At 47.3% G+C, this 57671-nt stretch carries 62 protein-coding genes, 4 tRNA genes and 1 other RNA gene (2 of these 67 only partly in view); 24 read left to right on the top strand and 43 right to left on the bottom strand.

Annotation, left to right across the window (positions count from 1 at the left end; all coding sequences use genetic code 11):
• The 19 genes from T2812B_RS02395 to T2812B_RS02305 form a co-directional block, all read right to left on the bottom strand.
• On the bottom strand, window positions 1-1303 hold the 5' portion of the coding sequence (locus tag T2812B_RS02395; RefSeq protein ID WP_008192110.1) for a PP2C family protein-serine/threonine phosphatase. Its footprint begins 35 nt before the window's first position; only the first 1303 of its 1338 coding nucleotides appear in the window; its start codon is at window positions 1301-1303; its stop codon lies beyond the left edge, outside the window.
• Window positions 1296-1664 carry a response regulator gene (locus T2812B_RS02390; protein WP_004081498.1) on the bottom strand — a complete coding sequence of 123 codons (369 nt, stop codon included), beginning with the start codon at window positions 1662-1664 and terminating at the stop codon, window positions 1296-1298. Before T2812B_RS02390 ends, T2812B_RS02395 begins: the two co-directional genes overlap by 8 nt.
• Window positions 1657-2250: a TIGR03936 family radical SAM-associated protein gene (locus T2812B_RS02385; RefSeq protein ID WP_004081497.1), complete on the bottom strand. Its 594-nt coding sequence runs from the start codon at window positions 2248-2250 to the stop codon at window positions 1657-1659. Before T2812B_RS02385 ends, T2812B_RS02390 begins: the two co-directional genes overlap by 8 nt.
• The gene (locus tag T2812B_RS02380; RefSeq protein ID WP_081501862.1) at window positions 2247-3236 is read right to left on the bottom strand and encodes a YbhN family protein; all 990 of its coding nucleotides are present in this window, start codon (window positions 3234-3236) and stop codon (window positions 2247-2249) included. Before T2812B_RS02380 ends, T2812B_RS02385 begins: the two co-directional genes overlap by 4 nt.
• 40 nt (window positions 3237-3276) lie before the next feature.
• On the bottom strand, window positions 3277-3906 hold the full coding sequence (locus tag T2812B_RS02375) for a hypothetical protein (RefSeq protein ID WP_008192112.1): 630 nt from the start codon (window positions 3904-3906) through the stop codon (window positions 3277-3279).
• The gene (gene pdxT, locus T2812B_RS02370; RefSeq protein WP_004081494.1) at window positions 3903-4469 is read right to left on the bottom strand and encodes a pyridoxal 5'-phosphate synthase glutaminase subunit PdxT; all 567 of its coding nucleotides are present in this window, start codon (window positions 4467-4469) and stop codon (window positions 3903-3905) included. Before pdxT ends, T2812B_RS02375 begins: the two co-directional genes overlap by 4 nt.
• Window positions 4470-4472: 3 nt before the next feature.
• On the bottom strand, window positions 4473-5354 hold the full coding sequence (gene pdxS / locus T2812B_RS02365) for a pyridoxal 5'-phosphate synthase lyase subunit PdxS (protein WP_004081493.1): 882 nt from the start codon (window positions 5352-5354) through the stop codon (window positions 4473-4475).
• Between the two features lie 13 nt (window positions 5355-5367).
• On the bottom strand, window positions 5368-6663 hold the full coding sequence (locus tag T2812B_RS02360; RefSeq protein ID WP_004081492.1) for a hypothetical protein: 1296 nt from the start codon (window positions 6661-6663) through the stop codon (window positions 5368-5370).
• A 10-nt stretch (window positions 6664-6673) separates the two neighbouring features.
• Window positions 6674-7198, bottom strand: coding sequence for a cysteine hydrolase family protein (locus T2812B_RS02355; RefSeq protein ID WP_008192125.1), 525 nt, complete (start codon window positions 7196-7198; stop codon window positions 6674-6676).
• Between the two features lie 37 nt (window positions 7199-7235).
• Window positions 7236-7324, bottom strand: a tRNA-Ser gene (locus tag T2812B_RS02350).
• Window positions 7325-7391: 67 nt separating this feature from the next.
• Window positions 7392-8609: a hypothetical protein gene (locus tag T2812B_RS02345; RefSeq protein ID WP_008192126.1), complete on the bottom strand. Its 1218-nt coding sequence runs from the start codon at window positions 8607-8609 to the stop codon at window positions 7392-7394.
• Between the two features lie 34 nt (window positions 8610-8643).
• The gene (locus T2812B_RS02340) at window positions 8644-9846 is read right to left on the bottom strand and encodes an S-layer homology domain-containing protein (protein WP_008192129.1); all 1203 of its coding nucleotides are present in this window, start codon (window positions 9844-9846) and stop codon (window positions 8644-8646) included.
• An 82-nt stretch (window positions 9847-9928) separates the two neighbouring features.
• Window positions 9929-11134: a tyrosine--tRNA ligase gene (gene tyrS, locus T2812B_RS02335; protein ID WP_008192136.1), complete on the bottom strand. Its 1206-nt coding sequence runs from the start codon at window positions 11132-11134 to the stop codon at window positions 9929-9931.
• A gap of 4 nt (window positions 11135-11138) precedes the next feature.
• On the bottom strand, window positions 11139-11369 hold the full coding sequence (gene secG / locus T2812B_RS02330; protein WP_004081487.1) for a preprotein translocase subunit SecG: 231 nt from the start codon (window positions 11367-11369) through the stop codon (window positions 11139-11141).
• A 19-nt stretch (window positions 11370-11388) separates the two neighbouring features.
• A complete protein-coding gene (gene uvrA, locus T2812B_RS02325) occupies window positions 11389-14139 on the bottom strand; it encodes an excinuclease ABC subunit UvrA (protein WP_008192140.1) in 2751 nt (916 codons plus the stop codon).
• Window positions 14136-15284, bottom strand: a complete 1149-nt coding sequence (locus T2812B_RS02320; protein ID WP_008192142.1) for a TIGR00529 family membrane protein — start codon at window positions 15282-15284, stop codon at window positions 14136-14138. The genes uvrA and T2812B_RS02320 overlap by 4 nt, the downstream gene beginning before the upstream one ends.
• Before the next feature lie 63 nt (window positions 15285-15347).
• A tRNA-Gly gene (locus T2812B_RS02315) sits at window positions 15348-15422 on the bottom strand.
• An 11-nt stretch (window positions 15423-15433) separates the two neighbouring features.
• Window positions 15434-15520, bottom strand: a tRNA-Leu gene (locus T2812B_RS02310).
• Between the two features lie 5 nt (window positions 15521-15525).
• A tRNA-Lys gene (locus tag T2812B_RS02305) sits at window positions 15526-15601 on the bottom strand.
• A gap of 99 nt (window positions 15602-15700) precedes the next feature.
• On the opposite strand from T2812B_RS02305, the gene T2812B_RS02300 reads away from it, so the two are divergent.
• The gene (locus tag T2812B_RS02300; protein ID WP_008192144.1) at window positions 15701-19948 is read left to right on the top strand and encodes an acyl-CoA dehydratase activase; all 4248 of its coding nucleotides are present in this window, start codon (window positions 15701-15703) and stop codon (window positions 19946-19948) included.
• Here the strand turns inward: T2812B_RS02300 and T2812B_RS02295 are convergent.
• The 4 genes from T2812B_RS02295 to T2812B_RS02280 are packed head-to-tail and all read right to left on the bottom strand — an operon-like array spanning window position 19932 to window position 22591.
• Window positions 19932-20639, bottom strand: a complete 708-nt coding sequence (locus T2812B_RS02295) for an ABC transporter ATP-binding protein (protein ID WP_008192146.1) — start codon at window positions 20637-20639, stop codon at window positions 19932-19934. The two genes, T2812B_RS02300 and T2812B_RS02295, sit on opposite strands and share 17 nt — an antisense overlap.
• Window positions 20636-21586 (bottom strand): ABC transporter substrate-binding protein, encoded by a 951-nt coding sequence (locus T2812B_RS02290; RefSeq protein ID WP_008192147.1) that lies wholly within the window; start codon window positions 21584-21586, stop codon window positions 20636-20638. Before T2812B_RS02290 ends, T2812B_RS02295 begins: the two co-directional genes overlap by 4 nt.
• Window positions 21583-22335 (bottom strand): ABC transporter permease, encoded by a 753-nt coding sequence (locus tag T2812B_RS02285; protein ID WP_008192148.1) that lies wholly within the window; start codon window positions 22333-22335, stop codon window positions 21583-21585. Before T2812B_RS02285 ends, T2812B_RS02290 begins: the two co-directional genes overlap by 4 nt.
• A complete protein-coding gene (locus T2812B_RS02280; RefSeq protein WP_004081480.1) occupies window positions 22307-22591 on the bottom strand; it encodes an MTH1187 family thiamine-binding protein in 285 nt (94 codons plus the stop codon). Before T2812B_RS02280 ends, T2812B_RS02285 begins: the two co-directional genes overlap by 29 nt.
• Window positions 22592-22663: 72 nt before the next feature.
• On the opposite strand from T2812B_RS02280, the gene T2812B_RS02275 reads away from it, so the two are divergent.
• Together T2812B_RS02275 and prmC are read left to right on the top strand one after the other, a co-directional pair.
• The gene (locus T2812B_RS02275; protein ID WP_004081479.1) at window positions 22664-22972 is read left to right on the top strand and encodes a metal-sulfur cluster assembly factor; all 309 of its coding nucleotides are present in this window, start codon (window positions 22664-22666) and stop codon (window positions 22970-22972) included.
• Entirely contained in the window at window positions 22921-23769 is an 849-nt protein-coding gene (gene prmC, locus T2812B_RS02270) for a peptide chain release factor N(5)-glutamine methyltransferase (protein ID WP_008192149.1), read from the top strand. Before T2812B_RS02275 ends, prmC begins: the two co-directional genes overlap by 52 nt.
• Here the strand turns inward: prmC and T2812B_RS02265 are convergent.
• From T2812B_RS02265 to T2812B_RS02255, 3 genes are read right to left on the bottom strand one after another with little or no spacing between them, the layout of a single operon-like run.
• Entirely contained in the window at window positions 23750-24274 is a 525-nt protein-coding gene (locus T2812B_RS02265) for a hypothetical protein (protein ID WP_008192150.1), read from the bottom strand. The genes prmC and T2812B_RS02265 overlap by 20 nt on opposite strands.
• Entirely contained in the window at window positions 24271-25005 is a 735-nt protein-coding gene (locus T2812B_RS02260) for an NAD-dependent protein deacylase (protein ID WP_008192151.1), read from the bottom strand. Before T2812B_RS02260 ends, T2812B_RS02265 begins: the two co-directional genes overlap by 4 nt.
• Window positions 24977-25600: a DUF4897 domain-containing protein gene (locus tag T2812B_RS02255; RefSeq protein WP_008192152.1), complete on the bottom strand. Its 624-nt coding sequence runs from the start codon at window positions 25598-25600 to the stop codon at window positions 24977-24979. The genes T2812B_RS02260 and T2812B_RS02255 overlap by 29 nt, the downstream gene beginning before the upstream one ends.
• 48 nt (window positions 25601-25648) lie before the next feature.
• Here T2812B_RS02255 and trpS point away from each other — a divergent pair, with 48 nt between their 5' ends.
• The 3 genes from trpS to scpB are packed head-to-tail and all read left to right on the top strand — an operon-like array spanning window position 25649 to window position 27815.
• Window positions 25649-26635, top strand: a complete 987-nt coding sequence (gene trpS / locus T2812B_RS02250) for a tryptophan--tRNA ligase (protein WP_008192153.1) — start codon at window positions 25649-25651, stop codon at window positions 26633-26635.
• A gap of 9 nt (window positions 26636-26644) precedes the next feature.
• Complete coding sequence (locus tag T2812B_RS02245) at window positions 26645-27334, top strand: ScpA family protein (protein ID WP_008192155.1); 690 nt, start codon at window positions 26645-26647, stop codon at window positions 27332-27334.
• The gene (scpB, locus tag T2812B_RS02240; RefSeq protein ID WP_008192156.1) at window positions 27312-27815 is read left to right on the top strand and encodes an SMC-Scp complex subunit ScpB; all 504 of its coding nucleotides are present in this window, start codon (window positions 27312-27314) and stop codon (window positions 27813-27815) included. Before T2812B_RS02245 ends, scpB begins: the two co-directional genes overlap by 23 nt.
• On the opposite strand, the gene T2812B_RS02235 is transcribed toward scpB, so the two are convergent.
• Genes T2812B_RS02235 through T2812B_RS02195 form a run of 9 tightly spaced genes read right to left on the bottom strand, consistent with a single transcriptional unit; the run spans window position 27780 to window position 36109 of the window.
• On the bottom strand, window positions 27780-29036 hold the full coding sequence (locus T2812B_RS02235) for a PhoH family protein (protein WP_008192157.1): 1257 nt from the start codon (window positions 29034-29036) through the stop codon (window positions 27780-27782). The genes scpB and T2812B_RS02235 overlap by 36 nt on opposite strands.
• 4 nt (window positions 29037-29040) lie before the next feature.
• Entirely contained in the window at window positions 29041-29601 is a 561-nt protein-coding gene (locus T2812B_RS02230) for a PolC-type DNA polymerase III (RefSeq protein WP_008192158.1), read from the bottom strand.
• 12 nt (window positions 29602-29613) lie between these two features.
• Window positions 29614-30468 (bottom strand): VIT1/CCC1 transporter family protein, encoded by an 855-nt coding sequence (locus T2812B_RS02225; protein ID WP_008192159.1) that lies wholly within the window; start codon window positions 30466-30468, stop codon window positions 29614-29616.
• Window positions 30452-31444, bottom strand: a complete 993-nt coding sequence (locus tag T2812B_RS02220; RefSeq protein WP_008192160.1) for an ABC transporter ATP-binding protein — start codon at window positions 31442-31444, stop codon at window positions 30452-30454. Before T2812B_RS02220 ends, T2812B_RS02225 begins: the two co-directional genes overlap by 17 nt.
• 12 nt (window positions 31445-31456) lie before the next feature.
• Entirely contained in the window at window positions 31457-31945 is a 489-nt protein-coding gene (locus T2812B_RS02215) for a hypothetical protein (protein ID WP_008192162.1), read from the bottom strand.
• Window positions 31942-33096, bottom strand: coding sequence for an ABC transporter ATP-binding protein (locus T2812B_RS02210; protein ID WP_008192163.1), 1155 nt, complete (start codon window positions 33094-33096; stop codon window positions 31942-31944). Before T2812B_RS02210 ends, T2812B_RS02215 begins: the two co-directional genes overlap by 4 nt.
• A gap of 3 nt (window positions 33097-33099) precedes the next feature.
• On the bottom strand, window positions 33100-34104 hold the full coding sequence (locus tag T2812B_RS02205) for an ABC transporter ATP-binding protein (RefSeq protein ID WP_008192165.1): 1005 nt from the start codon (window positions 34102-34104) through the stop codon (window positions 33100-33102).
• Window positions 34105-34116: 12 nt separating this feature from the next.
• Window positions 34117-35058, bottom strand: coding sequence for an ABC transporter permease (locus T2812B_RS02200; protein ID WP_004081440.1), 942 nt, complete (start codon window positions 35056-35058; stop codon window positions 34117-34119).
• A 13-nt stretch (window positions 35059-35071) separates the two neighbouring features.
• Window positions 35072-36109, bottom strand: a complete 1038-nt coding sequence (locus tag T2812B_RS02195; protein ID WP_008192168.1) for an ABC transporter permease — start codon at window positions 36107-36109, stop codon at window positions 35072-35074.
• A 136-nt stretch (window positions 36110-36245) separates the two neighbouring features.
• On the opposite strand from T2812B_RS02195, the gene ssrA reads away from it, so the two are divergent.
• The 3 genes from ssrA (at window position 36246) to groL (ending at window position 38706) form a co-directional block, all read left to right on the top strand.
• Window positions 36246-36602, top strand: a transfer-messenger RNA (tmRNA) gene (ssrA, locus tag T2812B_RS09515).
• 197 nt (window positions 36603-36799) lie between these two features.
• The gene (groES, locus tag T2812B_RS02190; protein WP_008192171.1) at window positions 36800-37075 is read left to right on the top strand and encodes a co-chaperone GroES; all 276 of its coding nucleotides are present in this window, start codon (window positions 36800-36802) and stop codon (window positions 37073-37075) included.
• Window positions 37076-37089: 14 nt separating this feature from the next.
• Window positions 37090-38706, top strand: coding sequence for a chaperonin GroEL (gene groL / locus T2812B_RS02185; protein WP_008192177.1), 1617 nt, complete (start codon window positions 37090-37092; stop codon window positions 38704-38706).
• Between the two features lie 187 nt (window positions 38707-38893).
• On the opposite strand, the gene T2812B_RS02175 is transcribed toward groL, so the two are convergent.
• The 4 genes from T2812B_RS02175 to tmung are packed head-to-tail and all read right to left on the bottom strand — an operon-like array spanning window position 38894 to window position 42686.
• Window positions 38894-40693 (bottom strand): AAA family ATPase, encoded by a 1800-nt coding sequence (locus T2812B_RS02175; RefSeq protein WP_008192190.1) that lies wholly within the window; start codon window positions 40691-40693, stop codon window positions 38894-38896.
• Window positions 40665-41594, bottom strand: a complete 930-nt coding sequence (locus T2812B_RS02170; protein ID WP_008192192.1) for an SDR family oxidoreductase — start codon at window positions 41592-41594, stop codon at window positions 40665-40667. Before T2812B_RS02170 ends, T2812B_RS02175 begins: the two co-directional genes overlap by 29 nt.
• A gap of 2 nt (window positions 41595-41596) precedes the next feature.
• Window positions 41597-42103, bottom strand: a complete 507-nt coding sequence (locus T2812B_RS02165) for a metal-dependent transcriptional regulator (protein WP_008192194.1) — start codon at window positions 42101-42103, stop codon at window positions 41597-41599.
• Between the two features lies 1 nt (window position 42104).
• Window positions 42105-42686: a type-4 uracil-DNA glycosylase gene (gene tmung / locus T2812B_RS02160; protein WP_008192196.1), complete on the bottom strand. Its 582-nt coding sequence runs from the start codon at window positions 42684-42686 to the stop codon at window positions 42105-42107.
• Between the two features lie 110 nt (window positions 42687-42796).
• On the opposite strand from tmung, the gene fliJ reads away from it, so the two are divergent.
• Entirely contained in the window at window positions 42797-43231 is a 435-nt protein-coding gene (gene fliJ, locus T2812B_RS02155; RefSeq protein ID WP_008192198.1) for a flagellar export protein FliJ, read from the top strand.
• Here the strand turns inward: fliJ and T2812B_RS02150 are convergent.
• Both T2812B_RS02150 and T2812B_RS02145 read right to left on the bottom strand, forming a co-directional pair.
• Window positions 43228-44733, bottom strand: a complete 1506-nt coding sequence (locus T2812B_RS02150) for a YifB family Mg chelatase-like AAA ATPase (RefSeq protein ID WP_008192203.1) — start codon at window positions 44731-44733, stop codon at window positions 43228-43230. The genes fliJ and T2812B_RS02150 overlap by 4 nt on opposite strands.
• Entirely contained in the window at window positions 44730-46463 is a 1734-nt protein-coding gene (locus tag T2812B_RS02145) for a proline--tRNA ligase (RefSeq protein WP_008192205.1), read from the bottom strand. The genes T2812B_RS02150 and T2812B_RS02145 overlap by 4 nt, the downstream gene beginning before the upstream one ends.
• A 71-nt stretch (window positions 46464-46534) precedes the next feature.
• On the opposite strand from T2812B_RS02145, the gene T2812B_RS02140 reads away from it, so the two are divergent.
• Genes T2812B_RS02140 through T2812B_RS02120 form a run of 6 tightly spaced genes read left to right on the top strand, consistent with a single transcriptional unit; the run spans window position 46535 to window position 49878 of the window.
• Entirely contained in the window at window positions 46535-47446 is a 912-nt protein-coding gene (locus tag T2812B_RS02140; protein WP_008192207.1) for a TIGR01212 family radical SAM protein, read from the top strand.
• 10 nt (window positions 47447-47456) lie between these two features.
• Window positions 47457-47663, top strand: coding sequence for a clostripain-related cysteine peptidase (locus tag T2812B_RS02135; RefSeq protein WP_008192208.1), 207 nt, complete (start codon window positions 47457-47459; stop codon window positions 47661-47663).
• A gap of 36 nt (window positions 47664-47699) precedes the next feature.
• On the top strand, window positions 47700-48908 hold the full coding sequence (locus tag T2812B_RS02130; protein WP_008192209.1) for an RNA-guided endonuclease TnpB family protein: 1209 nt from the start codon (window positions 47700-47702) through the stop codon (window positions 48906-48908).
• A 54-nt stretch (window positions 48909-48962) separates the two neighbouring features.
• A complete protein-coding gene (locus tag T2812B_RS09665; RefSeq protein WP_008192210.1) occupies window positions 48963-49076 on the top strand; it encodes a clostripain-related cysteine peptidase in 114 nt (37 codons plus the stop codon).
• A gap of 5 nt (window positions 49077-49081) precedes the next feature.
• A complete protein-coding gene (locus tag T2812B_RS02125; protein WP_231556606.1) occupies window positions 49082-49687 on the top strand; it encodes a hypothetical protein in 606 nt (201 codons plus the stop codon).
• Window positions 49684-49878, top strand: coding sequence for a DUF6485 family protein (locus T2812B_RS02120; protein ID WP_004081411.1), 195 nt, complete (start codon window positions 49684-49686; stop codon window positions 49876-49878). Before T2812B_RS02125 ends, T2812B_RS02120 begins: the two co-directional genes overlap by 4 nt.
• 9 nt (window positions 49879-49887) lie before the next feature.
• Here T2812B_RS02120 and T2812B_RS02115 read toward each other — a convergent pair whose 3' ends face one another.
• Together T2812B_RS02115 and mnmA are read right to left on the bottom strand one after the other, a co-directional pair.
• The gene (locus T2812B_RS02115) at window positions 49888-50817 is read right to left on the bottom strand and encodes a GAF domain-containing protein (RefSeq protein ID WP_008192214.1); all 930 of its coding nucleotides are present in this window, start codon (window positions 50815-50817) and stop codon (window positions 49888-49890) included.
• Window positions 50814-51890: a tRNA 2-thiouridine(34) synthase MnmA gene (gene mnmA / locus T2812B_RS02110; protein ID WP_008192216.1), complete on the bottom strand. Its 1077-nt coding sequence runs from the start codon at window positions 51888-51890 to the stop codon at window positions 50814-50816. Before mnmA ends, T2812B_RS02115 begins: the two co-directional genes overlap by 4 nt.
• Before the next feature lie 81 nt (window positions 51891-51971).
• Here mnmA and hslV point away from each other — a divergent pair, with 81 nt between their 5' ends.
• The 8 genes from hslV to hflX form a co-directional block, all read left to right on the top strand.
• Window positions 51972-52502 carry an ATP-dependent protease subunit HslV gene (gene hslV / locus T2812B_RS02105; RefSeq protein WP_004081403.1) on the top strand — a complete coding sequence of 177 codons (531 nt, stop codon included), beginning with the start codon at window positions 51972-51974 and terminating at the stop codon, window positions 52500-52502.
• Window positions 52503-52513: 11 nt separating this feature from the next.
• Entirely contained in the window at window positions 52514-53905 is a 1392-nt protein-coding gene (gene hslU, locus T2812B_RS02100; RefSeq protein WP_008192219.1) for an ATP-dependent protease ATPase subunit HslU, read from the top strand.
• Between the two features lie 10 nt (window positions 53906-53915).
• Window positions 53916-54545 carry a hypothetical protein gene (locus T2812B_RS02095; RefSeq protein ID WP_008192221.1) on the top strand — a complete coding sequence of 210 codons (630 nt, stop codon included), beginning with the start codon at window positions 53916-53918 and terminating at the stop codon, window positions 54543-54545.
• Window positions 54546-54609: 64 nt separating this feature from the next.
• Window positions 54610-54828: a hypothetical protein gene (locus tag T2812B_RS02090; protein WP_008192222.1), complete on the top strand. Its 219-nt coding sequence runs from the start codon at window positions 54610-54612 to the stop codon at window positions 54826-54828.
• Complete coding sequence (locus T2812B_RS02085; RefSeq protein WP_008192223.1) at window positions 54755-55519, top strand: class I SAM-dependent methyltransferase; 765 nt, start codon at window positions 54755-54757, stop codon at window positions 55517-55519. The genes T2812B_RS02090 and T2812B_RS02085 overlap by 74 nt, the downstream gene beginning before the upstream one ends.
• Window positions 55516-56433, top strand: coding sequence for a tRNA (adenosine(37)-N6)-dimethylallyltransferase MiaA (gene miaA, locus T2812B_RS02080; protein WP_008192224.1), 918 nt, complete (start codon window positions 55516-55518; stop codon window positions 56431-56433). The genes T2812B_RS02085 and miaA overlap by 4 nt, the downstream gene beginning before the upstream one ends.
• A gap of 36 nt (window positions 56434-56469) precedes the next feature.
• Window positions 56470-56742 (top strand): RNA chaperone Hfq, encoded by a 273-nt coding sequence (gene hfq / locus T2812B_RS02075; protein ID WP_008192227.1) that lies wholly within the window; start codon window positions 56470-56472, stop codon window positions 56740-56742.
• Window positions 56743-56755: 13 nt separating this feature from the next.
• A protein-coding gene (hflX, locus tag T2812B_RS02070; RefSeq protein WP_008192228.1) for a GTPase HflX crosses the window boundary here: on the top strand, window positions 56756-57671 show its 5' portion. It continues 305 nt past the right edge of the window; 916 of the gene's 1221 nt are visible here — the first part of the coding sequence; it begins with the start codon at window positions 56756-56758; the stop codon falls past the right edge of the window.

Raw genomic sequence — 57671 nt, 5'->3', positions numbered from 1 at the left:
CCACAATTGTCATATCATCGTGCTGCTGGGCATCTCCCATAAACGATTTAACTCTTTTTCTCAGTGCCTCCAGCAATTCAGCGGGTGTTTCACCTTTAAATTCCCTTAGAATCTTTTCGAGCCTTTCGTATCCGAATTCCTCACCCGCTTCGTTTCTTGCTTCTGTCAATCCATCAGAGTAGGATATCACGAATGTATCGGGTTTCAGGTGAATGGTGTGTTTTTTGTATTCCCACTCCGTTATACCAATTGGGATCGCGGAAGCTTCGATCTTGACTAGCTCTCCCTTATGCAAGAAATAAACTGGATTGTGGCCTGCGTTTATAAGATTCAAAGTTCCATCTGGAGATATCTCTATAAAAGCCATCGTTACAAAGCGATCGTTTGTCATGTCTTCACAGAGAATGGTGTTCAGCCTGTTCACAAGCTTTTCCAGATCGGGACACGTGGTGACCAGTACTTTCAGATAACTCCTCACAGCGCTCATGAGCAGAGCCGCCGGTACACTCTTTCCTGCCACATCACCCACGACTGTGAGAAATCTTTTCTCCTGTGACACGAAGAAATCGTAATAGTCTCCACCAACTTGAACAGCGGGTTGAGAGCAGGCATCTGCTTCTACGAAACCAATCTCTGGAATTTTCCGGGGAAGAAGATTTGTCTGTATCTGTCTTGCTATGTTCAATTGTTCTTCCAGTCTTTCTCGCTCTATCTCCTTTTTGAGAAAATCCAATCTGTCGAGAGCACTCGCTATGTATCTTGCCGTCATCTCAGCTATTTTCCTGTCGCCGGCGGTGAAAACCCCTCCGTCTTCTTTTCCAACGAAACACACATATCCGTAGTATTTGTTCCCTTTTATCGGTACAAACAGAAGATTTGAAAATTTCTCAGATTTCCCGGGTTCTATCAGAACAGTCTTTTCTGGATTTCCTATTTCTGGTTCTATTTCTTCTCTGTTCAGATCCCCGACTGTCAGTTCACTTTCAAGATGAACGAGATAGCTTTCGAATTTTATCACGTTCCTGAGGAGTCGAATAACCTTTTCCAGTTTGTCCTGCAAGCTCAAAGGAAATTCAAATGTTCCGAAAATCTCCGAGATTTCAAGCAGAGTTGATATTTCTTCGTACGAGCGCGAGAGTTCTTCGATCTGAGCTTCCATGAACATGGCCTGCTCTTCTAAGCTTTTTCGATATTCGTTTATCTCGTACTCCAGGATCTTCAGAAGATCATCTATTCCCTTCGAACAGTCGTGTTCAAGATTCAAGATTTCAGCGATTCTTTCGCAAATTTCCCTTTCATTCATTTAATAGATGCTTCACCTCCTCGATGAACTGGGAGGGACTGAACGGCTTTCTCATGACCTTTCTGGCACCCAGGGAAAGTGCCAGAGATTCGTCTTCTTCACCACCCTTTGCCGTGAGGACTATCACCGGAATTCTTTTCCATTCTTCTTTTTCCTGAAGCTTCTTCAACACGGTGAATCCATCCATCACGGGCATCATTATGTCGAGAACTATCAGGTCTGGTGTAAACTCCGAAAGCTTTTCCAGGGCTATCTGCCCGTTTTCCGCTTCTATCACTTCGTAACCTTCTTTTTTCAGATTGAAAGAAACGATTTTTCTCAGAACCGCCGAGTCATCAACGAGAAGAACTTTTTTAGACACGCGTACCCCTCCTTTCGAGGAGAGAAGAAAGAGGACCGTGTTCGGTCATGGCTTCTTCACATATGGGTAAGAAAAAAGTTCCTTCTTCTGCAAGGAGTAACGGGTTTATCAGTTTCTCCCTCTTTTGAGTATACCTGAAGATGTGATACTTTTTTCCACTCGATATTTCAAAATCAAGAAGACTCTCTTTGAACGAAACTTTTTTGTTCTTTTTCAAAATAGTCTTCTCCAGATCCACAGGTTTTTCTGAGATCACTAAGAAACGATACGAGTTGACCAGTTCGTTGATGTTTCCATCGAAGATCCATGCACTTTCTAAAGCGAAATCCTTTGGGAGAATGCTTTTCAGGGTTTCTATGTGTTTTTCTGAGATGTTTTTCACAAAGAGTTCCACGTAGAAAGCGAGGTTCACCACACCCACCGGCATGGCGTCGAGGAAACTCATCTTCGGTTTTGGATGGAAACCTTCCGTGAAAACGATCGAAAAATCTGCTCTCCTTATGGATCTTTCCACGAGTTTTATGGACTCAAGTGTTGAGAGAAATCTCCTCATTCCTTTTTTCTTGAATCTGAGAACGATCTTCATTTTGTCACTTCCTTCGGATAGCGGTAAATCAAGAGGAATGCTATACCAATGAATATCGGAAGGTAATAGGTGGAAATCCTCCAGATGAGAATGGAGGCGAGTGTTTTTTCGGAAGAATTCAAAATCTTGGAAAAAACGATCTGATAAACCGCTTCCACTCCTCCACTCGCTCCAGGAGTGGGTATGTAAAACACGACCAAACTCAAGAAATAGAAGAGGCCTGTGACATCAAGGAAACCTATTTTTCCGGATGTGAGCCAGATGGCAAGGTAGAGAACAAAAGATTGAACAAGCAGGGAAATGAAAGTGAGAGGAAAATCAAAAAACATAAAGCCGCTTTTCCAGAGTACTTGAACACTTTCCTTCAATTTTTCTGTCCATTCGAGAAATCTGGTATCCCAGTCTTCTGCTTTGGTGATCTTTTTGATGAGTCGATCTATCCATCTTATTCTTTTGAAAGCGTTAAAAAGACGTGCGATGAGGGGAGGATTTATCAGCGCAGACATCAAAACAGCAATGAACGATACGCTGATGAGGTACGCGAGAAGTATCAACTTTGAAGTCAAAAGTGCGTTCGAGAAGAGAAAGTTTCTGTATCTCACAAGGCCCAGAATCGAAAGAACAGTAACGGAGATCAGGTATTCTACAAATCTGGAAAGAATCACGTTCACATTGTGTTCAGATTTGAAACCCATTTTTGAGAGGTGATACGTCTGGAAAAACTGTCCTCCAAAATAGAAAGGGGTGAGCATGCTGAAGACAAAACTCATGTAATTGTTGAAGAAGGCATCGTACAGTGGAAACTTCTCTTTCCACACAAATGAGTAGAGCCATTTCATCCTGAGAGAGTCTATGACGATAGAAAAAACAAATGTTCCGCAGAGAAGGAACATGTAAAGGAGAGATTTCAAATGAAAATATCTGGAAAATTCAGCGGGATCCACTTCCCTGAAAATAAAAACAACGGCGAGAAATCCAAAAGCCAGTGCCAGAATTATGTTGATCCACTCTTTTTTACTCAGATTTTTACAACCTCCTCAGAGAGGATTCAAGAGATGCAAGCAGATCTTCAACGGTTTCCATCCAGTCTTCGACCTGGGCGACTCCGTACTCGAGCATCGGCTGTTTTGTCCAGTCCAATCTCAGGAACTTTCTCTTCAACCTTTTGAGGAGTCTTTCCGCGCCTTCTTTCGATGTTCCGGGAAGAACGATCATTATTTCGTTTCTCTTCAGGAAATCGAATCTATCAGAAGACCTCAAAAGTTCTCGAAGGAGTTCATAGACACGTCTTGCCGTACCGTCATCTTCGAAGAAGAGATAGATAACAGAAAGTGGAAATCCGTATCGCTTTGATTTTTCGAATTCGTCTTCGAGATAGCTGAGGATACCAAATGGGAATATCAGGTACACCTTCATCATTTCGAATTTTCTTCTCAGCAAAAAGTCCGGAAGGCGTGGATCGATCACGTCCAGCACACCTTCCGGAACCTTCTCAGGTACGTTCTTTGAAACCAGAATCACCCACCGACCCTGTTTTTTCAAATCGTCGGTGATGATCACATCCGCCGATTCATTTATGAAAAAACCTGCCTCTTGAACGATACTGGCTATTCGTTCACGGAGTTTTTCATCTTCCAGATCAATCTTCACTTTCATTTCACCATCTCCAGGAAGTATCTGTGCAGTCTCAAATCGTCGGTGAGTTCTGGGTGAAACGTGCACGCGAGTATATTTCCTTCTTTCACTAGAACAGGATCATAGTCGTAAGTTGCCAGAATTTCCACATTCTTTCCTGTTTCAACGATCCTCGGAGCCCTTATGAAAATGGCTCTGAACGGATCTTTTCCTACAGCGGGTATCTCTACAAACGTCTCAAAACTTTCGACCTGTCTTCCGTAGGCATTTCTTTCAACGGTTATGTCCAAAACTCCTAGTTTTTCCTGAGAGTAGTTTTTGATGCGCTTTGCGAGAAGGATCACACCGGCACACGTTGCAAAGACGGGAAGGCCGTTGTTTATTCTTTCCACCAACTTTTCATCCATATCCATCTCTTTGAGAATTCTTATCATGGTGGTCGATTCTCCACCGGGCAGAATGAGGCCATCCACCATGTCCAGCTGCTCTGGAAGTTTCACTATCAGGGTCTCAACTCCGAGTTTATGGAGAGCTTCCACGTGTTCTCTGACGTCTCCCTGAACACCCAGAACGCCTATCTTCATTCTTTACCACCCTCTCTCCTGCATTCTCACTTCGAGTTCTTCGACATCGAGCCCTCTCATCGGCTCTCCTATGTCTTCGGAGATCTTGAGGAGTATCCTTGGATTGTCCCAGTAGGTAACGGCCAGCACCATGGCTTTCGCCATCTTTCTCGGATCCTTGGACTTGAAGATACCGGATCCCACGAACACTCCATCTGCTCCGAGCATCATCATGAGAGCCGCATCCGCAGGAGTTGCCACACCACCCGCTGCGAAGTTCACAACGGGAAGTCTTCCAAGTCTCTTGACCTCTCTGAGAAGCTCGACGGGAGCTCCTATTTCTTTTCCGTAAGCGACGAGTTCTTCGTCTTCCATCTTCGTCACCTGTTTTATCTGTTCCATCACCCTTCTCATGTGCTTCACTGCTTCTACAACGTTTCCCGTTCCGGCTTCTCCCTTCGTTCTGATCATGGCTGCACCTTCCGCTATTCTTCTGAGAGCTTCCCCGAGATCCCTTGCACCGCAGACAAAGGGCACTTTGAATTCGTGTTTGTTGATGTGGAACCTGTCGTCAGCTGGTGTGAGGACTTCGGATTCGTCGATGAAGTCAACTCCGAGTTCCTCCAGTATCTTTGCTTCGGCTATGTGACCGATTCTCACCTTCGCCATCACAGGGATGGATACTGCTTCCATGATTTCCCTGATCTTTGCGATGCTTGCCATTCTGGCGACTCCACCCTCTTTTCTGATATCGGCTGGAACTCTTTCAAGGGCCATTACCGCAACGGCTCCCGCTTCTTCTGCGATCTTGGCCTGTTCAGCAGAGGTGACGTCCATGATGACGCCGCCTTTGAACATCTCCGCAAAACCCTTCTTTATGATCCAGGTACCCTTTTTGATTTCCATCGCGTTCACCTCCTCACTCTTCCTCCCAGTAGCGTTTCCCCACTTTTTTCAATCTGGGATTTTCTATCTTGTATCTTCCCACCTTTGCACAGTGTCTTCCATTGACTTCAACGATGTCTGCTGTGATGTCTACCTTCTCCCTCAGCAGGCGAGAACCGACACCATAAGCGTCTGCCGGCACTCCCAATCTTTCGAATAGATCTATCTTCTTCTCGTCGAATCCTCCGGAGACGACTATCTTCAGATCCCTGAGTCCCACCTTGTCGAACTCCTGACGAGCTCTCCAGACGAGTTCCGGACACACTCCAAAGGAGGATTCGTCTTTTGGGACCACAGATTTATCTCTCAGGTTCCCGGAGGTGTCGAACCTCACACCCCATATCTTGTTCTTTCCAGGACCTATGATCGGTGAAGGATCTGTCACTCCGAGTTTGAACGGCTTTTTCATCACGTACTCGTAGAACTTTTCGATGACCCTGAAGGTTGTTCCTATCACATCGTTGTCCCAGTCCACAAGAACGATCCTGTTCACATCTTCTTCCATGTGTCTGTCAAAAGCGATGGCAGCGTCCTCGGTCTTCCCGTCGTAGCAGGCTATCAGAGCATGGGGCATCGTTCCCATGGATTTGACACCCCAGTAATCCGCGTTCGCGTCTGTAGAAACTCCAAAGGCCCCCGCTTTGAGAGCTGCGTAGCCGTCCGTTGCCTGGACCCAGTAGTGATCGAAACGGGCACTGAAAAAGAGCACGGGTTTTCCTCTCGCTGCCTTCACCACTTTCTTGACGGCCGTTGCCGTGCTGGTGGCTCTTGCGATCACACCAAGAAGAACCGTTTCGAGATACCCGAAATAGGTGGGATCTCCCTCTATTGTCATTATCGGCTCTCCTTCTTTCGCTTCCTCGCCGTCGTAAAGGGCGTGTACTTCTATTTCATCCCATTTGTCTACCCAAAGATCGTTCAGTTTCAATCTGAGGTCCCACTTTTTCTGTGTGAGCTCCAGAATCTTCTGAACGTCCATTTCAACCGAGGCAGCCTGCATTTCTTTGTCTAATTTCAAGATCTCTTCGAAGAGCTCTCTCGCTTTTTCCTCGTCTTTGTAGTATCCCGTGCAAAACTTCAGAATGGCGAGGGCCTCATCAATTCCGCAGATTACGGCGTCTTTTCTTGGAAAGAACTGATAGTACACCCGTGGGTGGCGGCTGTCTCTTTTCAGGACCTTCACGTAGTTTATGAAGTATATGTCCGAGTAGTAACCGTTTCTGATGCGGTCGATGGGAACCTTGAAGACCTCGGGGCTGAGTCTTTTCACATTGATCACCTCAAATGAATTCTGCTCCTAAAATTTCTTTCATTTCCCTCAGCGCAAAGCGGTGAAGCTCTTCATCGTAAGAAGCGACGCCTTCAGTGATTATTTTAACAGGGATATCCCTGTTTCTCAACTCTTCAACGGTGAAGAGCACACAGATGTGTGTTACAACTCCACAAACGTAAATTTCGTCTATTTCGTTGTCTCTGATTATCTTTTCAAGATTCGTGTTGTAGAAGGCACTGTATCGGTTTTTCTTCACAGAGAAATGATTTGGATAATCTTTCAAAGCTTTCTCGAGTTTTTCAGTGAGTCTTGCACCATCAGTGTTTGCAACGCAGTGTTTTGGCCAGATGTTGAATTCTCTGTCTTCAGGATCGTGCCAATCCTGTGTGGTGATGATGGGAAGGTTTTCCTTTTTGAACTCTTCAACCCACTTCAAAATGGGATTGATCACCTTTTCTGCTCCTTCGAAGTAAAGAGCACCGCCTTCGTCAACGAAATCCCTCTGGAGGTCCACTACAAGAAGGGCTCTCACGTTTTCACCCCCTAAAAAGAAAAGCCCCGTACGGGGCTGGCGGAGGCGGTGGGACTCGAACCCACACGGGCCTTCCGGCCCACCGGTTTTCAAGACCGGCTCCTTAGCCAGTTCGGACACGCCTCCAGTTTTAAATTATACAACAAAACAAAACCCCCGGCAAGTGCCGGGGGTTGATTTGTGGTAGTGTGGATTAGAATGCAACGGAAGCTTTCAGGTACAGGTACCAGGTGAAGTAGTCATGAATTGCATTGTTGAACAGAGTTCCGAAGAAGAATCCTGTTGTGAGAGGTCCGTAGACGTAGCTGGTGTCGACGTTGTAACCCAGTTCGTTGGTGGCAACTTTGTATTGTGCAGCTGCTTTAACTGTGAGGTTCTCGACAGCTGTGACTGTAAGATCTGCATCGATCGTAACGTCGGTAGCAGCTGCTACAGCGTCACCCCAAGAAGCACTCACATTCGCACTTGCAATATCAGAAGCATAAGCAAGTGCAAGAGTTACAGGCAGACTGAAGGAGTTGGCGGCAAGATCATAGGTCGGTGTCAGTTCTGCACTGAATGTAAGTTCATCAGTGACACCGGCTTCTGCTTTCAGTCCAGCTTTTATGTACTTCTTGTTCCAATCTACGCCATCAGAGGTTTTGTAATACTTCGGAGCTCCTTCAGAGTAGACAAAGTGTGGAGACACAGTCAAAGTTACAGGTTCCATTTCAAAGGATTTGCTGTACTGTGCTTCTACCAGGTACATGCTGGTTGCTTCGTAGGCGTAGGCAAGATCGACCACGAGATTTTCAAGGATGTCTTTTCCGGTGAGGTTCAGGTGAGCAGCATAGCCATAGGCGCTTGTAGCATTGTTCGTATCGGTATCATAGAACGCACCAAAGAGTGTCGCGTCGAGGAGATCAAGGTTCGTCACACCGAGTTTCAGAGCAACAGCGTCGTCGAAGTAATTGTTCGTGTCGTTGGTGGCGTTGTCAAGGTCAACTTCAGAAACGATGTCTGCGAAGTAGGCGGTCAGAGAAATTCCTTCAAGACCAAGTTTCGGTGTGAATTCTACGTAATCTCCACCAACACCATAGAAAATGTAATTGTCAACGTTAGCTGCTCCAACATAGTAAGTGAGATCGAACAGATCTGTTGTGACAGCTATCTTGCTGAGAGAAGCGGTTGTTCCAAGGACGTTGATGGAAAATTCTGCTGTAATGGTAGCAGGTGCTGTTACACTGCCAGAGCTCGGAGAAATGGACACAGACAAATCACTAATACCACCTTCGAGGTCGATGCCTTCTTCATCGAGGTACGCGTTGAAGTAACCAGTTCCGGAGACATTGACTTTAACGACGTCTTCGTAGGCAAACGCTGCTGTGACTAAAAGACCCAGTACCAGGAAAAGAGCGAGCAACTTCTTCATAACATCTTACCTCCCCTCAGAATAAATTTTGGTTTTATTTACCACTGATTGCGATCAGAATGAGACCGAGAATTCCAAAGAACGCACCTGTGAGGATGCTGAGATTCCTGTTGTAAGCCTTCACGCTTTCGATTTTGTCCTCGAGTTCCGCCTTCACCTGATCGATCTTTTCGTTAGTCTCGTTGTACTTCATGTTGAGGTCTTCTTCGAGAGACGACGTTTTTCCGTAGAGGTTGACGATATCCTGTTCATGAAGATCAACCGTCTTCTGTATCTCCGCGTCCTTTTCCTTGAGAGCGGAAATTTCATCGTTCAATTTGCTTTCTGTGTCGAGGAGTTTTGTGTAGACCATGTTCAACGTTTTCTCCTGTGACTCTATTTTAGCAGAAAGTTCGGCCTTCGTGTCAAGTATTTTTTTGTTGAGATCTTCGTTGAGTGCAGCGACTTTGTTGTAGAGGTTTATGATGTCTTTTTCGTGAAGTTCGACCATTGCGGAGATTTCTTCATCTTTCCTGGAGAGTTTCTCTTCTGTCGCGACTATCTTTTTGTTGAGTTCCTCGTTAACGGAACTGATCTTGTTGTAAATGTTTATGATGTCTTTCTCGTGTAGATTGACTATTCCTTCGAGATCGGCGATCTTGTTTCCAAGGTCCTTTTCAAGGGCTGCGAGTTTTTCGTTCACTTCAGAGATCTTTGCGTCCACATTCTCCTTGTATCTTTCGTAGTCTCTGGAGAGATTTCCAAGTTTGAGCCCGATGTTGTTCACAACTTCTCTGTTGAGCGAGATCTCTTTGTCGAACTCCATCTCGATCTCTTCTTTCACAGAATCGATCTTCTCAAGCAGTTCTCTTTCGGTTTCTGTGAGATTGGCCTGAGTGGTACCTATCTGAGATGCAAGAGTGTCCAGTATGCCGGTGAGACCGTTAACCTTCTCCTCGAGGGCCATGTACTTGTCGGAGAGATTTCCAACAACCTGTGCCAGATCACCTGAAGCACCTGCAAGCATCTTCTGTTCGATGAAATCGAGGAGCCTGCTCACCGCAGTCGCTGCTTCGTATCTGGTGATGTACCTGTCCCCTTTGAACTCGCCGTCCGGATAACCTATGAAGATACCCCTCTGCCACAGCTTCCAGACGTACTCGTAAGCCCAGTGATCTTTTGGAACATCAGGGAAGAACGCGAACATCGCTGAGAAGAAAACGGACAGCATTGCAACGGTAAGAAGAACTCTCTTCATGGGACAAACCTCCCTTCTCATTGATCACAGTTAAATCCTGTGGTGATTATACCATCCCGTCCAAAGGAAATTCAAGAGTTTTCTAAAGTTTTTTTGTCTCTCCACCTGATATTCTGTAGAACTTCCTCTTTCCAACTCTCAAAACTCGCTCTCCATCAGGTTCTACAGTGAATTTTATGTCCTCTATCCTCTCTCCGTCGATGTACACTCCACCTTGAGAAACGAGTCTTTTAGCCTCACTTTTGCTGGATGCAGCTCCTATCTCCACGAGGAGATCCACGATGTTCTTCTCCTGAGAAATCTCAACGACCGGCATCTCGTCAGGAATTTCTTTCTTTTGAAAGACCTTCACGAATTGTTCCTGGGCCTTCTTTGCGTTTTCCTCTCCGTGGAAGAAACGAGTTATTTCGTACGCGAGAACCATCTTTACGTCTCGTGGATTGATCGTTTTTTCCTTCATCTTTTTCTCGTACTCTTCGATCTGTTCTTCTGGGATGTCCGTGAGAAGGCGCATGTATTTTATGATGAGTTCGTCAGGTATGGACATGAGTTTGCCGTACATCTCCTCGGGCGGATCGTTGAAAGCGATGTAGTTTCCGTAGCTTTTGCTCATCTTCAATTTTCCATCCGTTCCTTCGATGATCGGCATCGTCATGACGATCTGAGGCTCCTGACCGTATTCTTCCTGTATCTTCCTTCCCACAAGGAGGTTGAAAAGCTGATCCGTTCCGCCGAGTTCCACATCTGCCTGGATGGCAACGGAATCGTAGGCCTGTGCGAGCGGATACAGAAACTCTGATATGGCAATGGGAATGCCTTCTTTGAATCTCTTTGCGAAATCGTCTCTCTCGAGCATCCTCGCAACCGTGTACTTTGAAGCCAGAACGATCACATCTGCGAAGGTCATCCTGTCGAGCCATTCACCGTTGAAGCGAAGTTCCGTTCTTTCTGGATCCAGTATCTTGAAGGCCTGTTCCTGATAGGTCTTTGCGTTCTCCAGAACCTCTTCTTTGGTCAGCATAGGACGCGTTTCGTTCCTTCCAGAGGGATCACCAATGCGTGCGGTGAAGTCTCCTATGATCAGAACGACCGTGTGACCGAGATCCTGAAATTCTCTCAACTTCCTCAAAACGACCGCATGACCCAGATGCAAATCGGGCCTTGAGGGATCCACACCGAGTTTCACGCGGAGTTTTCCCTTTCTTTTTATTCTGTCGAGGAGTTCTTCTTCGCTTATGAGGTCAACAACGTTTCTTTTGAGAATTTTCACCTGTTCTTCCGGCGTCATCCCATCACCTCGTTAGAACGAAAGCTGTTACTACGCAGGAAACGAAAAAGAGTACAGACAGGACAAGAGTGATCTTCCCACCGGTGTCGAGGCCTTTTCTTCTTCCAAAAACGGTGTGAAGTCCTCCACTTCCGAAAGCACCACCAAGCTCTGAGAATTTCGACATCTGCACCTGGACCATGTAGATGAGAGCCACGCTTATGATGGTGTGAACGATTAGGAAAAACGTCTTCATCACTACACCTCCCTGGGCATTATAACACGTTCTTCAAGAATCTTCCGGTGTAAGAGTGAGGATTCTTTGCTATTTCCTCTGGTGTTCCCGTTGCAACTATGTAGCCACCTTCTTTTCCACCTTCAGGACCGAGATCTATGATGTGGTCTGCGTTTTTTATGACATCGAGATTGTGTTCTATCACGATTACGGTGTTTCCTCTATCTACCAGCCTGTGGAGCACTTCCACGAGTTTCCTCACGTCTTCAAAGTGAAGTCCAACAGTTGGCTCGTCGAGTATGTAGAGGGTTCTCCCTGTGTCCCTTTTTCTCAATTCAGACGCAAGCTTTATTCTCTGCGCCTCACCCCCGGAGAGGGTGGTGGCCGGTTGCCCGAGTTTCACGTATCCCAAGCCCACATCGTGCAAGACCTGAAGCGTTCTCTTTATAGAGGGTATGTTCTTGAAGAACTCCAGCGCTTCATCCACCGTCATATCGAGTATATCAGAAATGTTCTTTCCTTTGTAGGTTATCTCGAGTGTTTCTCTGTTGTATCTCTTTCCCTTACAAACATCGCACTCCACGTACACATCGGGAAGGAAGAGCATCTCTATCTTCACGTAACCCTGACCCTGACAGGCTTCGCACCTTCCTCCCTTCAGATTGAAGCTGAACCTGCTCTTGTTGTAACCACGTGCCTTAGCAGCGGGGGTCATGGCAAAGAGGCTTCTTATTTCGTCGAACACCTTGGTGTAGGTGGCTGGGTTGCTCCTCGGTGTTCTTCCAATGGGAGATTGATCTATCGCGATCACCTTGTCGATGTTCTCGTGGCCTTCGATTGAATCGAATTCTCCAGTGGGAAGTTTGGTTTTGTGAAGGAGATTCATCAGCACTGGGTAGAGCGTTTCCATGACGAGGGAAGATTTTCCGGATCCCGACACTCCCGTGACACAGACGAAGACACCGAGGGGAATCTCAACGTCTATGTTTTTCAGATTGTTGTGACGAACGCCTTTGATCTTCAAAGACGCGTAAGGAAGCCGCCTCGTTTTGTTTACTGTGATCTTTCTTTTCCCCGAGAGGTATTCACCCGTCAGAGAGCTGTCTGGATTTTTCAAAAGTTCATCCACAGTGCCCTGGAAGACGACCCGACCGCCGTTCGTTCCTCCACCTGGTCCGATGTCTATAATGTGGTCAGCGTTCCTGATCACTTCTTCGTCATGTTCCACCACTATCACCGTGTTTCCAAGATCCCTGAGCTTTTTGAGGGTCTTTATCAGTCGCTCTGTGTCCCTCGGGTGGAGTCCAATAGTCGGTTCATCCAGCACGTAGATGACTCCTGTGAGACCCGAACCTATCTGCGTTGCGAGCCTTATTCTCTGAGATTCTCCTCCAGAGAGTGTGGTGGCGGATCTGGAGAGAGTGAGATATTCTAGTCCAACGTCCACGAGGAATTCGAGCCTTTTTTCTATTTCCTTCAGGAGTTCTCCCACGATTTCCCGCTCTCTTTCGGTGAGATTCAGATTTTTCAAAAATTCGAGTTCTTCTGAGATAGAAAGCTCGGTGAACTCGTGTATGTTCAAACCGTTTATCTTCACAGAGAGGGCTTCCCTGTTCAATCTTCTCCCACCGCAGACGGAGCAGGTTCTCTGTACAATGAAGTTCTTTTCCAGCCACTCCTTCATCTCGGGAGATTCCGTTTCTCTATGCCACCTCTGGACTTTTGGAACCACTCCTTCGAAACGGTCATCTCCGTACAAGATGAACTCTTTCACATCTTCGGGCAGATCTTTGAAGGGAAGGCGAGGGGAAGCGCCTCGCTTTTCTATCTCCCTTGCGACCCATCTCGAGAGCCTTCTGTCCCATCTGTACGGAATGATCGCACCCTCGAGAACGCTCTTCTCTTCGTCTATCACGAGGGATGGATCCACCTCAAATGTGAAGCCGAGGCCGTGACAGTTCGGACACGCACCGTACGGACTGTTGAAAGAAAACAGCTTTGGTGTGATCTCTGGAAACCCGATACCACACACCGGGCACATGAGGTTTTCGCTGAAGATTTTGCTCTCTCCGGTGTCGACGTTTCTGATCTCGACGAATCCTTTTCCTTCCCTCATTGCAAGCTCGAGGCTGTCCAGTATCCTGTGTTCGTTTCTGGTTTCAAGGATCAACCTATCGACCACCAGTTTCACAGTGTGTCGTTTGTTCTTGTCGAGTTCTGGCACTTCCTCGAGTCTGTAAATCTCGCCGTCTATTTCTATTCTCGCGAATCCTTTGGAAATGAACTCTTCGATCTCTTTTTTGAATGTTCCTTTCTTCTCCGTCGCAACTGGTGCGAGTATGTAGATTCGACTCCCTTCTTTGAAAGAATTGAACAAATCCTGAAGGATCTCATCGATGCTCTTTTTCTCGAGAGGCCTTCCGCACTCAGGGCAGTGGGCTTTTCCTATCCTCGCGTAGAGCACCCTCAGGTAATCGTAAATTTCCGTCACCGTTCCAACGGTTGATCTGGGATTGTGAGAGACGGTTTTCTGATCTATGGCTATGGCGGGGGAAAGCCCTTCTATTTCGTCAACATCAGGTTTTTTCAGGTTGCCGAGGAACTGTCTCGCATACGTAGAAAGTGACTCCAGATATCTTCTCTGTCCTTCGGCGTATATCGTGTCCATGGCGAGTGAAGACTTTCCCGATCCCGAAACTCCCGTTATGACAACAAGCCTATTCTTTGGAATCCTCACGGTTATGTTTTTCAGATTGTGAACTCTTGCTCCTTTCACCACGATTTCGTTCACAGGATCACCCCCAAAACGAGGGCGCCGAGGATCAGAGTCAGCACCAGTGGGAGGAACACCTTCTTTAGAATGTCGAACACCTCTACCTCGAAGAATTTCGCAGACAGCACTACACACAGATGAACCGGAGACAGTATGACACCACCCACAGCGAACATGTAGGTGTACACGGCGTACTTGCTGCTGAACACCTCCATCAAAACGGGAAGAGAAATACCAACGGCTGCCTGCGTGATACCTGTGGAGATTCCCGACACGAGAGGTAAAAAGATGAGGAGAATCCAGGGAGACAGATTCCATCTGACGAATTCTGACGCGATGCCTTCACCCACACCGGAGTGTTCAACTGCGACCTTGTAGATGTAAACAAGAAAGAGGACGAGAAAAACATCCCACTTATTGAAAACCTGCTTCAGAGTCTTTAGAAGGTATCTTCTCCTGAATACGGCGTAACCCGATGTGCTCAAAAGAAGTGCGAACCATCCTGGAACTTTGAAAAGAAGTATGAGAACACCCGTTCCCAGAACAGGTATCAGTGGAAGAAGATTGAAAAACGATCTGGGTTTAGAGAGACGAGGAAGTTGCTTCCCATTGAAAAAAAACCATCCCAGAAGAAAGGCTGTGGCAAACACAGGAAAGAGAGTCAGAGATACCTTTCCCGGATGGATTCCGGAGAGTTCAGAGACGAGCACCACAGCTGGATATATGGGCCAGAAGAATTCTATCGTGTGTCTGAACCAGTAGTTTTTGACGGCGAGTTTCAGCGGATTCTCTTCGGGAAGTGAGTTCTTCACTATGGGAGCTGTGAAGAGAGCTCCACCGGGCATCGGCATGAGACCTATGAGAGCGGGGACGAACGAATCCACGTTCTTTGAAAAGATAGTTCGCATTTCCTCGGAAAAGCGGCTGTAATCACCCGATTTTTCCATCATCCCTGAAAGAAGGTATATCAGAAAAACCGTCACTATGAGTGACCAGAAGGAATCTGAAGAGACTGTCCAGAAAAAGATTTCCAGAATGTTCCCCACCTTGAGAGAGAGAATCATCACGATGACACCGGAGAGCAGAGAAATGGAAAGTTTTTTAAAAACTCTCTGCACAACAACGACTGTGAAGAGGGATAACAACACCGACAGAGTGTTCAAGGCTCTTCTACCTCCACGACATAAAGAAAAAGAAGAAGGGGAGATTTCCCCTTCTCTTTTGTCTGGAGCGGGCGACGGGATTCGAACCCGCGACCCCCAGCTTGGCAAGCTGGTGCTCTACCACTGAGCTACACCCGCCTGCTCTATCCTGGTGCGAGAGGTGGGACTTGAACCCACACGGGCTTCAGCCCACTGGATTCTAAGTCCAGCGCGTCTGCCAATTCCGCCACTCTCGCACCACTGGTGACCCGGGTGGGATTCGAACCCACGACCCCCTGATTAAAAGTCAGGTGCTCTGCCTGCTGAGCTACCGGGTCGCCGGTACAAATGATATCACAGACTGGAGAGGATTTCAAGAGGTGAGTTGAGACTGCGAACGGTAGGTGTTAAAATATTCAACAAAGAGGTGATGTGAAATGACCGGCGTGTGCATCGGTTCCTCGAGTGTTTCATTCTACAGTGAAAGGGAGAAAGGAAATCTTCCTCACAATGGAGATCCCCTCGCCCTGCTTTCCATGATGATCCCCGCCTTTCTCGATGAAGGGCCCGTGGTCATCACGGGTCGAAAGACAAGAGAAATAATAGATCTGCCTCAGATATCCGAAGCGGAGGCAACGGAAATCGCTTACAGGCATCTCATGAAAAAATACGGAAAGGTCGAAGCCGTTGTCAGTGCCGGCGGGGAGAACACCATTCTCTACAGAGTGAACGATAAGGGAATCATAACCGGCATATACACGGGTAGCAAGTGCGCCTCGGGAACGGGGGAATTCTTCCTTCAGCAGCTTCAGAGGATGGGAATATCTCTTGAGGAGGCGAACAGTGTCGAGACGGAAGAGTACTATGAACTCTCCTCGAGGTGTACCGTTTTCTGCAAAAGCGATTGCACCCACGCGCTGAACAAAGGAGTTCCAAAAGAACTCGTTCTGAACGGCCTTGGAAAGGTGATGGCCGACAAGATAGTGGAACTGGCTCACAAGGCAGGAGTGAAGAAGATCCTCCTTGTCGGTGGAACGACGAGAAACAGGCTCATGTTGAAGCACCTGGAAAGAGTTCTGGAAGTGATCGTTCCGGAAGAAGCGCTGTTCTTCGAAGCCTATGGGGCTTACCTGTGGGGAAAGCTGAACAGAGTGGAATCAAAAAAGACTTTCACGGTCAAAAAAGAGGAAATGACCAGTTTTCCCACTCACGAGCCTCTCAAAAAGTACCTGCACATGGTCGAGTTCAAGGAAATGCCGTTCCAGCAGGCAAGAGATGGAGATGTGTGTGTGCTGGGAATAGACGTTGGATCCACCACAACGAAAGCGGTGCTGATGAGATACGATGATGAAGCCATCCTGGCGGGAGTGTACCTTCGAACTCTGGGAGATCCCATAAGAGCGGCACGACAGTGTTACTCTTCTATATTGGAGCAGCTCAACGGGACGAAAGTGAAGATAATCGGACTCGGTGTGACGGGCTCAGGGAGGAAGATCGTTGGGCTGTATTCTCAGACCGACGCCGTGTACAACGAGATAATGGCACATGCAAAGGCGGCTGCTCATTTCGATCCGGAGGTGGACACGATTTTCGAGATAGGAGGTCAAGATGCCAAGTACACTTATCTGGTGAACGGGGTTCCGGCGGATTACGCGATGAACGAAGCCTGTTCAGCCGGGACGGGATCTTTCCTCGAAGAGGCAGCGGGAGAGTCCCTTGGAGTCCACTACACCGAGATCGGAGATCTCGCTCTGAAAGGTGAAAATCCACCGAACTTCAGTGATCAGTGTGCGGCCTTCATAGGAAGCGACGTCAAGACGGCGGTGAACGAAGGGATCTCCAAAGAAGACATATGCGCCGGGCTTGTGTACTCCGTGTGTATGAACTACCTGAACAGAGTGAAGGGAAGCAGACCCGTAGGAAAGAAGATCTTCATGCAGGGCGGGGTTTGCTACAACAAAGCGGTGCCTGTTGCCATGGCTGCTCTCGTAGGGAAGAGCATAGTTGTTCCCCCGCACCCGGGTTTGATGGGCGCTTACGGAGTGGCTCTGCTCACCAAGGAGAATCTTGAACTCGGTTTTCTGGAAAAGAAAGAGTTCAAACTGAAGGAGTTGATTTCCAGAGAAGTCAGATACAGAGGAACGTTCATCTGTCCCGGTGGGAAAGAAAAATGCGATAGAAAGTGTGAGATCAGGATCATAGAGATCGATGGAAAGCGGTTCCCGTTCGGTGGTGCCTGCAACAGGTACGAAAACGTGCTGAGACACGCCAACATAGACAGCACAAAGTACAACTTCGTCAAAAACAGGGAGAAATACATATTCCACTTCGAGAGAGAAGTGAAGGGAACAAAGACCATCGGTTTGAGCAGATCTTTGGCGATGAACAACCTTTTCCCGCTCTTCTACACCTTCCTCACAGAACTCGGTTTCGACGTTGTGGTTCCCGAAAAGTCCGACAGACGCGGTTGGGAGATGATGAACTCCGAATTCTGCTTCCCGGTGGAACTCTCCCACGGCTACATGTACGATCTGATCTCGAAGAATCCGGATCTGATATTCGTTCCAAGGTTGAGAGGAATCAAAGTGGAAAATTCAGAGAACTACAACGTCTTCTGTCCCTTTGTTCAGAGTGAAGTTGACTGGCTCACATCAGCGTTTCCTGAACTGGAAGAAAAGCTCGTGACGGGCTATTTCGATTTCTCGCGCGGCGATGAAAAGGAAGAATTTCTCAGAGTGGCTGAAAGGCTTGGAAGATCACGCGAGGAAGGAGAAAGGGCCTTTGAAAAGGCCTGGAAGGCTTTCAACGAAAGGTTTAATCTCATAAAGAAACAGTGGGATGAATTCCTGAAGGTTCTTGATGAATCGGAATTCGGTGTGGTTCTCTTTGGAAGATCTTACAACGCCTTCTCTTCCGATGCGAACATGGGAATCCCCGAAAAATTCGCCACCCGCGGAATTCCCATCATCAACTTCGATTCCATACCCTTCGAGGATGAAAAGGGCTACAGAAACATGTACTGGTCATGGGGGGAGATGATTCTCAAAGCGGCACGTTTTGTTGAAAAGCATCCAAAACTCTTTGGGGTTTACATCACCAACTTCAGCTGTGGGCCTGATTCTTTCATCATCTCTTACTTCAGAGACATAATGGCGAAGAAACCATCGCTCGTTCTGGAGCTCGACAGTCACACAGCGGACGCGGGCATAGAAACGAGAATCGAAGCCTTCATAGACATCGTGAAGAGTTATCTCAGGTTGCAGAGAAAGAACGAAGAGAAAAAGAGAGCGAAAAGACCCCAAACGGTTCTGGAGAAAAACACCCTCTACGTGATCACTCCGGACGGAGAGAGACTGCGGCTCAACGATGAAAGGGTGAAGGTTGTTTTCCCGTCAATGGGTCAGTTCGGGTCTCAGTGTCTTTCTGCGGCTTTCAGATACTACGGTGTCAGGTCCGACGTGTGTCCTCCACCGGACGTCGAGGAGTTCAAACTCGGAAGGGGAAACTCTCTTTCGAAGGAGTGTCTTCCTCTTCAACTCACTCTTGGAAGCCTCATAAAGTACATCAGAGAGAAAGCAACCGATGACGAGATCATACTTTATTTCATGCCAGAGACGATGGGACCGTGCCGCTTCGGGCAGTACAGTGTCTTCATGAACCTGTGGCTCGACAGGAACAACGTGAGGAACGTGACGCTCTTCGGTTTGAACTCTGAAAACGCCTACGCGGGGCTTGGAATTGCTTTCAGGATCAGAGCATGGCTGGCTATTGTCGTTTCTGATGTGTTCTTCGATGTGGAACGCGCTGTGATGACGCTGGCGAGGAACAAAGAAGAAGCAAAGAAAGTCCTGGAAGGATGCAGAGAAAAGATATTGAACAGTCTTGCGAATGATTCCCTCAGGGACTTCTTCAAAACACTCGATGAAGTCTCAGAGATACTTTCGGGTGTTGAGAGAATAATGGATTACGAAAAGGCGCCGAAGGTGCTGCTCACAGGAGAAATCTATGTGAGAAGAGACGAGTTTTCCAGAAAACACCTCGAAAACCTGATGGAGAAGAACGGGATCATCATGCACATATCGCCGGTCCACGAGTGGATCTATTATACGGATTATCTGTACCTCAACAGGTTGATCTCTCCGAATTCCACCCGCGTGGACAGGCTGAAGAAACGAATCGAGATCCTCGTGAAAAGGTACGTAGAGAGAAGGGTGAAAAAAATCTTGGAAAAGAGCGGCTTTTACAGGACTCAGATGGTGGATGTGGAAGCCATTGTTGACGCGGCGAAAGACTACCTCAATCCGAAGCTCACCGGAGAAGCGATCCTCACTATAGGAACCATCCTTCATGAGATCGTAAACCACTACGATGGTGTCATCTCCATAGGACCCTTCGGTTGCATGCCGAGCAGGATAGCGGAAGCGGTTGTGAAAAAAGGCTTGAAAGAACAAAAAGAGAAGACCACAGGGGTTTTGAGAAAAGTACTGGACGAGTTCGGAGACCTTCCCGTGATACACATAGAATCCGATGGGAATCCGTTCACACCAACGGTTCAAAGCAAGCTGGAGGCGTTCATGTTCCAGGTCAGAAGATTGAGAAACTACCTGAACGGTCTGCTGGGCACGGAAAACACTCTGGAGGAAACTGAAGAGACTCTCCCTGAAAATATCAGGGTTGATTCATGAGAGTCTCCAGCACCTCTTTTTCTATTTCTGAAAAACGAGGATCGGAGAGAGTTTTTATGGTTCTTGGCTTTGAAAACGGCACGCGTATTTCCTTCAAAATCTTTGCGGGGCGATCGGAGAGGATCAATATTCTGTCTGAAAGGAAGACCGCCTCCTCCACGTCGTGAGTGATGAGTACGACTGTGCTTTTCATCCTGTGTACGATCTCAGAAAGCCATATCTGGAGTTTCTTTCGAGTGTAGGCGTCAACCGAAGAAAAGGGTTCATCGAGTACGAGAAGCTCCTCTCCCGATAAAACGGCCCTCAGAAGGGACAGTCTCTGTCTCATACCGCCACTCAGCTGGTACGGCCTTTTCTCTTCAAAGCCAGAAAGACCGAATCGTTCGAACAGTTCTTTTATGTTCGATGGCGGCTGTTCTTTTCTGAGAACGAGTGGGAGCACGGCGTTTTCATAGACGGTCATCCAGTCGAACAGCACATCCTTTTGAGGACAGTATCCAAGACGAGAAGTGAAAATCTCTATCTTTCCCTCGTAGGGAATCAGTCCCAGGATAGCCTTCACAACGGTTGTCTTTCCACATCCGGATGGTCCCACAAGAGAGAGGATCTCTCCCCTTTGAACCTCCAGGGAGAGATCCTCCACCGCTTTGAGTTCTCCGTATCGAACCGTGAGTTGGGATACCTTTATCACGGTAGGAACTCGTTTGTGAACGCCTTCGTCACGTCTATCATCTCTTTCAGGAATCCCATGGAGTGAAGCCATTCCGCGTATCTCCTCCAGACTTCTTCTTTCTGGTAGCCCCATTTTTCCGCGTCCGCTTTGTACTGGCCTGCGAGGTACTTTTGAGATTCTACAACGATCTTTTCATCCAGTTCCGGAGCGTATTTGAGAAGTATTTTGGCTGCCTCCACAGGGTGCTGTATTGCGTACTCGTACCCCTTAGCCGTGGCTCTCAAAAATCTTCTCACGAGATCTGGATTTTGCTTTATGAGAGATTCGCTCGTTATCAGAACCGGTGTGTAGTAGTCAAAGACTTCGTCTATATCCTTCAGCGAGAGGAACTCTATCTCTATCCCTTTCACCTTGCTGGCAACGCCGTCCCATCCGTAGAAGATCCAGGCAAAGTCGAACACATCGTTCAGCGTTCCTGCGAAGAAATCCATCTGTCCCACGTTCACAAAAATCACCTTTGAAGGATCTGCACCGTATTTTCTCATGATGTATTCTATGGTCGCCTTCTCTATGGGAGAACCCCAGCTTCCGTATCTCTTACCCTCCCAGTCTTTCACACTTTTGATTCCTTCGTCCTTTAGCCATGCGAAACCTGAAGTGTTGTGCTGAATGATGGCAGCTATGGAGACGATGGGCATTCCTTCTCCTCTGGAGAGGGTGACCGCTTCCTGATAGCTCACGCCGAATTCCGCTTTTCCACTCGCTACAAGCTGTTCCGCCGTCAACCGAGACGGTTGAACGATCTTCACATCCAATCCTTCTTCTCTGTAGAATCCAAGGTCCTTGGCTACGTAGAGCCCCGTGTGGTTCGTGTTGGGATACCAGTCCAGTACCACCGTTACCTCTTCAGCGAAAAGTGCGAGGACAGAGATCAGAAACATCGCAATGAAGATCAGTCTCTTCATTGTACCAGCCTCCTTTCCTCGAACCAGGGTGTGAGTTTCCTGGAGAGAATATCAGCTATCTTGAAGACGACAACGCTGAGCACAACCACAACTATCACAGAGAGAAAGAGCCTGTCGGCTCTGAAGGTGTTCATCGCCCTTATCATGTATATGCCCAGGCCCTTTTCTGCTCCAAGCCACTCTCCTATTACAGCGGAAACCACAGCGTATGTGGCGGATATCTTGAGCCCAGAGAGAACGTAAGGTAACGTGTGCGGTATCACAAGGTACCTGTAGATCTGGATCTTTGTAGCCTTCATCACTTTGAAAAGATCCAGAGCGTCCTGATCGATCGTTCTGAATCCTTCGAGAGTGTTGAGCGCAACCGGAAAGAGTGTGACGAACGCTACTATGCCTATTTTCGTGCCCACGCCCAAACCGAACCAGATGATGACGAGCGGTGCCACAGCCACGATGGGTATCGCCTGTGAGATGATGAGGATCGGGTACATTACCTCTTTCACCGTCTGGAACAGATCCATCAGAACCGCTAGCCCTACTCCCAACACGAGGCCTATAACCAGGCCAGAAAAAGCCTCAAGGATCGTGTAGAGACTGTGATCCATCAAGATTTTCCACTGCGAAAGTCCTTCGAGGACTATGGAAGAAGGTTTGGGAAGAAGATACTGTGGAACTTTCGAGAACTCCCACACGAAAATCAGAGCTATAAAAAACAGCCATTTAGCGGTACTTCGATACCTTCTCTTCAATCGTGATACCTCCAGCTTTGTAATCGATGTCCAGCTGAAGAACGAATCGTTTCGCGAACTGTTCAAGGTATCTGGCAAGCTCTTTCACACGATCCATGATTTCTTCGAATTCACCTTCCACGGTGGTGTTGGAGGGACCCACTTCGTATTTCATGCCCCATGAAGAGATCTTTTCGATTGCTCTGTCGATCACCTCGTGGAGTCTTCCATCTTCCACGGCGGGAACCACCTTTATGGAAACCGTCACCTTCGGCATTTTTTCACCTCCTCAATTCGGCTCTTCTAATTTGAATTATAACATAGTATAATAGAACCGGGAGGGATGCCGATGTCGAAAAAGGTGACTAAAGAAGATGTTCTGAACGCCCTGAAAAACGTGATCGATTTTGAACTCGGTCTGGATGTGGTGAGTCTGGGTTTGGTGTACGACATCCAGATAGACGATCAGAACAACGTGAAGGTCCTCATGACGATGACCACACCCATGTGTCCTCTCGCCGGAATGATTCTTTCCGACGCCGAAGAGGCGATAAAGAAGATCGAAGGAGTCAACAACGTGGAGGTGGAGCTCACATTCGACCCACCATGGACACCAGAAAGAATGTCTCCGGAGCTGAGAGAAAAATTTGGAGTCTGATAAGAGACTGCTCTGGAAAACTCGAGGGAGTGACCGAAACTTCTGTTCTTGAGGTGTTACTCATCGTTTCCCGGGTGCTTGGGATCCGCAAGGAAGATCTCTTTTTGAAAGACCTGGGAGTTTCTCCAACTGAGGAAAAAAGGATTCTGGAACTCGTGGAGAAAAGAGCAAGTGGATATCCCCTGCACTATATCCTCGGTGAGAAAGAGTTCATGGGCCTTTCTTTCCTCGTGGAAGAAGGCGTTTTTGTTCCAAGGCCGGAGACGGAGGAACTGGTCGAATTCGCCCTCGAGCTGATAAGAAAGTACGGAATAAAGACAGTCGCAGACATAGGAACAGGAAGCGGAGCCATTGGAGTGAGCGTTGCGAAATTCTCCGATGCGATCGTTTTCGCGACGGACGTTTCTTCCAAAGCCGTTGAAATCGCCAGAAAAAACGCGGAAAGACACGGTGTTTCCGACAGATTCTTTGTGAGAAAAGGTGAGTTTCTTGAACCGTTCAAAGAAAAATTCGCATCGATCGAGATGATCCTTTCGAATCCTCCATACGTGAAATCGAGTGCTCATCTGCCAAAAGATGTTCTTTTCGAGCCTCCAGAGGCACTTTTTGGAGGAGAGGACGGTCTCGACTTTTACAGAGAATTTTTCGGCAGGTACGATACGAGCGGAAAGATTGTGCTGATGGAGATAGGAGAAGACCAGGTGGAGGAGTTGAAAAAGATCGTTTCCGACACTGTTTTCCTGAAGGATTCCGCCGGAAAGTACCGTTTTCTCCTTCTCAACCGGCGTTCCTCTTGAACAGCTGGAGTATCAGTCTGACTTCTCCAACCGTGATACCAAGATTTTTGGCGATATCCACTTCTGAAAATCCCCTGTCGTACATCGAGACGATTCTTTTTTCTATAGCGGTTTCCAGTTCCTCTTCTTTTTCTTCCGCTTTCGTTTCTTCCTGCTCTTGAATAACAGGGATAATTGGTTTTTCCATCTTTTCAGATTTTTCCCCGCCATTTTCAGAGGAGAAGATCCTTTCTCTTTCTATCTCAGACATCTTAACCATCAGCCTCGACATCACGGTGTTGGCCTCGGATATGAGTTTTCTTAACTCTTGTGTCTTCTTTTCGAGGAGTTCGAGTCTGTTGGCCGACAGGTAGCGGAACTTTCCCATGAGTTCCATGATCCTCTCTTCTATATCCTCCTGATTTGGCTCTTTCGTGTTACCGTTCCTCCCAAGGAGAAGATATGTCCACGAAAAGACCACTGTTCCCACCGTGGAAAGTACCACCAGGTAGTCTACGAGATTCATGAGATACCTCCCTCTTCCATCACTCTTCTGGCGAACTCGACGACGTCCATGTTGTACTTCAAAGTTGCGATATCGTCGAAAGGAGTTTCTCCCAAATTCACGATAACGAGCTTTCCGCCACTCCTGACAGTTATGAGGGGAAGCTCGGCAGCGGGATACACAACGAGCGAAGATCCCAGGACGATCATCAAACTGGCTCTGGATGAAAGCCCGATCGCTTCCCTGAGGGCATCTTGCGGCAGATTTTCCCCGAAGAACACGATGTTCGGCCTGATCAAGCTGTTGCAGTCGTCACAGAGTGGAACATCCGATGATTCGAGTTTCTTTATAACATCTTCGACGGTGTATTTTTTCTCACATCTCACACAGTAATACTCCTCAACGTTTCCATGGAGTTCTATCACTTTTTTACTGCCCGCTCTCTGGTGAAGTCTGTCTATATTCTGTGTGATCACAGCCTCTATCAGGCCCTTTTCTTCCAGTTTTGCGAGCAGCACGTGTGCAAGGTTCGGTTTTGCTTGTAACATGGGGAAAATGCCTTCTTTAGCGAATCTGTAGAATTCCTCAGGGTGAGAATAGAAGAAATCTATGTCGAAGACATTCTGGGGATACTTTTTGTATATCCCATTCGGCCCTCTGAAATCAGGTATGCCGCTTGGGGTACTGATACCGGCTCCCGTGAGAGCGACAGTCAATCTGGATTCATTGAGAAGATCCAGGAATTCCTTCATTTTCATTCACCCTTTTAAAGATAACTTTTGGAAACACCATGGATGAATCTGGACGCCAAATCAGGGTGTTGTTCTCACGTTCAACCGGAGTTGGTGTGACCGATATCACAGTTGCGTCTTCAGGTAATTTCACGACGATCTCCGTTTCACCCGCTACGTTCATTGTGAGACTTCCCATGCTGGTGTCCAAGACATCGCCCTTCACCTGTGCAGCTCCCCTCAGGAGCGTTGTTTCTGTGATTTCGAGCATACCTCCTGTGTCTTCAACTTTCACGTTGTAATCCAAGGGAACTATTTCTCTTCCAACTTCTTCACTGATCTGGGAGAAATACTCGTTCAACCCTTCCTTCGATGCGGAAGCATAGTTGGCTTTATACTCTTCTTTTTTCTTTTCGTCTTTGAAATAAAGTTTTGCGTTGGTGATGAACGTGGCGTTTCCGGAATAGTCGTATTCCATGGTGCTCCTGTAGTATACTATTTCAAAGGGAGTTCTTCCTCCCAGAAAGAAAAAGAGAAATTCGACGAGCATGAAAACAACCATGATGATCAGCAAGATGTAGATGGTTCTTGAGCTCAACCTTCTCACTCTCCTCATTCTTGATATTCTCATTTAATATTATCATAGAACATGGAGGGATAAAAGTTGAGAATACTAAGCGGAATGAGACCTACCGGGAAACTCCATATAGGTCATCTCGTGGGAGCTCTTGAGAACTGGGTGAAGCTTCAGGAAGAAGGAAACGAATGTTTCTACTTTGTCGCAGACTGGCACGCTTTGACCACCCACTACGACGATGTTTCGAGGCTCAAGGAATACACCCGCGACCTGGTGAGGGGATTTCTCGCCTGTGGAATAGATCCTGAAAAGTCCGTGATTTTTGTTCAGTCTGGTGTCAAGGAACACGCGGAGCTTGCACTGCTTTTCAGCATGATCGTTTCTGTTTCACGTCTCGAGAGGGTTCCCACTTACAAAGAGATAAAAAGTGAGCTGAACTACAAAGATCTTTCCACGGCCGGTTTTCTCATCTATCCAGTTCTTCAGGCGGCCGATATTTTGATCTACAAAGCTGAAGGGGTCCCCGTCGGTGAGGACCAAGTTTATCACATAGAACTCACGAGGGAGATCGCCAGACGTTTTAACTATCTATATGATGAAGTCTTTCCAGAGCCAGAGGCCATTCTGTCTCGGGTTCCAAAGCTTCCAGGAACGGACGGCCGAAAGATGAGCAAAAGCTATGGGAACATAATAAACCTTGAAATTTCAGAAGAAGAGCTGGAACGAACGATACTGAGGATGATGACCGATCCGGCGAGGGTGAGAAGGAGCGACCCTGGAAATCCGGAGAACTGCCCCGTGTGGAAATACCACCAGGCGTTCGACATCAGTGAAGAAGAGAGCAAATGGGTATGGGAAGGCTGTACAACGGCCAGCATCGGCTGTGTTGATTGTAAGAAGTTGCTGTTGAAGAATATGAAACGAAAATTGGCACCGATCTGGGAGAACTTCAGAAAGATAGACGAAGATCCACACTACGTGGACGACGTTATAATGGAAGGGACGAAGAAGGCCAGAGAAGTGGCTGCTAAAACGATGGAAGAAGTGAGAAGGGCCATGAACCTGATGTTCTGAGGTGAAAGAATGGATCTTGTCTTCAAACTTCCCGTTTTCGAGGGACCTCTCGATCTTCTGCTCTATCTTGTGAGGAAGAAAAAAGTAGATATCAGAGAAATACCCATTTCACAGCTCGCGGATGAGTTCGTGGAATATCTGGAGCATATGAAAAAGCTGGATATGAAGATCACCTCCGACTTTCTGGAAATGGCTTCCACTTTGATGGAGCTCAAGTCGAAAATGCTCATTCCGAGGGTGAAGGAAGAAGAGAAAGAATCGATAGACAGAAAGAAGGAGGAACTCTACAGAAGAATTGAAGAATATTCTAAAGTGAAGGAAATCGTTAGCATATTGAAGAAAGAAGAGAATCTTCTGAAGAGGAAGCGGGTCAGAGTAAGAAACGTTTTCTTCGAAAAGATAGAAGGGATAGAAAAATTCAGAGAGATCCTGAAAAGAATCTGGAAAGAAGAGGCCATGCGCGAGGCCGTGCATAGAGTGAAGAGTGAAACGCTTTCTGTTGAAGAGATGATGGAGAGAATACTTGATGAAATAGATGGTGAGATCGAGATCCTGCGATTGCTTTCCAGAGCGGAGAATGTCTACGAACTGATAGTCAGACTTCTGGCTATTCTCGAGCTTGTGAAGATAGGGAAATTGATTCTTGTGGGAGACAACAGGATCAGGAGGTACACAAATGCAGCTCAAGGCCGCTATTGAGGCACTCATATTTGCTTCAAACGGTATTACTCTGGAAAGGCTTATCAAAATACTCGAAAAAGATCCTGAGGAGATAAAAAGAGCCCTGGAAGAATTGAAGAAGGAATACGAAGACGAGGCGCACGGAGTTGTTCTGAGAGAGGTGAATGGAAGGTATCGTTTTTTCACCAAACCTGAGTACGCCAGTTTCGTTTCTAAGCTATCCGGAAGGAAGTACAAAAATCTCACCGATACGCAGATGGAAGTGGTGGCACTGCTTCTCATCTCAGGACCGATTCCAAAGAGCGAAATAGACGCGTTCAGGGGGAAAGACTCATCCGCTGTTCTCTCATCGCTTCAGAGAATGGGAATTGTCAGAAAGAAAAGAAAGGGGAAAAGCTATCTGTATCAGCTTTCCCCTTCGTTTGTTGAAAGCACCATGCTGGACGAAATATTGAAAGAGGTCTCACAGAAGCTCAGCAGCGATAGTGGCGAGTCTTGACCTTTCTCCCTTCTCCAGCTTTATCACCGCGGAAAGATCCGATTCCAGAAGTTTCAAGGCTGCGTAAACCAGTCCGTTTGTGTCTTTGTCCAGATACGGGGTGTCGATCTGGTACGGATCTCCAACGAGAACGATCTTGGTGTCTTCTCCCACACGTGTAAGGATCGTTTTCACCTCGTGTGGAGTGAGGTTCTGTGCTTCATCGATGATGATGAACTGCTTTGGTATCGATCTTCCCCTGATGAAGGATATTGCTTCCACTTCCAGTATTTCCTGTTTCTCGAGCTCCTTGATTTTCAAACCGGAAAGAGAAGATATCAGTTCAAGGTTGTCCATTATCGGCTGGAGCCACGGTTTCATCTTCTTCTCGAGTTCTCCGGGAAGATACCCGATGTCACGTCCCATGGGAACCGTGGGTCGAGTCACTATCAGTTTTTTGTAGCGTTTTTCAACGAGGACTTTGTAGAGACCGCAAGCGAGAGCGAGAAGCGTCTTCCCGGTTCCCGCGATTCCAACAAGGAAGACCAGAGGTATTTCGTCGTCCAGAAGGGCATCCATGGAAAAGGTCTGTTCTCTATTCCGCGGAGAAATGCCCATAGTCTCGAAAGGTTCAACTCTCAGAACTTTCCCTTTGCGATATTTCCCGTACACTCCACCCAGATCTATGTAGAAGTTGTCGAGAAGGTCGAGTTTCTTTTCCACAACTCCTTTCATTTTTAACTGATTTTTGAGTTCTTCGTCATCGATTTCGACATACCCCTTAGGCATCGTCTCCAGCTCGGATCGATCGGTCAGATAGTCTTGGGCGGGAATACCAAGAGAATCTGCTTTCACCCTAAGATTTATATCCTTGCTGACGAGAATGGTGGGGATCTTTTCCCTGTTCATGAGCTCTATCACGTACGCGAGAATTATGTTGTCCACGTAGCGTTCGTGAAGGAATCTTGGAACGTTCTCCACTTCTCTTTCCAGGACCATAACACGAAGAATTCCACCGTTTTCCAGAGGAATCCCTTTTCTGAGATTTCCCTTCTTTCTGAGCTCATCGAGGTGTCGAATCACCTGTCGTGCGTTCTTTCCCACACTTCCGTGTTCTCTTTTCAGTTTGTCGAGCTCTTCAAGAACGGGAAGAGGGATGATCACGTTGTTGTCTTCGAAGGAAAAGATGGAATCTGGATCGTGAATCAGAACGTTCGTGTCGAGAACGTAGTTCTTAACCATTTTATTACCCCCGTTTTCCACGTATGAATTCGTTGACCCTGTTTTCACCAAGAAATTCAACAAGCTTCACAAAAACTCTTGCGGTCACCAGGGCGTCTGGAAGTGCACGGTGCTGTATCGTGGTTTTTATTCCAAGTCTTTCGGAGAGCCATTTGAGAGAATGAGGCCTTCCAAAGATCTCTTCTGATAGATCGAGTGTGTCGATGTAAGGATTCGTTATCGGAAAGTTTCCCGTTTCCTTTGCCATCATATCCAGAAAAGTGAGGTCGAAGTTGGCGTTGTGAAACACGAGCACCGTTCCCTTCACGTAATCCCTGAAAAGATCGTAAACCGTGTCCATATCTGGCGCTTCCACGATGTCCATGTTGCTGATACCGTGAACTTTCTGAATCAGTGCCGGAATTCTTATTCTGGGATTCACGAGAGAGTGAAACGCTTTGTTCCTGTAGATCTTCCCCTTGAAGACAGGAACAGCGGCTATTTCAACTATCCGGTCTCCGGCAAAGGGATCGGTTCCCGTGGTTTCTGTGTCTACGACGCAAAAAACGGTGTCGTTCCATATCATGGCGAGCACTCCTCAGATTTCGATTCCAAAGATCTTCCTCGCGAGTATACCGACGAGGAAAGAAAATCCTGCCACACCGAAACTCAAAAGGAACATCTCAAAAAAGTATTTCGCGAAATCCTTCTCTTTAACCACCGAAACAAAAAAGGTGAAAAGAAGAACTATGAGAACGGCTCCCATCAAAGTAAGGACAAGTGATAAGAATGGGTTTTTGAGTACGAGGTATGGAGCTACCAGCACGGCGACCGTTATGATGTAAGCGATGCCTGTGTAGATGGCGGCTTTTAAGGGTTTGGATTCACCTGATCCTTCTTCCGCTCTCTGTGAGAGATACTCGGAAGCTGCCATGGAGAAGGCTGCAGCGATACCGGTTATCAAGCCGGACAATCCGACTATCTTGGTGTTTTGAAAGGCGAACGTGAGACCAGCGAGTGCCCCCGTCAGTTCCACGAGAGCATCGTTCAACCCGAGAACCATAGAACTCACGTAATTGAGACGCTCTTCGTCGAGCATGTTCAGAAGCTCTTCTTCATGCTTTTCTTCGTCTTTGAGAATATGGACTACTTCTGGATACTCTTTCTCCAGTCTTTCATAGGCTCTTTCCGCTTTTTTCTCGTTGTTTTCCATGAGTTTGAGAGTGAAAGTCAAACCAAAAAGAACGGAAAGCAGTGAGTACCAGAACATCCTGATATAGGAAGGCTTAACATCCTTCCCGGTGATGTTTTTCAGTTTTTCGTAGTGGCTTTTCTCATCTTCCGCTATCGCAAGAAGGATCTCAGCGTTTTTCTTGTTCGTTCTCTTCGATAGCTTTCGATACACGTGGTATTCAGTGATCTCGTTTTTCTGAAAATCAAGAATTTCTTTCAAGACTCACTTCCTCCTCAACCGGATTGAAACATCTGACGTAGTGGTTTTCTTCTATCTCGGAAAGCTCTGGTAATTCTTTCAAGCACCTCTCCACTCTTCTTGGACAGCGAGGCAAGAAGGGACACACCGGTGGTATGTCGACCATCCTTGGGGGTTGCCCCGGTATGGACTCGAGCTTTTCAAGTCTTTTATCCACTCTCGGCACGCTTCTCAGGAGCATCTTCGTGTAAGGGTGTCTGGGTGAGTAGAAGATCTGATCGGATGTTCCTATCTCGACCTGTCTTCCTCCGTACATCACCATAATCCTGTCTGCCATGGAAGCGATCACACCAAGATCGTGTGTTATGAAGATGAGTCCCGTTTTGAACTCTTTTTGAAGTTCTTTCATGAGTTCCAGGATCTGTGCCTGTATGGTCACATCGAGGGCGGTGGTGGGCTCATCCGCTATGAGCACACTGGGATTGCAGGACAGGGCGATGGCTATAACCACCCTCTGCCTCATTCCACCTGAGAATTCGAATGGATAGTTGTTCATTCTTTTTTCGGGTTCCGGTATTCCAACGAGTTCCAGCATTTCCACCGCTCTCAGATAGGCTCTTCTCTTGTCGTAGCCAAGATGATACCTGATCGTTTCCATGAGCTGGTCTCCTATCGTGTAAAGCGGATTAAGAGACATCATCGGATCCTGAAAGATCATTGCGATCTCTTTTCCTCGAATCCTGTGCATTTCTTTTTCGGGTATCTTCAGTATATCCTGACCTTTGTATATGATCTCACCGCTCACTATTTTTCCGGGAGGCTTTATGAGGCGCATTATGGATTTCACTGTCACACTCTTGCCGGAACCAGTCTCACCGACAATTCCGAGAACTTCGTTGGAATTCAGCGAGAAGTTCACATCGTTCACGGCTTTGACTACACCTTCTTCCATGTAAAACCACGTGCTGAGGTTTTTCACTTCCAGAAGCGTTGCCAAACCGTTCACCTCCTATTTATCGAGAAAAACGAGTTCTCCAGTTGACGGATCGTACTCCGCCACACATTTTCCGTTTGAAAACACGTAGATCTCCCCGCAGTAGTAAGAATTCTCAAACAGAGACTGATTTCCTTCAAAGAAACTTTCGATCACAGCTTCCAAAAACACCTCTGCTGTAGCCATCTGTGATTCTGTGGCGGAAAGCTCTATCTTTTGAAAGAACGGTTCAACCAGTTCTTTCACCTTCTCTTTCACTTTCTCCGGCCAGTCCAGGTGGAGAACTACTTCGTTTGGCGGTACGATAGCTCTGTCCTTTTCTATTATCAGAGCTCTCTCTCTGGTGTCGGTGAACTTGTATCTGTAACGTTTTTCCCGAAGAATTTCCTCAACCATTTTTTTGATCTCTGGATCTTCAACGTGTATTCTCTTCACTTCCCACTTCACTCTAAAAAACAGAATGACGATGGCGATCAACAAAATTACCAGCCAGTACCTTCTCACCTCAGCTCACCCGGGAAGTGACAGGCGACGAAGTGTCCCTCTTCAACCTCTCGAAAAGCCGGTTCTTCCTTGGAGCAAATCTCTTTCGCTATGGGACATCTTGTGTGGAATCTACAGCCAGACGGCGGATTTATAGGGCTCGGAACATCTCCTTTGAGAATGATTCTTTCCCTCTTCTTTGTTGGATCAGGTACCGGTATCGCAGACATGAGAGCTACAGTGTAAGGGTGGAGCGGTTTTTCGAACAAGTCTTTTTTAGGAGCAAGTTCCACCATCTTTCCAAGATACATCACACCTATTCTATCGCTTATGTGCTTTACAACAGCCAGATCGTGCGAAATGAAAATGTACGTGAGTTTGTGTTCCCTCTGAAGATCTTCCATGAGGTTTATGATCTGACTTCTTATCGAGACGTCCAGAGCAGCGACGGCCTCGTCCGCCACGACGAGTTTGGGTTCCAAAGCCAGGGCACGTGCGATTCCGATTCTCTGGCGCTGACCACCGGAGAATTCATGTGGAAACCTGTACACGTAAGCCGAAGGAATACCCACATCCTCCAAGATTTCTTTGATTCGTTTCTCTACTTCTTCCCCCCTTGCGATCCTGTGTGTGACGATGCCTTCACCCACTATGCTCTTCACTCTCAACCTCGGGTTCAGGGAACTGTATGGATCCTGGAACACTATCTGCATCTCTCTTCGAAATTTTTTCCTTTTCTCCGGTAGATCATCGAGAAGAATGGACATGAACTTCTTTGGAGAACCCTTTGCCTCCTCAAAGAAAATACGGGCGTACTCTCTGTCGACACCTTCCAGTTTTTCCACATCTGACTCCTTCATGTTGACGAACCTGCTCAGATAGGTGCGCTTTATGTATTTTTTTGCCTTGGAACGCGGCATGAAGTAGTAGGTCGTGTCTTCGTTGTCCACGATGATGCGTCCCGATGTTGGCTCGTACAGTCTGAGCAGGGTCATTCCAATCGTGGTTTTTCCACAACCCGACTCTCCAACGAGGCCGAAGGTTTCTCCCTCGTTTATGCTGAAGCTGACACCATCGACGGCCTTCACCCATCCAACAATTCTCTTAAAAACACCAGCCCTTATGGGAAAATGTTTCACCAGATTTTCAACTCTAAGGATTTCCCTGCTCACGTTTCACACCTCGCTTTTTGCATGTCTCATTTCATCGAGTTTTTGCCAGAAGAAACACCTCACCTTGTGATTGCCATCCAGGTCTTCCAGTTCAGGTTCTTCAACGTCGCATTTTCCTTTTTCGAAGAATTCACATCTGGGATGGAATTTACATCCCGGAGGGAAGTTGAGCGGGTCGGGTACGTTTCCCGGAATGCTCTTCAGTCTCTCCTGTTCTACGTCTATTCTGGGAATGGATTCGAGAAGAGCATAGGTGTAGGGGTGCTTGGGTTCGGTGAAGATGGTTTTCACGTCTCCGTACTCGACCACCTTTCCCGCGTACATGACAGCAACTTTATCGGACATTTCCGCAACGACGCCCATATCGTGGGTGATCAGAATGATTGCCATTCCGTATTCTTTCTGGAGTTCCTTCATGAGCTCCAGGATCTGAGCCTGTATGGTCACGTCGAGAGCGGTGGTGGGTTCGTCCGCTATGAGAAGACTCGGTCTGCAGGAGAGTGCCATGGCTATCATAGCCCTCTGTCTCATCCCACCGGAGAGCTGGTGGGGGTACTCATCCACTCTCTTTTCAGGTTCGGGAATTCCCACTTTTCTGAGAAGATCTATAGCCATTTTTCTCGCTTCTTTTTCAGAGACGTTCTGGTGAAGAATTATTGCCTCCATTATCTGATCCCCTATCGTGAAAACAGGGTTCAAAGCCACCATGGGTTCTTGAAATATCATGGCGATCTCTTTTCCTCTGATCTTCCTCATTTCGCTCTCTGAAAGTTCGAGAAGATTCCTTCCTTTGAAGATGATCTTTCCATCAACTATCTTTCCGTTCTGATCCAGGAGTCTCATTATTGAGAGCGATGTCACACTTTTTCCACTTCCGGATTCCCCAACGATGCCCAGGGTTTCTCCCTCTCTGACCTCAAAAGAAACACCATCGACCGCCTTCACCACACCGTCTTCTGTATAGAAATAGGTTTTCAGATTTTCCACCCTAAGCAGAGGCTCTGTCAATTCGATCCCTCCTTAGAATTTTAGCCTTGGATCGAAAGCGTCTCTGAGCGCATCGCCCAGCAGATTCCATCCCAGAACGAAGAGAACCATAGCGGTACCGGGATAAACGAGGGCGTACCAGTGCTTTCCTATCTCCATCATCCAGTCTCTCGAGTAACTGAGGATGGATCCCCAGTCGGCGTATCCCTGGGGGGCACCGAGTCCCAAGAAACTGAGCACAGCGGCCGTTATCACGAGAGATCCCATGTTCATGGAAGCCCATATCAGGACGGGGAAAATGGTATTCGGAAGAACGTGTTTCAGTATGATGAGAAAATCGGGCACACCTATTGCTTTCGCTGCCAGAACGAATTGTTCTTCCCTCACCTGAAGAATGTTTCCTCTGATGAGCCTTGCCGCTCCCATCCATCCAAACACGATCATCGCTATCATAACCTTGTCGAGACCTGTCCCGAGAACGGTTGTCAGCACAACAGCCGCTATGAGGAAAGGAATAGAGAGAAAGATATCGGTGATCCTCATGAGAACCTCATCTATCCATCCTCCAAAGTAACCTGAGATTGAACCTATGAACACTCCTATCAGGAGTCTTGCGAGTGTGACTATGAGACCTATCTTGAAAGCCGTTCTTGTGCCCCAGACGATTCCGTATAGAATATCACGGCCACCAATGACACCGAATGGATGATAATCAACACAGCGTATAGGTTCTCTGTTGGGATTCTTCGCCAGGGCATCCTCTTTCGTGGTAGGGGGTTGTGGGCTCTGATTCCAGCTCACCACGGGCATCAAGTAAGGATCGGGTAGCTTGGCTCTGGTGAGCGGGTGAATGGGAGGAGCTATAACAGGCGCGAGAATGGCTATCACCACAAAGAAGAGCACCAGAGAGAACCCTATGATGGCGGATGGATCTCTAAAAAATCTCTTCATTATTCTTTTGAATTCCTGGTTCACGTCGTTTCACCTCTCATCCAAGTCTTATTCTGGGGTCTATAAGGGCGTACAGAATATCTATTATGAGATTTCCAACAACAAGAATTGTTGAGAAAAACAACGCAGAAGCCATCACCGAAGCGTAATCGAGCTGCAGAGCTGCCTGCGCGGTGAAACTTCCCACACCCGTTCTGTTGAAGACCGTTTCCACGATCACGGTACCGGAGAAGAGACCGATGACCATACCACCGGCAACCGTGGTAACAGGAATCAAGGCGTTTCTTCTGGCGTGTTTGTTTATAACCACATCTTCGGGAAGACCCTTTGCCCTGGCGGTTCTCACGTATTCTTTGTTCAGGACTTCCAGCATGCTCGACCTGGTGATTCTCAGAAGATACGCCCACCAGAGCCACGAAAGAGTTATGATGGGACCTATGAGGTGCTTTAGCCCATCCCAGAAGATGTCCAGTCTGCCGTTCAAAAGTGCGTCTATTGTAACGAGCTTTGTGTAGCGATGAAACTCCGGAGATTTGATCACTTCTTCAGCCCACATACTCAGATTCCCAGGAGGAAGCCAGTTCAGTATGCTGTAGAAGATCATCAGAACGAGCAATCCAAAGACGAAATCAGGAAAAGACCAGCCAACCACGGCGAAGATTCTTATGAAATGATCGAGGAATTTTCCTCTGTGAACCGCAGCCTTCACACCGAGCCATATTCCAACAAATACAACAGGGAAGATGGCGTAAAGCGCAAGTTCAACGGTGTATGGGAGTCTTCTCAAAAGAGCATCTTTCACCGGTTCTTTCCCAACAAGGGACCACCCGAGATCACCTCTCAGAGTGTTTGAGAGCCATTTGACGTATCTCACAACGAAAAAGTCGTTCAAGCCGTACTTCTCCTTTAGAGCGTCCATCTGCTCGGGCGTTAACTTGTCCAGCATATTCGGGTTGACGTACGCTGCGAGCAATTTATCCGGCCCGAGGGACTGGATCATCGAGAAGACGATGAAAGTTACTCCTAAGAGAATCAGGGGCAAGAGCAGAAGTCTTCGTATGATGTATGCGGTCACCTGGTACACCTCCTGGTCGTAAATTGGGTATGTATCTTCATATGATTATACAACATACCCTGAACCTTCCGACATTTGGAAGAGTCTGAACAGTGGTATAATAAAGGTGGTATAATAAAGATGGATTGATAAACCAGGGGGCGAACGGGTTCGACGGGGATGGAGTCCCCTGGGAAGCGAGCCGAGGTCCCCACCTCCTCGTAAAAAAGGTGGGACAAAGAATAAGTGCCAACGAACCTGTTGCTGTTGCCGCTTAATAGATAAGCGGCCGTCCTCTCCGAAGTTGGCTGGGCTTCGGAAGAGGGCGTGAGAGATCCAGCCTACCGATTCGGGCTTCGCCTTCCGGCCTGAATCGGGAAATTTCAGGAAGGCTGTGGGAGAGGACACCCTGCCCGTGGGGGGTCCCCCCTGAAATCGAAAACACGGGCTGCGCTCGGAGAAGCCCAGGGGCCTCCATCTTCGGACGGGGGTTCGAATCCCCCCGCCTCCACCAGAAAAAGGGCGCTTCAAGCGCCTTTTTACTTTTCTTCAACCTCTTTGACTCATTGTTTACCCATTATTAACGATAATGTTGAGTTTGTGTTCGTTTTTCTTAATCAATATCCCTTGAAGAGGCTCGTAAAAAGTAGTATATTTATATTAGCAGTCGAACGATGAGAGTGCTAAAAATCTACGAAGGAGGGATGGATGATGAAAGTGATACCTCTCGGTGAAAGGCTTCTCATCAAGCCCATCAAAGAGGAAAAGAAGACTGAGGGAGGAATCGTTCTTCCAGATTCCGCAAAGGAGAAACCGATGAAGGCAGAGGTCGTAGCCGTGGGAAAGATCGATGACGAGGAAAAATTTGACATCAAAGTTGGAGACAAGGTTATTTACTCCAAATATGCGGGTACAGAAATAAAGATTGATGATGAGGATTACATCATCATCGATGTGAATGACATACTCGCGAAAATCGAAGAGTGAAGGAGGTGTGAGATATGCCGAAGATTCTGAAGTTCAATGAAGAAGCGAGAAGGGCACTCGAAAGAGGTGTGGACAAGGTTGCTAACGCGGTAAAGGTGACTCTCGGACCGAAGGGAAGGAACGTTGTTATCGAAAAATCGTGGGGTTCTCCAACAATAACCAACGACGGTGTTTCCATAGCCAAGGAGATTGAGCTCGAGGACAAATTCGAAAACCTCGGGGCTCAGCTCGTGAAAGAAGTTGCTTCCAAAACAAACGACGTTGCCGGTGATGGTACAACAACTGCTACGGTTCTCGCACAGGCTATGATCAAAGAAGGTCTCAAGAACGTTGCAGCGGGCGCCAATCCAATTCTCCTCAAGAGGGGTATAGACAAAGCCGTTGAGAAAGCCGTTGAAGAGATCAAGAAGGTCTCCAAGAAACTTTCCGGTAGGGAGGACATTGCCCACGTTGCCGCTATATCTGCGAACAGCGCCGAAATAGGAGAGCTCATCGCAGAAGCTATGGACAAGGTAGGAGAAGACGGGGTCATCACTGTGGAAGATTCCAAAACACTCGAAACCTACGTTGAATTCACCGAAGGTATGCAGTTTGACAGAGGTTACATCTCACCATACTTCGTCACGGATGCCGAGAAGATGGAGGTCGTTCTGAAGGAACCCTTCATACTCATCACTGACAGGAAACTCAGCGCTGTGAAACCTCTCATTCCGATCCTTGAAAAGGTCGCTCAGACCGGAAGACCACTTCTCGTTATAGCGGAAGACGTTGAAGGAGAAGTTCTGACAACACTTGTTCTCAACAAACTCAAGGGTACTCTCCAGTCCTGTGCCGTGAAGGCTCCTGGATTCGGTGAAAGAAGAAAAGCCATGCTTCAGGACATAGCAATTCTCACCGGAGGTCAGGTGGCAAGTGAAGAGCTCGGAATCAATCTCGAAGATCTCACCCTTGAAGATCTCGGAAGAGCCGATCTTGTGAGGGTCAAGAAAGATGAAACCATCATAATTGGAGGAAAAGGTGATCCAGAGGCTATCAAGAAGAGAATCGCTCAAATCAAAGCCCAGATAGAGGAAACCACATCTGAGTACGAAAAAGAAACTCTCCAGGAAAGGATGGCAAAACTCGCAGGAGGAGTAGCCGTCATAAAGGTTGGAGCGGCCACCGAAACAGAGCTCAAGGAAAAGAAACACAGAATTGAAGACGCACTGAGCGCTACAAGAGCAGCCGTTGAAGAAGGTATCGTTCCCGGTGGAGGAGTAACACTCCTGAGAGCAAGAAAGGCCGTTGAAAAGGTCATAGAAGAGCTCGAAGGCGACGAGAAAATAGGAGCTCAGATCGTTTACAAGGCACTCTCAGCCCCCATTAAGCAGATTGCTGAAAACGCAGGATACGACGGAGCGGTGATCATAGAGAAGATACTCTCGAATGACGATCCAGCCTATGGATTCGACGCACTCAGGGGAGAATACTGCAACATGTTTGAAAGAGGAATCATTGACCCAGCAAAGGTTACAAGGAGCGCCCTGCAGAACGCCGCGTCCATCGCTGGAATGCTCCTGACAACGGAAGTGCTCATCGTTGAAAAACCCGAGGAGAAAAAAGAAACACCGAGTATTCCTGAAGAATTCTAAATGATAACAAGGGGGCCAAAGGCCCCCTTTACTTTTTTACTTTCTGTGGTATGATGAAAATATCAATAGTTCCTTTCAGGTATGGAAATCTGTTGCGGAATAGATCCAAGAACTCGTTTGAGTTGATTCAATACTTCCTCAGAGGTCTTAAAAAAAGAAGGGGCGTTTGCCCCTTCTTTTGGTTTCATCAAACGCTGAACTTTTCTTCGAAAATTTTCGTTGTTTCCTCGTCTATATTGCATATGCGGATTTCTTCCAGAGCGGTATCCGGATGTTGATCGATGAAATCTTTTATTGCCTTTGAAAAGATTCCCACCGCTCTTTCTTTCGGAAATCCGAAGATTCCTGTGCTGATGGCAGGCATTGAGATGCTTTTCAATTTCAGTTCGTGAGCTCGAAGGAGTGCGTTGTAAACTGCTTTGTAGAGGAGTTCGTCCTCTCCATGACTGCCTCCTCTCCAAACGGGTCCCACAGCGTGAATCACGTATTTTGCCTTCAGCTTTCCAGCGCCGGTTACCACCGCTTCGCCTGTCGGAATTCTTCCACGCTCCTGAACGATCCTGTCGCTTTCCTCCTGAATAACGCTTCCACCTGCTCTCACGATCGCTCCCGCTACTCCTCCTCCGTGTTTCAGATATTCGTTCGCCGCGTTCACTATGGCGTCCACTTCTTCTCTTGTGATGTCTCCCTTTACGATTCTGATCTTTTTCCCTTTGTATTCCAGTTCTTTCCTCACTTCGGCCATACTTTCACCCCCGTACTTTTCGGGCCAGAGACGTTTGAGCCTTTCAAAGAGTTCTTCCTCAAAACCTACTCTCTTTGGCTGGAAGATGACCTCATTTTTCAACTTTTCTGGAAGATAGTTCGTTTTCACGAAACCACCGAAATCATGGGGATAAAGATACCCTTCCCCGTATCCACGCTTTTTCATTTCTTCGGTGACGGGATTTCTCAAAAAAAGCGGTACGTCCTCCACAGGAAGTTCCTGGACCTTTTTCATTGCAAGATAAACAGAATTGCTCTTGGGAGCGAGGGAAAGATAGACGGCACACTCTACAAGGTTCATCAAACATTCGGGAAGTCCCACGTGTTCGACAGCGATGGAGGTCGAAACGGCGATATGTAGAGCGTTTGGGTCGGCGAGTCCAACGTCTTCGCTGGCGAATATGATCATTCTTCGTGCTATGAATCGCGGGTCTTCTCCCATCTCTATCATTTTGACGAGGTAGTAAACAGCGGCGTTTGGATCGTTACCTCTCATACTCTTTATGAAGGCCGAAGCGAAATCGTAGTGTGATTCCTTCGTGTACCCGCTCACGTTTCCCAGCAGAGTTTCCAGGTCCTCAAGAGTTACTCTCTTGTTTTTGAACGCCTGGTGGACGATCTCCAGGGTGTTCAAGAGTTTTCTGGCGTCTCCTTCGGAATGCCTTACTATGGCTTTCTCTACCGATTCTTCCAGATCGATGTTGAGAACCCCTGCCGCTTTCTTCAAGATCTTCATCAGGTCCTTGTCAGAGAGTTTTTTGAAGTAAAGAATCCTGCATCTTGAGAGAAGTGCGGGTACGATGGCAAAACTCGGATTTTCAGTTGTTGTCGCAACCAGTACGATGTCTCCCCGTTCCACATGGGAAACCAAGACCATCTGCTGGTTTTTGTTCAGGCGGTGTATTTCATCGAGAAAGAGAAGCAATTTTTTTCCGTATTTTCTCAGCTGTTCTCCTCTTTTGAGAACGTTCTTTATTTCAGAAACCCCGTGAACGGTGGAGCTCAGATAAACTACCTCGCCGTTGAAATACCGTTTCAACAGTGAAAAAACCGAGGTCTTACCAGACCCCGGCGGTCCATAGAGGATAGAAGAGAACATGTTGCCTGTCTTTAAAGTTCGCCGGAGAATCCCTTTATTACCGAATATATGATCCTGACCGACGAAATCCTCGAAGTCTTTCGGTCTGAGCAGTTCACTCAAGGGTTTTTCTGAAATACTCAACGGTGAGCTTCAATCCCTCCTCAAGGGAAACTTTGGGTTCCCAGCCGAGTTTCTCTTTCGCTTTCGTGTAATCGAGGATGCTTTTTCTCACGTCACCCTTACGCGGTGGTTTATAGACGGGCTCTTTATCGTAGCCAGTGATCTCTTTCAGCATTTTGAAGAGCTGGTTCACAGTTGTGCCCCTTCCCGTTCCTATGTTGAAGACTTCGTTGTCGCCTTTCTCCATGGCGAGAAGATTCGCTCTGACCACGTCATCAACGTAAACGTAGTCTCTGACGTATTCCCCATCACCGAATATGTGAACTTCCTCTCCCCTGAGCATCCTTTCAGTGAAGATGGCCACCACACCCGCTTCACCGTACGGGTCCTGTCTCGGCCCGTAAACGTTGGCGTATCTGAGAACTGTGTATTTCAATCCGTACTCTCTCGCGAAAAACTCCAGATACATTTCGGTGCTGTACTTCGCAATACCATAAGGGGATATCGGATGAGGTATCTCCGTTTCCGGTGTTGGAAAGACCTTCACATTCTCTCCATATATCGCCCCACCGGTGGACGAAAAGATGAACTTTTTAACACCGTACTTGATGGATTTTTCGAGAAGCACAAGAGATCCGATGATGTTTGTTTTTGCGTCTCTGGCGGGTTCCCTAACAGAGATGGCGACACTAGCCTGAGCGGCGAGATGAAACACGTACTCGGGTCTGTGTAGAGAGAAGATCCGTTCCATCATTTCTTCGTCCTCTATACTCTGTTCATAAAACAGTGCGTTTCTGTTGAGGTTTTCGACCTTTCCAGAGGATAGATTGTCCACCACAATGACACCGTATCCGTTTTCTATCAGTTTGTCCACCACGTGGGATCCTATGAAGCCCGCTCCGCCTGTTACCAGAACGTTCATAATCAGTCCTCCTCATCTTCTTCTATTTTCTTGGCTTCCTCCGGGATTTCCTGAACATTCACGAGTCTTCTGCTCTCTTCGAGGAATTCCTTCAGTTCCTGCACCTTGCTCTCATCGAAATTCACCATTATGTCGTAAAATCTCTTGAATCTTTCTCTCGTTTTCGTATCCAGGAAGTGTGAGAAATGACGCGCGAGTTTTTCCGCTGTGGGAGAAGGTATTCCCATCACGTAGAAGAAAAAGTTCCTGAGTCTGTTCTGAGAACCCCTCAACGATCTTGCTCTTCTTTTTCCCTTCTCGGTGAGGGTTATGTATCCGTACTTCTCGTATTCGACGTATCCAAGTTCCGCCAGTCTTTTCATGGCGTTCGTCACACTCGGAAGACTCACTCCCATCTTTCTCGCGATGGTGCTCACCCTCGCCGCGGGTTGTTTCTGAAGTATCTCCTGAATCACTGCAAGGTAATCTTCGAGCGCAGGTGTCAGGGTTTTCTTCCTTCCTCTAGGCATGCTATCGACCCTCCCTCTTTATGAAACTTTTTGCTTTCTCAATATCCTCAAGAACGATCTTTCTGAGTTCATTACTTCTATTTCTCAGAAGATAACTCGGATGGAATGTTGGAACGATCTTCTTTCCTCCGAGCCAGTCGATGGGATTTCCTCTGACCTTGGTTATGGATACCTTTTTCCCGTCCATGAAGAAAGACAACGCCGTGGCTCCAAGGGCAACTATCACATCTGGATTGATGATTTCGATCTGAGCGAGTAAAAAATGACCACATGTCGCCTGTTCTTCAGGGGTGGGAGTTCTGTTGTTGGGTGGTCTGCATTTCACAACGTTGCATATGTAAACATCTTCTCTTCTGATACCTGATTCTCTGAGTAACTCCGTCAGAAGCATTCCTGCTCTGCCGACGAAAGGTCTTCCCGTCTTGTCTTCTTCTTCCCCCGGTCCTTCTCCCACAAAGACGATCCTCGTATCCAGATTTCCTTCTCCAACGACAACGTTTGTCCTATTCAGATGAAGCGGGCATGCAGTACACTTTTTCACTCTTTCTGATACTATCTCCATGAGTTCTTCCCTTGTATACAAACCTTTCTCCTCCAGATTCTGATAAAATATTGTCAGGAAATTACCATAACCTTACTTAATTCTATCATCCACTATAAATTTTTCCAAAAATCTTATTGGGGTGATGATTCGTGCCTTTTAGATTTAGACTTCAGAGAATATACGATGTTCGAAGAAAGGAAGAAGAAACTTTGAAAAACGATCTCTCAAAAATCAATGAAAAAGTGGAAAATATCAAAAGAATTATACAACAACTTTCCACTGAAAAGAAGCAAATAGAAAGTAATTTTCTTCACAAAGGGGTTCTCAGAAAGGAAGATCTTCTGAATATGGAGATGCAGATGGTGTTTTATGAGGAAGAGATCAAAAAAAGGCAAAGTGAACTTTATGAACTGCTAAAAGAACAGGAAGAAACGAGAAGAAAACTTTTTGAAAAAATGAAGGAGAGAAAGATTCTTGAAAAATTAAAAGAAAGAAAGATGCGAGAGTACCTTTATGAAGAGAACCTCAAAGAAAGAAAGACCATGGACGAGATAGCGGAGAGGAAATTCTGGTGGGAGAGCTAACTCTCTCTGAACCTGTACTGAAGCGCTTCCGCGAGGTGCCTCATTTCTACATCACTCGAACCTTCCAGATCCGCTATTGTTCGTGAAAGCTTCAGAACTTTGTCGATCTTCCTACCCGACAGTCCGTATCTCTCCACGTATCTTTTCAGGAGATCCTCATTCTGCTCGTCCAGCTGGACAAACCTCCTCAGCATTCTGTGAGACATCTGTGAATTGCAGGAAATATGAGTATCCCTGAAACGTCTTTTTTGTATTTCCCTCGCCTTCATCACCCGCTCTCTGATTGAAGAGCTTTTCTCTCCTTCGGGTTTTTTCATCATTTCCTCGAAGGAGAGCTTCGGGACGTTGATCACCAGATCCATTCTGTCCAGAAGGGGACCTGAGATTTTCTTTCTGTATCTCATGATGTCTCTGGGAGAGCAGACACAGGGTTGTTTCGGGTCTCCAAGATTACCGCAAGGACAGGGATTCATGGCACCAACAAGCATGAAGCGGGCGGGGTAGGTGACGGTGAACTTCGCTCTGGCAACCGTGACGATGCCTTCTTCGAGAGGCTGTCTCAGGGCTTCCAGCACATCTCTTTTGAATTCCGGCAGTTCATCGAGGAACAGAACACCGTTGTGTGCGAGGGAAATCTCACCGGGTCTTGGGTTGGTACCACCACCGATAATGGAGACGGTCGACGCCGTGTGATGGGGGGATCTGAAGGGACGGAGTTTCACGATCCCGGGATAACCAGATGCGCTGTACACCTTGCTCGTCTCGAGGATTTCCTCTTCGGACATGGGAGGAAAGATCGTGGGAATTCTCTTCGCTATCATGGTCTTCCCGGAACCGGGATTTCCTACCATGAGGATGTTGTGGAACCCCGCAACAGCTATCTCCACCGCTCTTTTCACCATCTCGTGGTCTCTAACGTCGGAAAAATCGATCTCGTATTCCACGTTCGCGTTTTCTATACCCGAATACTCGATCTGTTTCAGCGCTCTATCTCCCCTCAAAAACTCAACGCATTCTCTGAGAGATTCCACGGCGTATATATCCAGTCCTTTCACGCATTTTGCTTCTTCTTCGTTCTCTTTTGGGATGAGCACCGTACCATTGAACCTTTCTGAAAGAGAAAGGAGAACGGGAAGAACCCCGTTCACCCTCTTCACTTCTCCATTCAGCGAGAGTTCCCCTATGGCGAGGATGTTCTCACTCACCTGAACGATTCCTGTTGAAGCGAGTATGCACAGTGCGATTGGCAGATCGAGCATGGAACCTTCTTTTCTCACGTCTCCAGGAGCGAGGTTCACCACGTATTTACCGTGTGGAAGAGAAAATCCACTGTTCAGAATAGCACTTTTCACCCTTTTTCTACTCTCTTTCACGGCGGTGTCACCGAGACCGACCACGTCTATATCGTTGAAAACGCTCCTGTTGTCAAAATCCACTTCCACGTCTATTTTCATTGCTTCTATTCCCTGTATCGTGGCAGAGGAGAGTTTGTTGTAGTTCACCTGGCAGCCTCCTTGGGATCGTACTCCCGCTTCATCTTTTCCAGTGTCTCCAGAAGTGCGCCGAAACCGTTTTTGATGTTCACCTTGACGAGTTCTTTCGAATAGCGTTTCTTCAGTTCTACAACACCTTCCTTGAGGGATCTTCCCACGTTTATTCTTATGGGAAAGCCTATGAGATCGGCGTCTTTGAATTTGAAACCAGGCGAGACTTCTCTGTCATCCAGAACAACCTCTTCCCCTTTTTCTGAGAGAACCTGGTAAATCAGCTCACCCATCTGCTTCTGTTCAGCGTCGTTCATGTTCAGAATGTCCACCACAACGGTGTAAGGAGCGATCGAAAGGGGCCAGATCATACCGTTCTCATCGTGGAAATGTTCCACAACAGCCGCCATCGTTCTGGAAACTCCCCAGCCATAACAGCCCATGATGAAAGGTTTCATCTCACCGTTTTCATCCATGAAGTAGGCCTTCATGGCTTCGGAGTATTTTGTGCCGAGTTTGAAGATGTGACCAAGCTCTATCCCTTTCGTCGCCTTGAGAGGTTCACCACAGACAGGGCAGGGATCGCCCTCCACCACCGTTCTCAGATCGTACCACTCGTCCACCTTGAAATCTCTGGGGTGGTTTGCGTTTACGTAGTGTGTGTCCTCTTCCATACCTCCAACGACGAAGTTTTTCAGTCCTCTGACGCTGTGATCGGCCACTTTCTTCACATCCACACCGATGGGTCCAATGAATCCGACGGGAACTCCGAAGTCTTTCAGAATTTCTTCTGGAGTTGCCATTCTCAGCGACTGATCTTTCAAATGTGCTTTGAGCTTCGCTTCGTTGAGATCCAGGTCTCCCCTTATGAGTACCATGACGTATCCTTCTCTTCCTTTGTAAAGAAGGGACTTCACGATCTTCGACGGAGGAACACCGAGAAACTCTGAAACTTCCTCGATCGTCTTCACCCCGGGTGTGGGAACCTTCTTGAGGGGTTTCTCTTCTTCCTGTTCCTGAGTGTATTCACCTTTGTATTCGGCTTTTTCGTCGCTTGCCTGGTAACCACACTTTTCACAGAAGAGTACGTTCGTCTCTCCTATTTTCGCAGGAACGACGAACTCGTGGGAAGCGTTCCCTCCGATGGCACCCGTTTCTGCCTCTATGATCATGTACCGCACACCAAGCCTTTCCATAATTCGGGAGTACGCTTTTTTGAACTCTTCGTACGTCTCGTCCAGAGATTCCCAGCTTGCGTGAAAGCTGTAAGCGTCCTTCATGATGAATTCTCTTGCCCTGAGAAGGCCAAAACGGGGCCTGATTTCGTCTCTGTACTTGTTCGCTATCTGATACAGAGTAAGAGGAAGCTGTTTGTATGAACGGAGTTCGTTCTTCACAAGGTCCGTGACGATCTCCTCGTGCGTGGGACCGAGTGTGAAGTCTCTTTCGTGCCTGTCTTTGAGTTTCATCATTTCGGGACCGTAATCGTCCCACCTTCCTGACTGTTTCCAGAGTTCCGCAGGTTGAAGGATGGGCATCAGAATTTCCTGTGCTCCTATCCTGTTCATCTCTTCCCGAACTATGTTCTCTATTTTGAGAAGCACTCTTCTTCCTAATGGGAGGTAGGTGTATATACCGGCGGCTACTTTTCTTATGAAGCCTCCTCGAAGAAGATACTCGTGGCTTACTGTCTCAACATCGGAAGGGGTTTCTTTGAGAGTAGGAGCGTAGAGGTCTTTCATCCGCAAGGCCGATCTCCTCCTCGATTTCGAGTTCTTTTGAAACTATTGTATCATAGATAAGAAAAGGAGGATGGACCGTGCGATACAGAAAGCTCAGCGATTATCTGAAGGAAAGATACGGTGAAAGGGTTCAAAGAATAGTGATACACGGGGGATTTTCCTGTCCGAACAGGGACGGCACGAAAGGGAAGGGTGGCTGTATCTACTGTGATGCCATGGGAAGCGGCTTCACCACTCTGATGAGGCTCCCGATAAGGGAACAGGTCATGGAAATGAAGAAAAAATACGAAAAGCGTGGGATCAAGAAGTTCATCGCGTACTTTCAGTCGTTCAGCAACACCTACGCCCCTGTTGAGGTGCTCAGAGAACGCTACGAGGAAGCCCTCGTGGACGACAGTATAGTCCAGCTTTCTGTCTCCACGAGACCCGATCTCGTGCCCGAACGTGTTCTGGATCTGTTCGAAGAATTCAAAAAGCGTGTCGATGTTTCCGTTGAGCTCGGTCTTCAGACGGCAAACTATAGAACACTCAAGAAGATCAACAGAGGCCACACCCTCGCGGAGTTCGTGGATGCCGCTGTGAGAGTGAAAAGGAGAGGCATCGAACTCGTGGTGCATGTGATTTTGAATCTGCCCTGGGACGATATGGAGGATGTGGTAGAGACGGCCAAGATCCTCTCCGCTCTCGATGTAGACGGTGTGAAACTCCACTCGCTTTACGTGGTGGAAGGAACAAAACTCGCGGAGATGTACAAAAAGGGAGAAATAAAAATCTGTTCACTCGAGGAGTACATCGACAGAGCGATCACATTTCTCGAATACCTCTCGCCAAACGTGGTCATTCACAGACTGGTTGCAGATCCTCCGAGAAAGGGAACGATCTTCGGCAATTGGGGAAAGAGCAAGATAGAAATCATCAACATGGTAGAAGAAGAACTTGAGAGGAGAGATACGTATCAGGGCAAGAAGTTTGATTATCTTAACAGGTAGTCTTTTTCTCTTGATTTTCGGGTGCATTCCTGTTTACAACCACACGCTTTCGTTCCTCGTCTGGATAGCGGGGGACAACGATCTGGAGCAGTTCATCTCTCAGGATCTGAAGGAGATGATGGGAAATCCATCTTGGATAGATGTCTTCGCTCTGGTTGACAGAACCCCAACCACGCAAGCTATCCTCTTTCAGAGGGATAGTAAGTGGTTGTTGTAGCTCGACTGTGTTACAATTGGCACAGGGAGTGGAAAAATGCCCAGACGTGTGATACGAACCTACAAACTCGCTGTACCGGGACATTTGAATCAAACATGCGAAGAACTCAACCGCACCGCAGCAAGAATCTACAACAAAACGATGTCTCTTGTGCGAAAGATACACCGAAAGAAAGGCTTCTGGCTGTCCTGGCCCACCGCAGACAAATACATCCTCCGCTGGGCAGAAAACATCAAAATCCACGTCCACTCAAAGCAGGCATTTGTTCAGCTCTACTTTCAAGCCCTCAAAGGGTACTTCAAAGCAGCCAAAAAGAATCAAGATGCAAAACCTCCCTACAAGAAAAAACGCTATCTGCCGTTCATATGGAAAGAAAGCGCTGTGAAGCTTCTGCCAGACGGCACCCTGAGACTGTCTTTTGGCAGAGAACGAGAACCATTTGTTGTACAAACACCTCTCAAACCTCCCCTTCGCATCAAACAGGCAAGACTTGTCTTTGAAGATGGATACTATCTCCACCTTGCGATAGAGGTGGAGATTGAAGAAAAGAGTGCTAATTCTGGTGTTATGGCAGTCGACCCTGGAGTGCTCCGTCCCATCACGTGCTTTGATGGAAAAGAAGTCATCAGCTACCACGGAGGGGTTCTTAGCAGCATCCTTCGCTACCGAAACAAACGCCTCGCAAGCCTTCAGTCTGCCATAGCAGAGTGCAAGAAGGGATCAAGAAGGTACAACAAGCTTGTTCGTGCAAAGAAAAGAGTCCTGAGACGGCTCAGAAACCAGATCAACGACATCATGCACAAGATCACAAGCAGTTTCATCGGACTGTGCCTCAGAAAACAAATCGGAACCATCGTGATAGGAGACGTCACAGGGATCAGAGAAAGAGCGGACTATAGCGACAATGCGAACCAGAAGATCCACCAGTGGCAGTTCAGAAAACTCATCGAGATGATAAGGTACAAAGCAGAGCAGTTCGGAATCAAAGTAAAGCTCATCTCAGAAGCGAACACGAGCAAGACGTGTCCTGTCTGTGGTGCAAAGAACAAGCCGAACGGAAGAAGATACCACTGCAAAACCTGTGGTTTTGAGTATCACAGGGACGGAGTTGGAGCAATCAACATCTGGAAAAGGTATCCTGGCACAGGCCAGGTAGTAGCGGGTTTGGCCCCCGTCAGAGGTGTGAGGTTCCATCCGCACCTCTGTGGCCATGGAGCGTCTTTGGCTCCATGGAAGGTGGCCTGAGAGCCACCAAAAGTCCCATCCCCTTCAGGGGATTGGGAGGAGGTCAAGATCTACTTGCCTCAGAAGGTGAAAAATCCGGAGTACTGGGACGATTTCGTTGCTTTAAGCGACTTCACCTCGGAGAGCTCCTGGGACGATCTCATCGAACACTGGAGGGATAAAAATTGAAAAGAGTGAACATGAACCTGGCCTGGATGGGTGTTGTCTTTTCTGCAATGAGTTCGATTCTGCTGTTAGAATATTACAGGGAGATTCTGGCAGGATCTCCCAGTTACACCCTTGGGACTGTGACCCTTTTTCTTTCTCTGATTTCCACAATTTCTCTTTTGATCGTTTACAGACAGTGGAGTGTGCTCCTGAACATCAACGTTCTGCAAACTCTGAGACTGGCGGAGCAGCGTTCTGTGAACTTGAACGAGAAGCCGTTTGTTCCAAACTGGCCGTACATCGCCTTTATAGCTTTCTGGTTCTTTGAGTTTCTCTTTGCGGGAATATGGATTTTCTCGCTGCTTCAGTTGATCTTTTTTGTGATCTTTCTTCACTACCTGTTTGAAACTATAAGGAAACTCCAAGAGATAAAAATCTACCTCTACAGAACCCTTTTCAACATCGACTACAAACCGGTCATAAAGGAAAGGAACGTGTTATCGGTTTTTCTTCTCACTCTGTTCACTCTCGGTGTGTACTGGTTGTATCTTGTTGTTAGGCTCTCTCGAGAAATAAACGAATTTCTCGATATGGACGATCAAATCATGAGAAATCTGGAGGTGAAATCGTGAAGGCCTGCCCGAACAAGGAGAGGAACCTCTCTTACTGCAACTGTTCTTATCCTGGATGTCCGAGAAAGGGCATCTGCTGTGAATGTATGCACTATCACAGACAGCACGGAGAACTTCCCGCGTGTTATTTCCCGAACGACGCGGAGAAAACCTGGGACAGATCCATCGAGCATTTTAAAAGAGTGGTGTGAGGTTCTCCCTCACACCACTTTTGACACGAGTTCACACACCTTTTCGAGAAAGGCTCTGTCTTCTTCGGAGAAAGGAGAAGGGCTGTACGAATCTATGTCCAGTTCTCCTATGATTTTCCCATCTTTGAAAATGGGAACCACGATTTCCGCTTTCGTCTTTGGACTGCAGGAGAGATAGTTTGTTTCTTTGCTCACATCCTGGACAACGAAGGTCTCCTCTCTCTCCGCTGCCTGACCACAGATTCCAACTCCGAACGGTATCTCCACGTGTTCCGTGGGCTCTCCCACGAACGGACCGAGCTTTAACTTTCCATCCTCCACGAAGTAAAAACCCACCCAGTCATAGTACGAAACGTGGTTCCTCAAAAATTTGCACAGATCACCGAGAGCTTCTTTTCCTCTTTCTAAAATCTTCTCGATCTCTTTCAGCAGTGAATCGAAGTACTCTTTTTTTCCTCCGTAGTTTCCGATTTCTTTTCCTTTTCTGAACTCTATCACCGCGTGGAGCGTGGCGAGTGAAAGCTCTCTTAGAAGGCCCTTTCTCCAGAGAGAGAACACATCCATCACCACGATCTTCTCTTTCTCTCCATCCACAACAACCCAGTCTGAAAGACCCAGAAGCGACATGAGGAACACGGAGAAGTCTTCTCTTTTCAAATCGAGGAAATCTTCTCTCTCTGATAGCGATTCTGCGCACTCTATTTTTTTGTTCCTCGAGACGTCCAGCCAGTCCCACTTGAATCTGTCGAGCTCTCTTCGTTCTATTTCCCGAAGGATCTTCTCGATCTTTTCATCGTTCAGTTCGAGTTTTCTCTCGTAGTTTGGGACTATCGGGCCAAACTTTCTTCTCAGCTCTCTCCAGAAGTCGATCCATTTCGTTTTGTCCCGCTTCAATATCTCGAGACACTCTTCCACCTTGTTCTGAACGATGCTTCTCATCGGATACCCTCCTTTATAATCGCTCCTCCGAGGAGTGTGTCTCCATCGTAAAAGGCAGCGATCTGACCCGGTGTGACGGCGAAGACTTTCTTCTCGAACCTGACCTCCACTTCGTTATCTCTTAACTTGACAACTGCGGGAGCCTCTTCCGATTTTTTCCTCACTCTGCAGACACATTTGAACTCTTCCGGTACTTCAACATGCCAGACAGGATCTTCTGCGATCAAACCGGAGAAGAAAACATCTTCCAGATCTGATACGACAACAACGTTCTTCTCCGGAATCTTGCCCCTCACGTAGTATCTTCTTCCGAATTTTTCTATTTTGAAGCCCTTCCTCTGACCGATTGTGTAGAGAGGATACCCGAAATGCCGACCAACGACCTCTCCCTCAGGTGTGATGAGATCACCCTCTTTGAGCGTTATACCTTCGTCTTTCAAAAAGTTTTCGATGCTGCCATCCGGTATGAAGCACACATCCTGACTTTCCTGTTTCTTTGCAACGTGTATTCCCGCTTCTTCTGCGATTTTTCTGATCTCTTCTTTCGTGTAGATGCCGTTCGGGAAGATGAGTCTTTCTATTCTCCAGGGCTCGATCCTGGCAAGGAAATACGACTGATCTTTCTTCAGATCCACACCCTTTTTTATCACCTTTCTCCCGTACTTTTCGCTGAACTCTATTCTCGCGTAGTGTCCACTCGCAAACGCATCGAATCCCTGGTTGAGAACGTAATCCATGAGGTATCCAAATTTCACGAAACGATTGCAGTGTACGCAGGGATTCGGAGTGAGACCTTTGAGAAGATCCTTCTTGAACGGTTCGATGACTTTCTCTCTGAAGATTTCCTTCACATCGACGATCTCTATCTCCACTCCGAGAAAGTGCGCTATTCTCATCGCGTCGGCCGTATCCGATGGACTGCAACAGACCTTCTTCTTTATCTCTTTTCTGATGAAGAATTCATCTTCCTTCGTTTTCATGTGGAAGGCCTTTACCTCGTGTCCTTCTTTCAGCAACAGATAGAGAGCTACCGCACTGTCCACTCCTCCACTGAGAGCCACCCCTACTTTCAAGTTCGCACCTCCTCATTTAAGATGATACCATTTCCTTCATCTGAGAAATTGAGTTAAAATAACTTGAGGAGGTGTTGAACCATGAAATTTCACGGAACAACGATACTGGTTGTGAGAAGAAACGGGCAAACGGTGATGGGAGGAGACGGTCAGGTCACTTTCGGTTCGACCGTTTTGAAGGGAAACGCGAGAAAGGTTAGAAAGCTTGGGGAAGGAAAAGTACTCGCTGGTTTTGCAGGATCTGTGGCGGACGCTATGACGCTCTTCGATAGATTCGAAGCGAAACTGAGGGAATGGGGCGGCAACCTCACAAAGGCTGCCGTTGAGCTCGCGAAAGATTGGAGAACGGACAGAGTTCTGAGAAGACTGGAAGCCCTGCTTCTTGTGGCAGACAAAGAGAACATCTTCATCATATCGGGAAACGGTGAGGTCATTCAACCCGACGACGATGCGGCTGCCATCGGTTCAGGAGGACCTTACGCACTCGCAGCTGCCAAAGCCCTTCTCAGAAACACCGATCTCTCCGCGCGGGAAATCGTGGAGAAAGCGATGACGATAGCGGGTGAGATCTGCATTTACACGAACCAGAACATAGTGATCGAAGAAGTTTAGGAGGTGTTCTTATGAAGAGTTTCGATGAAATGACTCCGAAGGAAATCGTTCAAGAACTCGATAAATACATAGTCGGTCAGTACGAAGCGAAAAAGGCCGTGGCGATAGCAGTTCGAAACAGAATCAGAAGACAGAAGCTTCCAGAAGAATGGAGAAAAGAAGTGCTTCCCAAGAACATCCTGATGATCGGACCCACGGGTGTGGGAAAGACAGAGATCGCCCGGAGATTGGCTCAGCTTTCCGGATCACCGTTCTTGAAAGTCGAAGCGACGAGGTTCACGGAAGTGGGATACGTGGGAAAGAACGTGGACTCGATGATAAGAGATCTGGTTGAGATCAGTGTTAACATGGTGAAACAGGAAAAGATAAAAGAAGTGGAAAGGCAGGCGGAAGAGCTGGTTGAAGAGCGAATTCTCGATGCTCTCGTTCCCGAATCGAAAGCCATGCCGGTTGTCACGAATCCCTTCATAAACCTCATAACCGGTGGACAGCAACAGCAGTACACACCGGAAGACAGGAGAAGGTTCAGAGCGAAAAGGGAAGAGATGAGGGAAAAGCTGAGAAAGGGAGAGCTGGAAGATGAAGAGATCGAAATAGAACTCGAAGAAACGGTTTCTCCGTTCATGGGAATCTTCGGACCGGGTATGGAAGACCTCGGGATAGAAATCACGAATATGTTCAGCGGAATGCTTCCAAAGCGAAAGAAGAAGAGAAAAATGAAAGTCTCTGAAGCGAGGAAGGTTCTGTTACCTTTGGAAGCGGAAAAACTCATAGACATGGACAAGGTGGTGCAGGAAGCACTCGACAGAGCTCAGAACAGGGGAATCATCTTCATAGATGAAATAGACAAGATCGCTGGGAAAGAGAGCGCGGCGGGACCCGATGTGTCCAGGCAAGGTGTTCAGAGGGACCTTCTCCCCATTGTCGAAGGTACCACGATCATGACCAAGTACGGACCGGTGAGAACGGATTTCATCCTCTTCATAGCAGCCGGCGCATTCCACGTTTCACGACCGTCAGATCTCATTCCGGAACTTCAGGGACGTTTCCCGATACGTGTGGAACTGTCACCCCTCACCGAGGAAGATTTCGTGAGGATATTGAAAGAACCGGAGAACGCCATCATAAAACAGTACCAGGCACTTCTTTCAACGGAAGGCGTGGAACTCGTCTTCACCGAGGATGGAATCAGAGAAATGGCTCGAATAGCGTATCAGCTGAATCAAAGACTCGAAAACATCGGAGCCAGAAGGCTATACACGGTCGCTGAAAAGGTCCTTGAGGAGATCTCTTTCGAAGCACCGGATATTCCGGAAAAGAGGGTCGTTGTGGATGCCGAATACGTGAGAAGAAGACTCGAAAAGATCGTTCAGGACGAGGATCTGAGCGCGTACATACTGTGAGGTGTTTCCCGTGAGGATTCTTCTTCCTGCTTTTCTTCTGCTGCTCGCCGTTGGCTGTACTCTGGTGAGCCCTGGAAAAGCGGATCTGTACGTCTATTTGTTCAACGTGGGGACAGACGAAAGCGTTACTGTGGATCTGGAAAGCAGTTATTTATCGGTGAACGGAAAAGAGTACACGCTCGAGGATGTATTGGCCAATGAGGGAGTCTTTTTGACCACGGTGGATATACCGTTCGATCTGTCGGATTTTGAGCTCACCGTGGCGGCTACGATCGTGTTTGATGAGCAGACAAAAGAAGTGTCTTTCAAAACAACGCCGGTGGTGCTTTACCACTCCGCGGGGACGTTCAGCACCGACACGGTGCTGAGAAGCAACGCGTACCTACTCCTCGATCTCAAAAACGAAAAAATTTTCGCAGTGGAAGACCCTGTGAAGGTGTACGGTGAACTCACCAGCGTGGGAAGTGTAGTGACACTGAACTTCGGGGAATACGAAATGAAAGTTCCCGTTTACAATGGGGAATTCCTGTTTTATCTGCCAGGAACGGATGAAAGTTACTATGTGGATGTGTTTTTTGATAGTGATTCAACATCCCTCACCATACAGGAGGGGAGGGACGAATACGAGGTCGCGTTCTAAACTGAGGCCAAGAAGGCGGAAGCATTTCAGAGTTAATCTGGGACTTCTGACGCTTCTTTTCTTTATGATCTTTGTTTTTCTCGTGAGCTATCACAACTATCAGGTGGCACTGGAGAAGCACAATCGGTTGATGTCGAAATACCAGGAATTGAAGACAAAGATAGAGGAACAGAAAGCGCTGAACGAGAAGCTCTTAGAGGTGATAGAGAATGAAAAACTTCGTGGTCACAACCTCACACAAACCGGACAGGGAGCAGGTAATGAAAGCGAAGGAGCTCGCTGAAAAACTCGGCACCATCTACGTTTCAAGAAGGAGATTGAAAGAGTTCAAAGTGGACTTTTACTACGTGGTGGAGAAGAACAGAATCTCAATAAAATGGCCCGGAGGAGAGTTCTTTTTTCATCCTTCTTCGGCTATCCTCCGGATGAGGAACATAAGAAGCGGTCAGAAGGACTACCTGATAGAATCCCTTCAACCGGAGGGAAACGAAATCGTGCTGGATACGACCTTTGGTCTTGGAAGCGAAGCCATCCTCATGGCCGCTTTTCTTCCTGAGGGTAAGGTAATCGGTCTTGAAGGATCCATTCACATATACACCATCGTGAAATACGGAATGGAAAATTTTGAGACTGACATTCGGTGGTTGAAAGACGCTTTAAAAAGAATAGAGCTTTATCACGCGAATTTCAAAGAATACATCAGAAGTCAGCCCGACAATTCTTTCGATGTGGTCTACTGTGATCCCATGTTTGAGAATCCCGTGTACGAGTCCTCTGCAATGAATCCTCTGAGGCCCTTCGCTGTGTACGACACGGTGAACGAAGAAGACATTGAGGAAATGCTGAGAATCGCGAAGAAGAAGGTGATCCTCAAAAGCCACGTGAAGGATTCTCTCTTCAAAAGAATCAGGGTTGACGAACTGAAAGGTTCCAGAAAGAGCGGTGTTCTCTATGGGGTGATACACAAGCGATGAAGATAGCCATAGTCGGTGGGCCCACTGCTGTTGGAAAGACAGATATCATGATCGAAGTCTGTGAAGAGATAGGTGCGGAGATCATCTCGATGGACTCGAGGCAAATCTATCGTTATATGGACATAGGAACAGCCAAACCAACACCGGAGCAGAGAAAGAGGGTTCCTCATCACATGATAGATATCATCGATCCTGATGAGTATTACAACGCTTTCATGTACAGGAAGGATTCTCTGAGAGCAATGGAAGACGTTCTCAGACGTGGGAAGATTCCTGTTTACGTTGGAGGAACGGGGCTGTACGCGGACGCGCTGGTTCGGGGTATATTCGAAGGAGTGCCTGCCGATGAGAACATAAGAAAAGAACTCAGAGAACTAGAGAGAAGAGAACCCGGGATTTTGAGAAAAATGCTCGAAGAGTTCGATCCTGAAGCGGCGACGCGCATTCATCCAAACGATCTCAAGAGGACGATCAGAGCCCTTGAAGTTTACATGAAAACGGGAAGAAGGATCTCGGAACTTCAAAAAGAAGCAAAGGGTGACGACAGGTTTTTCATAATTGTTTTGACTCGGGAAAGGTACGAACTTTACGAGAGAATAAACAAAAGAGTTGATAAGATGATAGAGATGGGACTCGTGGATGAGGTGAAGAGACTCTTGGGGATGGGATATTCGAAAGATCTCAATTCGATGAAAACGATAGGATACAAAGAAGTCATTGACTATCTGGAAGGGAAGTACGATTTTGACAAGATGGTTCATCTCATAAAACGAAACACCAGACACTTTGCCAGAAGACAGATCATATGGTTCAAAAGATACAAAGAAGCTGTGTGGTACAATTTAACGTTCGAAGATGTAGGAGAAGTAAAGGAGAAACTCAAGAAGCTGATAGTTGAAAATTTTTCAGTATAATTCTATTTTGAAATCACATCGAGGGGGGAGTTGGCCTTGGCGGAGAAGTTCAACCTTCAGGACAGGTTTCTGAATCATCTCAGGGTTAACAAGATCGAAGTGAAGGTGTATCTGGTGAACGGTTTTCAGACAAAGGGATTCATCAGATCTTTCGACAGCTACACGGTCTTGCTGGAGAGTGGAAACCAACAGAGTCTCATCTACAAACACGCGATCAGCACGATCATTCCTTCTTCTTATGTGATGCTGATGCCGAGAAAACAGGAAACAGCACAGGAGGCTGAGACCTCTGAAAACGAGGGATCTTGAAGGGAAAAAAGCGGTGATCGTTGCTGTTGGTAAAGATGAAGAGAAAATAAAAGAGTCTCTCGAAGAAATGAAGGGTTTGTGTAAAACCCTCGGTGTTGAAGTTGTTGAATGGCTCTGGCAAAAGAGGGCAAAACCGGATCCGGCCACCTACCTTGGAAAGGGGAAGTTGCAAAAGCTCAAAGAAGTAGTTGAATTCTGCGAAGCGGATCTTGTGGTCGTTGACGATGAAATCACACCGGTGCAGTACAAAAATATGCAATCAGAACTGAACGTAGATGTTCTTGACAGAACGCAGGTGATCCTTGAAATTTTCGCTCGCCACGCAACGAGTGAAGAGGGAAAGCTCCAGGTGGAGATGGCGAGTTTGCTTTACGAGCTTCCAAGGCTCGTAGGAAGGGGCGAGGAACTCTCCAGACTCGGTGGAGGTATTGGCACCAGAGGGCCGGGTGAACCCTTGCTGGAGGTTTTGAGAAGGCACATAAAAAACCGCATCGCACAGCTTCGAAAAAGATTGAAAGAAATAGAGCAAGAAAGAAACACTCAGAGAAAACAAAGACTGGAAAAGAAAATCCCACATGTTTCCATAGTTGGATACACAAACGCCGGGAAATCTACTCTTCTCAAGGTTTTAACCGATAGTGATGTGTACGTCGCCGACAAACTCTTTGCCACTCTCGAGCCAGTCACGAGACGGTTGAAACTGAAGAGCGGAAGAGTCATTCTCGTGAGTGACACTGTCGGGTTCATCAGAAAGCTACCTCACACCATTGTGAGTGCGTTCAAAGCGACACTCGAAGAGATAAAGTATTCGGATGTGCTCATACATCTTGTTGACGCTTCCGATCCGTATCTCGAAGAAAAGATGAAAGCCTCTGAGAAAGTTTTGGAGGAAATCGGTGCCGATAAGATTCCAAGGATTCTGGTTTTCA

The sequence above is a fragment of the Thermotoga sp. 2812B genome (assembly GCF_000789335.1).
Classification (GTDB): domain Bacteria; phylum Thermotogota; class Thermotogae; order Thermotogales; family Thermotogaceae; genus Thermotoga; species Thermotoga maritima.
This window is presented reverse-complemented; position numbering and strand designations above follow the sequence as displayed.

Excerpts from the sequence above, each read along its gene's own strand:
- T2812B_RS02385 (WP_004081497.1), bottom strand. The coding sequence starts at position 2,250 with ATGAAGATCGTTCTCAGATTCAAGAAAAAAGGAATGAGGAGATTTCTC.
- T2812B_RS02375 (WP_008192112.1), bottom strand. The coding sequence starts at position 3,906 with ATGAAAGTGAAGATTGATCTGGAAGATGAAAAACTCCGTGAACGAATA.
- pdxT (WP_004081494.1), bottom strand. The coding sequence starts at position 4,469 with ATGAAGATAGGCGTTCTGGGTGTTCAGGGAGACGTCAGAGAACACGTG.
- pdxS (WP_004081493.1), bottom strand. The coding sequence starts at position 5,354 with ATGGAAATCAAAAAGGGTACCTGGATCATAAAGAAGGGTTTTGCGGAG.
- T2812B_RS02345 (WP_008192126.1), bottom strand. The coding sequence starts at position 8,609 with ATGAAGAAGTTGCTCGCTCTTTTCCTGGTACTGGGTCTTTTAGTCACA.
- T2812B_RS02340 (WP_008192129.1), bottom strand. The coding sequence starts at position 9,846 with ATGAAGAGAGTTCTTCTTACCGTTGCAATGCTGTCCGTTTTCTTCTCA.
- tyrS (WP_008192136.1), bottom strand. The coding sequence starts at position 11,134 with ATGACGCCGGAAGAACAGGTGAAAATTCTCAAAAGAAACGTTGTTGAC.
- secG (WP_004081487.1), bottom strand. The coding sequence starts at position 11,369 with ATGAAGACGTTTTTCCTAATCGTTCACACCATCATAAGCGTGGCTCTC.
- T2812B_RS02300 (WP_008192144.1), top strand. The coding sequence starts at position 15,701 with ATGACCGGCGTGTGCATCGGTTCCTCGAGTGTTTCATTCTACAGTGAA.
- T2812B_RS02290 (WP_008192147.1), bottom strand. The coding sequence starts at position 21,586 with ATGAAGAGACTGATCTTCATTGCGATGTTTCTGATCTCTGTCCTCGCA.
- T2812B_RS02280 (WP_004081480.1), bottom strand. The coding sequence starts at position 22,591 with ATGCCGAAGGTGACGGTTTCCATAAAGGTGGTTCCCGCCGTGGAAGAT.
- T2812B_RS02275 (WP_004081479.1), top strand. The coding sequence starts at position 22,664 with ATGTCGAAAAAGGTGACTAAAGAAGATGTTCTGAACGCCCTGAAAAAC.
- prmC (WP_008192149.1), top strand. The coding sequence starts at position 22,921 with ATGGACACCAGAAAGAATGTCTCCGGAGCTGAGAGAAAAATTTGGAGT.
- T2812B_RS02265 (WP_008192150.1), bottom strand. The coding sequence starts at position 24,274 with ATGAATCTCGTAGACTACCTGGTGGTACTTTCCACGGTGGGAACAGTG.
- T2812B_RS02260 (WP_008192151.1), bottom strand. The coding sequence starts at position 25,005 with ATGAAGGAATTCCTGGATCTTCTCAATGAATCCAGATTGACTGTCGCT.
- T2812B_RS02255 (WP_008192152.1), bottom strand. The coding sequence starts at position 25,600 with ATGAGGAGAGTGAGAAGGTTGAGCTCAAGAACCATCTACATCTTGCTG.
- T2812B_RS02245 (WP_008192155.1), top strand. The coding sequence starts at position 26,645 with ATGGATCTTGTCTTCAAACTTCCCGTTTTCGAGGGACCTCTCGATCTT.
- scpB (WP_008192156.1), top strand. The coding sequence starts at position 27,312 with ATGCAGCTCAAGGCCGCTATTGAGGCACTCATATTTGCTTCAAACGGT.
- T2812B_RS02235 (WP_008192157.1), bottom strand. The coding sequence starts at position 29,036 with ATGGTTAAGAACTACGTTCTCGACACGAACGTTCTGATTCACGATCCA.
- T2812B_RS02230 (WP_008192158.1), bottom strand. The coding sequence starts at position 29,601 with ATGATATGGAACGACACCGTTTTTTGCGTCGTAGACACAGAAACCACG.
- groES (WP_008192171.1), top strand. The coding sequence starts at position 36,800 with ATGAAAGTGATACCTCTCGGTGAAAGGCTTCTCATCAAGCCCATCAAA.
- groL (WP_008192177.1), top strand. The coding sequence starts at position 37,090 with ATGCCGAAGATTCTGAAGTTCAATGAAGAAGCGAGAAGGGCACTCGAA.
- T2812B_RS02170 (WP_008192192.1), bottom strand. The coding sequence starts at position 41,594 with ATGAACGTTCTGGTAACAGGCGGAGCGGGCTTCATAGGATCCCACGTG.
- T2812B_RS02165 (WP_008192194.1), bottom strand. The coding sequence starts at position 42,103 with ATGCCTAGAGGAAGGAAGAAAACCCTGACACCTGCGCTCGAAGATTAC.
- T2812B_RS02130 (WP_008192209.1), top strand. The coding sequence starts at position 47,700 with ATGCCCAGACGTGTGATACGAACCTACAAACTCGCTGTACCGGGACAT.
- T2812B_RS02115 (WP_008192214.1), bottom strand. The coding sequence starts at position 50,817 with ATGAGAAGCATCGTTCAGAACAAGGTGGAAGAGTGTCTCGAGATATTG.
- hslV (WP_004081403.1), top strand. The coding sequence starts at position 51,972 with ATGAAATTTCACGGAACAACGATACTGGTTGTGAGAAGAAACGGGCAA.
- hslU (WP_008192219.1), top strand. The coding sequence starts at position 52,514 with ATGAAGAGTTTCGATGAAATGACTCCGAAGGAAATCGTTCAAGAACTC.
- T2812B_RS02090 (WP_008192222.1), top strand. The coding sequence starts at position 54,610 with ATGATCTTTGTTTTTCTCGTGAGCTATCACAACTATCAGGTGGCACTG.
- T2812B_RS02085 (WP_008192223.1), top strand. The coding sequence starts at position 54,755 with ATGAAAAACTTCGTGGTCACAACCTCACACAAACCGGACAGGGAGCAG.
- miaA (WP_008192224.1), top strand. The coding sequence starts at position 55,516 with ATGAAGATAGCCATAGTCGGTGGGCCCACTGCTGTTGGAAAGACAGAT.